Raw genomic sequence first — 56,189 nt, 5'->3', positions numbered from 1 at the left:
ACCTCCATCCCGGCCTGAACGTCGCCGCGTTCGCCGAGGAGACGGTCGTCTCCGCGGGCTGTGTCCTGCCCCTCCCGGAGGGCATCCCCCTCACGGACGCGGCTCTGCTGGGCTGCGCGGTCCTCACCGGCTACGGCGCCGTCCACCACTCGGCGCAGGTCCGCGAGGGCGAGACGGTCGCGGTGTACGGCGTCGGGGGTGTGGGCCTGGCGGCACTCCAGGCGGCCCGGATCGCGGGCGCCGCACGCATCGTCGCCGTCGACGTCTCCCCGGAGAAGGAGGAACTGGCGCGCGGCGCCGGCGCCACGGACTACGTCCTCGCCTCCGACACGACGGCCCGTGAGATCCGCGGGCTGACGGACAAGCAAGGCGTGGACGTGGCGATCGAATGCGTGGGCCGTGCGTCGACGATCCGCACGGCCTGGGACTCCACCCGCCGCGGCGGCCGCACGACAGTGGTCGGCATCGGCGGCAAGGACCAGCAGGTCACCTTCAACGCCCTGGAGATCTTCCACTGGGGCAGGACCCTGGCGGGCTGCGTGTACGGCAACTCGGACCCGGCGAAGGACCTCCCCGTACTGGCCGAACACGTACGGGCGGGCCGCCTGGACCTGGGCGCGCTGGTCACGGAACGGATCGGCCTGGACGGCATCCCGGCCGCCTTCGAGAACATGCTGGCGGGCAAGGGCGGACGGGCGCTCGTGGTCTTCTAGGCGCCCTCGGGCTGCGGCTCCGGAGTGCTCTCCGGCGCCGCAGCCGGCACGACCGCAGCTCGCGACCGCGAGACCGCCACACCCGCCAGGCACAGCACCCCGCCGCCCAGCGTGAGCAGCCCAGGCACCTCGCCGAGCGCCAGCCACGACATCAGCACGACCAGCGCCGGCACCGCGTACGTGGTCGCCCCCATCCGGCTGGCGGTCGTACGGGCCAGGGCGTACGCCCAGGTGGTGAAGGCGAGCGCGGTCGGAAACACGCCCAGGTACACCATGTTGAGCGTCGCCGACACCGGCGCGTGGGCCGCCTCGCTCACCAGCTGCCCGGCGAACGGCAGACACCCCACCGCCCCGACGAGACACCCGAACGTCGTCACCTGCAGCGCACTGGCCTTCGCCAGAGCGGGCTTCTGCGCGACGACGCCAGCCGCATAGCCGACCGCCGCAAGCACACACAGCACCACCCCGAGCACCGAAGACCCGCCGCCCCCGGACATCGACAGCCCGACGGCCACCGCCCCGGCGAACGACACGGCCATCCCGGCCAGCAGCCGCGGCGGCATCGGATCCCCGAGCAGCCGCGCACCGAGCAGGGCGATCAGGATGGGCCCGATGTTCACCACCAGCGCGGCGGTACCGGCGTCGACCTGCTGCTCACCCCAGTTCAGGACGACCATGTAGAACCCGAACCACAGGGCTCCGGATATCGCGATGCCCCGCCAGGCAGCCCGCGGCGGCAACCCTTCCCCCCGCACGACCAGCATCACCCCGAGTACCAGCGCACCGGACAGCAACCGGCCGAGCGCCAACGCGCCAGGTGAGTAGGCATCTCCCGCGCTCCGGATCGAAACGAACGCGGAGGCCCACAGCACGACGGTGACAGCGGCGGCAGCGGGGGCGAGCAGTTCGGGTCGACGGGAGTTCATCATGCTCCAGAGGCTAGAAGGGAAGTGCAGCAGGGGCTCGCGGATTTCAGACGCGGCACTGGCGCGCCCCTCAAGGGGCGCGGGGCTGTGTCGATTTGCGGCTCCGCCGCGTGAGCGCGATCAGCCACGACGGAGCCGCAGACGCATACCGGGCCGCCGCTCAACGAAGGGAATGCGCGTCAATGCCGAGCAGCTCCCCCAACATCCGCTCCCCCGACGGAGTCACCTTCACCGCCCGCCCGGACCCGATCCGCACACACCACCCGGCATCCATCACATGCCGACAGAACGCCGCCCCCGCAAGCCCGGCCAGATGCGGCCGCCGCTCGGTCCAGTCAAGGCACGCACGGGCCAACGGCCGCCGCCCCCCGCGGTCGAGGGGGATACCGGTGGCGTCGAACCACCGAACCCCGGCCTCCGTCAGGGCGAACCCCGTGTCCTGACGCAACAGCCCCCGCAGCGTCAGTCCCTCCGTCACCGCAATCCCCAGCCGCCCCGCCAGATGGTCGTAACAGGTCCGCCCCCGCGCCATCGCCGACCCGGCATTCGACTCCCGCAGCCCCCGAGGCCGTACGGCATCCCCCGGCCCCACCTGCGCGGCCAGATCCTCCACCAGCTGCGCAACCGCCGCATCGGCGAGCCGCACGTACCGATGCCGGCCCTGCCGTTCCTCGGCGAGCAGGCCGCCCGCGACGAGCTTGCCCAGATGTCCGCTCAGCGTCGACGCGGCGACCCCCGCATGCCGCGCCAGCTCACTCGCGGTCCATGCCCGTCCGTCGAGCAGCGCCAGCAGACAGGTGGCCCGCGTCTCGTCGGCGATCAGCCCGGCGAGCCGGGCCAGCCGCGGTGCCTGGGGTTCCCTGGTGGTCATGCACCCCAGCATGGGACACGGACACTTCGGCGCTCGCCGAACTGTCGCTAGCCGGCCCGCTCCACCTGCTCGAACTGCTGCACAAGACCGTCGAGCAGCGCCGTGAGACCCGTCTCGAAGGCCCGCTCGTCGATCTTCTCCTGCTGCTCGGCGAGCAGATGCGCCTGGCCCAGGTGCGGGTAGTCGGCGGGGTCGTACGCGCTCTGGTCGTCCACGAAACCCCCGGCGAAGGAGCCGAGCGCGGAGCCCATGATGAAGTACCGCATCAGCGCCCCGATGGAGGTGGCCTGCGCCGGCGGCCAGCCCGCGTCGACCATCGCGCCGTAGACGGCGTCCGCCAGGCGCAGTCCCGCGGGGCGGCGCCCCGGCCCCTGGGCGAGCACCGGGACGATGTTGGGGTGGTCGCGCAGTGCGGCCCGGTAGGAGACGGCCCAGTCGTGCAGCGCGGTCCGCCACCCGCGGCCGTCCTCGAACATCGACAGGTCGACCTGCGCGCTCACCGAGTCGGCGACCGCCTCCAGGATCTCGTCCTTGGTGCGGAAGTGGTTGTAGAGCGAGGGCCCGCTCACCCCCAGTTCCGCGGCGAGCCGACGTGTGGAGACGGCCGCGAGGCCCTCCGCGTCCACCAGCGCACGTGCCGTCTCGACGATGCGGTCGGTGCTGAGCAAGGGCTTGCGCGGTCGGGCCATGGCGCACATAGTAGGGCTGCGCGCCTGAAACTAGCAGTGCTAATTTAAATGTGCAGGATCGTGCAGGATCTCGAGTGGGGTGAGCGGTCATGAATCTGGAGCTCAGTGACGAGCAGGAAGCCGTCCGGCGGCTCGCCAAGGACTTCGTGGACCGCGAGATCGCCCCGAGCGTCATCGCCTGGGACCGTGCGGAGGAAGTCGACCGGTCCATCGTGAAGAAGCTCGGCGAGGTCGGCTTCCTCGGGCTGACCGTCGACGAGGAGTACGGCGGCTCCGGCGGCGACCATCTCGCGTACTGCCTGGTCACGGAGGAGCTCGGGCGCGGTGACTCCTCCGTGCGCGGCATCGTGTCCGTGTCGCTCGGGCTGGTCGCCAAGACGATCGCCGCCTGGGGGAGCGAGGACCAGAAGCGGCAGTGGCTGCCCGGCCTCACCTCCGGCGAGTACGTCGGCTGCTTCGGCCTCACCGAGCCGGGCACCGGCTCCGACGCCGGCAACCTCGCCACACGCGCGGTGCGCGACGGCGACGACTACGTCATCAACGGCGCCAAGATGTTCATCACGAACGGCACCTGGGCCGATGTGGTGCTGCTGTTCGCCCGCTCCACCGACGCCCCCGGCCACAAGGGCGTCTCCGCCTTCCTCGTGCCGACCGACGCCCCCGGCCTCACCCGCCGCACCATCCACGGCAAGCTCGGCCTGCGCGGCCAGGCGACCGCCGAGCTGGTCCTGGAGGACGTCCGGGTGCCCGCCTCCGCGATGCTGGGGGAGGAGGGCAAGGGCTTCTCGGTCGCCATGTCGGCCCTGGCCAAGGGGCGGATGTCGGTCGCGGCGGGCTGTGTGGGCATAGCCCAGGCCGCGCTGGACACGGCCGTGAAGTACGCAGGCGAGCGCGAGCAGTTCGGCAAGTCCATCGCCCACCACCAACTCGTACAGGAGCTGATCAGCGACATCGCCGTCGACGTGGACGCGGCCCGCCTGCTGACCTGGCGGGTCGCCGACCTGATCGACCGCGGGCAGCCCTTCGCCGTCGAGTCCTCCAAGGCCAAGCTCTTCGCCTCGGAGGCCGCCGTCCGCGCCGCCAACAACGCCCTCCAGGTCTTCGGCGGCTACGGCTACATCGACGAGTACCCGGCGGGCAAGCTGCTGCGCGACGCCCGCGTGATGACCCTCTACGAGGGCACCAGCCAGATCCAGAAACTGCTCATCGGGCGTGCCCTGACGGGGGTTTCGGCGTTCTGAGTACCTGAGCTGAGTATCTCGGCGGATGTGGTACCGGCCACATCCGCCGACGCTTGTCCCCATGAGTGACACATCCGGCAAGCAGCAGAACACCGCCGCCTTCTACGGCCAGGCCGTCGCCTCCTTCGCGATCGCCATGGCCGCGACCGCCATCGGCATCTTCCGGCTGAATGCCGACGCCTGGGTGCGGGCGTTCCTCGGGATCGCGGTCCTGTACCTCGTCACCTCCGCCTTCACCCTCGCCAAGGTGATCCGGGACCGGCAGGAGGCTGCGGAGCGCGCGTACCACCCCTTCGAGAAGCTTTGAGCCCTCTGAAGGCTCTGAGCCCTCCTGGAAGCTCTGAGCGGGGACTCTAAGCGCTCGCTCACCTTCGGCGGTATGGTGGGGTGTCTGTCTGCGAGAGGGGCGAGCGAGCGATGAGTACGGCGGAGGAGACGGCCGGTGGCGAGACGTCCGCGTGGGGCGAGGTCACGCCCGACGCGGCCCGAAGGCTGCTGATCGCCGCGGTGGAGGCCTTCGCCGAGCGCGGGTACCACGCCACGACGACCCGTGACATCGCGGGCCGCGCCGGCATGAGCCCCGCCGCGCTCTACATCCACTACAAGACCAAGGAGGAGCTGCTCCACCGGATCAGCCGGATCGGCCATGAGAAGGCCCTGGAGATCCTGCAGACGGCGGCCCGGCGTGAGGGCACCGCGACCGAGCGGCTCGCCGACGCGGTGAGCTCCTTCGTCCGCTGGCACGCGGGCGGCCGCACCACCGCCCGGGTCGTGCAGTACGAGTTGGACTCGCTCGGTCCGGACGCCCGCGAGGAGATCCTCGCGCTGCGCCGGCAGTGCGACGCCGAGGTGCGGGGGATCATCGAGGACGGCATCGCCTCCGGCGAGTTCGACGTGCTGGACGTCAAGGGCACCACCCTCGCCGTCATGTCGCTCTGCATCGACGTCGCCCGCTGGTTCAACGTCGACGGCCCCTGGACGCCCGACGAGGTCGGCGCGCTCGACGCCGACCTCGTGCTGCGCATGGTGGGGGTCAAGTAGCCCGCCGGGCCGCTGCTCAGACGTAGAAGCGGGCCACCGACTCGGCCACGCAGACCGGCTTGTCCCCGCCCTCGCGCTCCACGGTGTAGGCGACGGCCAGCTGGACCCCGCCCGGGACGTCCTCGACGCTGCTGATCCTCCCGGTGGCGCGCAGCCGCGAGCCGACCGGCACGGGGGCCGGGAAGCGGACCTTGTTGGTGCCGTAGTTGACGCCCATCTTCACGCCCTCGACGCTGATCAGCTGAGGGCCGAAGAGCGGCAGCAGCGACAGGGTGAGATAGCCGTGCGCGATCGTCGTCCCGAAGGGACCCGCCGCGGCCTTCTCCGGGTCGACGTGGATCCACTGGTGGTCGCCGGTGGCCTCCGCGAAGAGATCGATGCGCTTCTGGTCGATCTCCAGCCAGTCGGTGTACCCCAGCTGCTCGCCCACCGCCGCCTTCAGCTCGTCGGCGGACGTGAAGATCCTCGGCTCTGCCATGTCCCGGCCTCCCATGCCTCGCTCATGTCCTGAACATCATGAACACTATGTCTAAGCAACTGCTTAGCATGGTAGTCCGGGAAACCAATGTCAACGGACAGCGGCCGGGTACGGATGGGTAGGGTTCGAGGGGTGCCCCAGATTCCAGAGAAGATCCACGAGCTCACGGTCGGCCAGCTCGCCGCGCGCAGCGGCGCCGCCGTCTCCGCCCTGCACTTCTACGAGTCCAAGGGCCTGATCAGCAGCCGGCGGACCGCGGGCAACCAACGCCGCTACCACCGCGACACGCTGCGCCGGGTCGCCTTCGTGCGCGCCGCGCAGCGCGTCGGCATCCCCCTGGCCACCATCCGCGAGGCGCTCGCCGAGCTCCCCGAGGAACGCACCCCGACCCGGGAGGACTGGGCCCGGCTCTCCGAGGCCTGGCGTTCCGAACTCGACGAACGCATCAGCCAGCTCAACCGCCTCCGCGACCACCTGACCGACTGCATCGGCTGCGGCTGCCTGTCGCTGGACGGCTGCGTCCTGTCCAACCCGGACGACGTGTTCGGCGAACGCCTGACGGGATCGCGGCTGATGGTGGAACGCAGGGGGAAGCGCGCTTAGCCCACCTGGCCTGCGGACGGTCGTGCCGCTGGGGCGGCTCCCGACCCAACCCCCCCGCTCACTCGTACTCGGTCCCACCCTTCCGCGTCAGATACGCCGGGCTCACCGCCTTCGCAATGGCCCGCCCCCCGGTCACGGGGCTGTACCGCTCCACCGCAGGCCGGATCACCACACCCTCCCGCAGATGCAGCCCCCGCCCCGACACGGTCTCCCGCCCGCTGGCAACCTCCAGCACTCGTTCGATGTCGTACGCCCCCTCGTACAGCCGCGGCACCAACGGCAGCTCCCCGCCCAGCAGTTCGGCCGCATCCAGCCAGCGCACCGTCCCGTCGACCTCCGCGGAGACGTCGAACACGGCGTACCCCAGACTCTCGCGCCGCCCGTCCGCGCCGTACGTCAGGTCCTGGACCCCCGCCCCGTACACCTCACCGAAGATCCCGACCCGACGCGCCCCCAGCTGCTCGGCGAGCCGGGCGGCGGCCTCGGCGACGCCGTGGCCGTGCATGGCCCGCCAGTACAGATTGCGCGGATCCTCCTTCAGGGCGAGGGACTTGGCGCCGAAGCCCTTGGAGGAGACGTGCACGCGGTCCTCGTCGGCGAGATAGGTGAGCAGACAGGCAGAGCCGTGCAGTTTCTCGGTCAGGACCACAGCCTCGCCCGGTGTGAAGATGTCCGGAAACCGCTGGATGTTCTCGATGTCGACCCAGGGCAGCAGTTCGGGCGCGGGCTCGACCTCGCCGCTCATCGTGGGCGGGATCGGCGGCACCCACTTGGTGATGCCGAGCTGCTCCGCGAAGTCCGTCCCGTCCAGAGCGGCCCGCGCCAGATCGACCTCCGCGAGCGCCTTCGGCCGGCAGACGATGCCCTGCGACAGCTCACCGCGCAGCCGCACCGCCCTGACCCGGTCCGAGTTGCTCCCCGCCAGCCGCCCGGTCAGCCCCAGCTCCTCGATCAGCCCGGTGGGCAGGACGGACTGCTCGGGGATGTACACGGCGACGTCGCCGGTGCGGTACGCGCCCTTGGCCACGACGGCCCGGTACAGGCCCACCTGGGCCAGTTCGAGCGCATCGGCGTTCGGATGCTCATGGACGGTCAGCACTTCGGCGGTGACGCGCAGCGTCGACATGCGGGACTCCTAGGTCTACGGGGTCGCCCGGTTCGGTTTCATCGCCCCCAACTGTCCGGACGGGAAACGGGTGGAGCGAGCGGATTAGCTGCTGGTAACGTCGCGATCTTCGGCCGGCCGAGACGCCGCGCACGCAGTCCTGACGGGATCAACTCCCATCTTTTCAGCAGCCCTTGACGCCGCCCTGGCGGACATCGACACGGTCTTCGACGGTTTCGCGAGCTTCGACGAGACCGGCTGCGGCTACTGCCACGCGCCCGAGGAGACCGCGTATCTGCGCACGCGAACGTACGGATACCGGAGAACGTGGTGCAGTACTACCTCTTCGAGGTGCCCGATCTCCCCCAGAGGGGGACCCCCATCGACGACCATGCGGCCGCCATGCGCCGCCTGCTGCCGCAGGCCGCACGCGCGACGGCCGACGGCTCACTCGACGCGATCGGCTACGGGGCCCACGGGCTGACCCGGCTGGACTGGCGCTCCTGGCCCGCCGAGCAGGCCGCCGCGATCGAGGCGTTCCTGCACGCCTGGTGGCAGGACGCCCTCACCCGGCCCGATCCGCCCTACGGCATCGACGAGATCTTCGACACCTGCGCCACGATCGCCAGAACCGTGACCCCGTTCCTGGACCGTTGGGGCCGCGGCCCCGTCGCCGACGCACACCTCGTCCACTGCACCGACGGCTGGCTCTGCGACCTGCTGTCCGACCTCTCCCCGTTCTCCTGGTGGCAGGACGACAGCGAGAACGCCGGCCTCGCCGATCTGCGCAGCTGGCTGGCCGGTCCCGGCTCCGCTCGCCTACGCCTCCAGGGCGAGCCCGACCTGGCGACCCGCGCCGAGCTCCTCGCCCTGCCCTATGACGAGCGTTGGGCGCACTCCTACTGGGCCAGCGCCTCGGCGACCAACTGAGCGTTGGACAAGGCCCGTTCCCCGTCCGGCAGGAACAGGGTGTCCTCCAGACCCACCCGGGTCGCGAGCCCGAGCCGCCCCGCCAGCCGCAGCACCGGCCACGCCCCGCCGTCCTCGCCGTGCAGCAGTACGGGGCGGCCGGGCGCCGGGCCCAGGTCGGTCAGCAGCGCACGCGCGGTCTCCTCCGCGGTGTCCGGCGAGGCGTCCGTCACCTCGGCGAGTACGCGGAGCACTCTCGGGGCCAGGGGTGAGACCGCGAACCGTATCGCCCCGTCCGTCCCGGACCAGATGCCGGCCTCGACCTCCACGCCGAGGTCGAGCAGCGCGGCGGTGATCTCCTCGGCGCCCTGCTCATGCCAGTTGACCGAGGCGTGGTCGGGAAGTTCGGAGAGCGTGGCCCAGCTTCTGACGCGCTCCAGCCGTGCCGCAGGATCCGGTTCCGCCCAGGCGCCCGTGGTGACACCGACCGGGACCGACACGCGCGCCCGTATCGCCTCGAGCACCGGGCCGATCACGCGGGGCGACAACGAGTCACGCCCGCAGGGAGTCTTGGGGTGGACGTGGATGTCCGTGGCCCCGGCCGCGACGGCTTGCGCCGCGGACTCGGCCATCGCTTCCGGAGTCAGCGGCACCATCGCACCGTCGGCGGACCCCCGCACTCCGTTGAGACACACCTGCACCATGCCTCAAGCCTGCCAGCCCCCACTGACAACGGCCCAGCTCGTTGAGACAGGGGGTGCGGCATCCCCGGCGCACCCCCGCCTTGCTAGGCCGACACCAGCAGCCTTCCGCGCCTTGCGTCCGCCAGGGCCTCGGGACTGAGTACGGGCCGTGGCACGAGAATTCCACAGTGAGTGCAGACCGGACCCGCAGAGGGCTCGTGGTCCAAGTCGTACTTCCAGATCAGGCGGTCCGCGCCGCACACCGGGCAACCGGAGCCCGGCTCGCGCTCCAGGCCGGAGATCAGCCGGCGCAGCACCTCCGCAAGCGGCTCGCGGGGGTGCACCCGCGGGTCGTCGCACCAGGCGACACCGAAACCGCCCCAGGTCAGCCGGTGCCAGTCGTCCACCGTGCCCGGCCGGCGCAGCCCGTCGTGCTTCTCCTTCCTGCGCCGCTCGGCGAACTCGACCTCGTAGGCCAGCCAGACCGAACGCGCTTCCTCCAACTCCTCCAGTGCGGCCACGAGCCGCGCTGGGTCGGGGGAGCGGTCCTCGGGGCCGAACCCTGCCCGGGAGCACAAATGGTCCCAGGTCGCCCTGTGCCCGTAAGGAGCAAACCGCTCAAGGCACTTGCGCAGTGAGTAGCGCCGCAGTGCCAGATCGCACCGCGGGTCGCGGACCTGTCTCGCCAGACTCCGAAAGCCGGCCATCGTCCTGCACCTCCGTCACACCTGCACCTGTACTTCGGTCACTTCGGCGTCGTCGTACGGACGTCGCCGAATAGACGTATCGACAAGCGATTCGGCTCCATCCGATTTCCAATGCCCTCCATAAGCCGTCCCGCCCACTCCAAAACTTGACGCATGTTCATCTTCACTCCCGGGGATACCGGCGGTAACGTCCCGGCTCACCCCCGTCGGTAGGAGCTGCCATGCCCTGGCGTACCTCTCGTAGCGCCCCAGTCAGACTGAGAACTCCCGGCAGACTCGCCGGGTTCCTGAAGACCGCATCCACATGCGTCCTGATTGCTGGACTTTTGTCCCCGCTCACCCAGGCGACGGCAGCGGCCGCTGCCTCGAACGACTACTGCGGCGGCCAGTGTTCCGACATCCTGCCGCCGGGCGAGAACGGCAACGCGACCCTCGCGCAGGTCCTCCTCAACCAGGCGTTCGGCACCCAGCCCGACCACGCGGAGGACCAGCTCGGCCCGTACGCCAACCTGGCCAAGGGGTACTCCTCGCTCACCGACTCGACGATCAACACCTTCTTCAACGACGCGTCGTTCGGGGTCTCCTCCGATCAGGTCGCCTCCACCGAGAAGCCTGCGGGCCGCACCGACGTGACGATCGTCCGCGACAAGAAGGCGGGCATTCCGCACATCACCGGAACCACCAGATACGGCACGGAGTTCGGCGCCGGGTATGCCGCGGCTGAGGACCGGCTGTGGCTGATGGACGTCTTCCGGCACGTGGGACGCGGCCAGCTGACCTCGTTCGCGGGCGGCGCGGCCTCCAACCAGGGCCTTGAGCAGCAGTTCTACCGCAACGCCCCCTACAGCGAGGCCGACCTGCAGGCCCAGATCGACAACGCCGTCGCCCACAACGGCGCCCGCGGACAGCAGGCCCTCGCCGACGCCAACGCCTACCTGGCCGGCATCAACGCCTACATCGACGCCTCCGACAGCGGCCGTTACTTCCCCGGCGAGTACGTCCTGACCGGCCACAAGGACTCGATCACCAACGCCGGCACCATCGACCACTTCAAGATCACCGACCTGGTGGCGCTGGGTTCCGTGATCGGTTCCCTGTTCGGCGCCGGCGGTGGCGGCGAGGTCAACAACGCGATCTCACTCCTGGCCGCCCAGTCCAAGTACGGCGTGACGGAGGGCACCAAGGTCTGGGAGTCCTTCCGGGAGCGCAACGACCCCGAGGCCGTGCTCACCGTCCACAACGGCGAGAGCTTCCCGTACGCCACCAAGCCCGACACCGCCCAGGGCGAGGCGCTGCCCGACGCCGGCTCGGTGACGACCGAACCGCTGGTCTACGACGCCACCGGCACCGGGGCGAGCCAGAGCGCCACCGCCGCCTCCAAGGCGGCGACCGCGACCGCTCTCAGCTCGGCCAGGCGCGGCATGTCCAACGCTCTGGTGGTGAGCGGCAAGTACACCGCCAGCGGCCACCCCATCGCCGTCTTCGGCCCGCAGACCGGCTACTTCGCGCCCCAGCTGCTGATGCTCCAGGAGATCCAGGGCCCGGGCCTCAGCGCCCGCGGCGCCTCCTTCGCGGGCCTGAGCATGTACGTCGAACTCGGCCGCGGCCAGGACTACTCGTGGTCCGCGACCACCTCCGGCCAGGACATCATCGACACCTACGCCGTCGAGCTGTGCCAGGACGACTACCACTACCTGTACCACGGCACCTGCACGGCCATGGACAAGGTCGAGCAGACCAATTCCTGGAAGCCGACCACGGCCGACGGCACGGCCGCGGGGTCGTACACGATGAGGGTCTGGAAGACGAAGTACGGGCCGGTGGAGTACCGGGCCACCGTCGGCGGCAAGAAGGTCGCCTACACCACGCTGCGCTCGTCCTACATGCACGAGGCCGACTCGATCATCGGCTTCCAGATGCTGAACGACCCCGACTTCGTCAAGGGCCCGCAGGACTTCCAGAGCGCGGCTCAGCACATCAACTACACCTTCAACTGGTTCTACGCCGACTCCCAGCACACCGCGTACTACAACAGCGGCAACAACCCGGTGCGGGCGAGCGGCGTCGACGCCGAGTTCCCGGTGTGGGGGCAGGCGGCGTACGAGTGGAAGAACTGGGACCCGACGACCAACACCGCCGACTACACGCCCGCCTCGGCGCACCCCAACTCCATCGACCAGGACTACTACATCTCCTGGAACAACAAGCAGGCCAAGGACTACACGACCGCGCCCTGGGGCGACGGGTCCGTGCACCGCGGCAATCTGCTGGAGGACCGGGTGAAGAAGCTGGTCGCGGCCGGCGGGGTGACCCGTACCAAGCTGGTGCAGGCCATGGCGGACGCGGCACTGGAGGACCTGCGGGCCGAGGACGTGCTGCCGAAGCTGCTCAAGGTCATCAACAGCAGCCCGGTGACCGACTCCACGGCCGCGGCCGCGGTGAGCAAGCTGCAGGCCTGGGTGACGGCGGGCGCCAAGCGCACGGAGACCTCGGCGGGTTCGAAGAAGTACGCCGACGCCGACGCGATCCGCATCCTGGACGCCTGGTGGCCGCTGCTGGTCAAGGCCGAGTTCCAACCCGGCCTCGGCAGCGACCTGTACACCGCCTTCACCAGCAACCTGCCGGTCGACGAGGCCCCGTCGGCCGCACACGGACCGACCGGCTCGCACGCCGGCAGCTCCTTCCAGTACGGCTGGTGGAGCTACGTCGACAAGGACATCCGGGCGGTGCTCGGTGAGTCGGTGCAGGGGCCGCTGGCGGAGAAGTACTGCGGCGGCGGCAGCCTCAGCTCCTGCCGGGACATCCTGATCAGCACCCTGAAGACGGCGGCCGGCACGTCCGCGTCGACCGTCTACCCCGGCGACTCCCTGTGCTCGGCGGGCGACCAGTGGTGCGCCGACTCGATCGTCCAGCGGACGCTCGGCGGCATCAAGCACTACAACATCAGCTGGCAGAACCGGCCCACCTTCCAGCAGGTGGTGGAGTACACCTCGCACCGGTGACGGACCAGCGGCGGCGGGTCAGCGGATGCGGCCCGCCGCCAGCACCACCTGGGCCAGCTCCCGGTGCACGATGTCGCTGTGTGCACCGGCGGGCGGCCCGCCGTTCCTCACCACGGCCGCCGCGTCGACGTTGACGCAACCCGAGGTCGGCAGGGTGCTCGTGAGGGCGTCGGCGAGCGTGTACGCGCGCGTGCCCGGCACCGCCTGCACACCGTCGTGCCCCATCGCGCCCCACTTGACGCCCAGCAGCTCCCCGATGCCGAAGCCCTCGGTGGCCCCCTCGACGACGCCCTGTGCGTCGTCCGCCATGCGCGAGGCCAGCGGGTAGATCGTGCCGAGCGCCGTATCGAAGTGGGAGTAGCAGCACACCAGAGGGCCGTCGACACGGTTCTGCTGGCCCTGCAGCACGCCCCCCGCATGTGCGTCGTACGGCAGCCGCGCCGCGAACGCGTAGTGCGAGAACGCCCCTTGCAGCAACGTCACCGACTTCACCGTGTGCACGCCCTCGGGCAGCCCGCGCAGCGCGAACGACACCAGCCGGCCGCCGAAGCTGTGCCCCACGAGGTGCACGCGCACGGCGGGAGCGGAGGCGGCGAGCTGCCCGACCAGACGGCCGAGCCCGCGCTCGCCGACCGTGCCCGCGCGCCGCTTCATCGCGTAGTACGTCGCCTGCCGCAGCAGTTCCTTCGCCCCGTCCCAGGGGTTCGGCAGCGAGAAGCCCTCCGGGTCGCCACCGGACCGGACGTCGGCCAGTGCCTGCGCGAACTCGTCGCAGAGCGTCGCCGTGTCCTCGGTGAACAGCACCGGCTCGCTCTGCGGGACGCCCTCCGCGAGGGTGTCCGCCGCGAACAGCGGCTGCGGACCGCCCGGTACGAGCTCCACCAGCAGCCGGACCAGCCGCCCGAACTCCTCCAGTTCGTTGTCGGGCCGCTGGTCCAGCATCCGTGCGATCTGGTCGATCACGGTGGCCCGTCCGGGGAACGTCTCCAGCAGTGCGTGCCGGGTGTCCTTGTCGAGCGCGGGCGCCGGGGACGCCTCCGCCTCCATGGCCACCACGGACTTCGGGAAGTCGGGGATCGGCTCGTCGCAGAACCGCATCGACGGCCAGATCACGCCCACGTACCCGATCTTCGCCTGGGCCGCGAGCTGCGGGATCGGCGCGAAGAACTGGCTGTAGAGGGCGGTCGCCCCCGAGCGGTCGTTGTTCCAGCCGTGCGCGAAGACGATCAGGTCACGGACTGCGCCTTTCGTGACCTCGGCGAGCAGCCGGTCGCGCTCCTGCCCGTCGACGTCCCCGTCCGCGTCGAAGGTCAGCTCCCAGTAAGGACTCACACTCATTGCCGGCTGTGCCATGACAGGCCCCCTCGTCCCCCGGAGCAGTGCGATGTGGGCGCATCGTCCTGCTACCGGCCGAGGATGGCCATACGTCCCGCCTCACTTGTATCTACTTGTAGAGGAGGTATTCCTTTCGAATCAGCCGGAACGCGGCGAGTTCCTCCTGCCAGCCCGCCATCACCTCGTCGGTCCCCGCGCCCGCGTCGATCGCCAAACGCACGTGTGTGGAGCCCGTGAGCTTGTCGATCCAGTTGTCCGGCCGCCAGCCGAAGCCGCTCCACACCTTCTTGGCGGTCACCAGCAGCGCGATCCCGGTGCGCACGGGGTCGTACGCGGCCCGGTCGTGCACGTGGAGCTGCACGCCGCCGACAGTCTTCCCCTGGAACTTGGAGAAGGTCGGCGCGAAGTACGCCTCTCTGAAGTGGACACCGGGCAGGCCGAGTTCGTTGACCGCGGCCGCCCACTTTCCGTCGATGCCCTCAGCGCCGAGCAGTTCGAACGGGCGGGTGGTGCCGCGGCCCTCCGACAGGTTGGTGCCTTCGAACATGCACGTTCCCGAGTACACGAGCGCCGTGTCGGGCGTCGGCATGTTGGGGCTCGGCGGCACCCAGGGCAGCGACCAGGCGTCGTAGAACTCCGAGCGCCTCCATCCCGTCATCAGTACGGTCTGCAGGGGTACGGGGGTGGTCAGGAACTCCCCGTTGAACAGCCGGGCCAGCTCGGCGACCGTCATGCCGTGCGCCTGGGAGATCGGCTGCCGTCCGACGAAGGTCGCGAACTCCTTGTGCAGCACCGGGCCCTGGGCCGCACGGCCCGTCACCGGGTTCGGCCGGTCGAGGACGACGAAGCGCTTACCGGCGAGCTGGGCGGCCTCCATGCAGTCGTACAGCGTCCAGATGTACGTGTAGAAGCGGGCGCCGACGTCCTGGATGTCGAAGACGACGGTGTCGACGCCGGACGCCGTGAAGACGTCGGCGAGGGGCCGGCCGCTCTTGAGGTACGTGTCGTAGACGGGGAGGCCGGTGGCGGGGTCGTCGTAGCGGCCTTCGGAGCCGCCTGCCTGGGCGGTGCCGCGGAAGCCGTGTTCGGGGCCGAAGACGGCCACCAGGTTCACTTTGGCGTCGGCGTGCATCACGTCGACGATGTGGTGGACGTCTCGGGTCACCCCGGTGGGGTTGGTGACGATTCCGACTCGTTGGCCGTCGAGGAGTGCGTAGCCTTCGGCGGAGAGTCGTTCGAAGCCGGTGCGGAGTCTTTTGTGGGGGGCGGCTGCGGTGGCCTGCGGCGCTGCGGAGAGGGTTGTTGCTGCCGTTGTCGCTGCGAGGAGGGCTCGTCTGGATAGGCGCATGGGGTGCACCGTATTGCTACCGCAGACTGTGAGGAAATGCGGGAAGTCTGTGGTTGCTCGCGCAGTTCCCCGCGCCCCTGCCCGGCGTTGCAGTGGCCCCTTTCCAGTGACATACCGACCGGTTAGTCTGACCGCAGCAGAGCCGCAGTCGAAGGAGACCGATGGTGGAAGCCGTGCAGGGTACTGGTGTGGTTGTCACGGGGGCCGGGGGTGGGATCGGGGCTGCCCTTGCCCGGCGGTTCGCCGCCCAAGGGGCCCGGGTCGTCGTGAACGATCTCGATGCGGACCGGGCCAAGGCCGTTGCCGAGGAGATCGGCGGTATTGCCGTGCCCGGTGACGCCTCCGGCATCGTCGGTGATGCCCGGGACGCGCTCGGGGGGACCATCGACGTCTACTGCGCCAACGCCGGTGTCGCCTTCGAGGACGCGGGGCCGGGGAAGCCGCTCGATGAGAAGGCCTGGGCCGTGTCCTGGGACGTCAATCTGATGGCTCATGTCCGGGCCGCCCATGAGCTGCTTCCGGAGTGGCTGGAGCGGGGCGGCGGCCGTTTCGTGTCCACCGTGTCCGCAGCCGGACTGTTGACCATGATCGGGGCGCCCTCGTACAGCGTCACCAAGCACGGTGCCTACGCCTTTGCCGAGTGGCTGTCGCTCACATACCGGCACCGGGGGCTCAAGGTGCATGCCATCTGTCCGCAGGGGGTGCGCACCGACATGCTGGCCGCCACCGGTACCGCTGGCGATCTGGTGCTGCAGCCGACCGCGATCGAGCCGGCGGACGTCGCGGACGCCCTGTTCAAGGGGATCGAGGAGGACCGGTTCCTGATCCTGCCGCACCCCGAGGTCGCCGAGTACTACCAGGCCAGGGCCACTCACCCCGACCGCTGGCTGACGAACATGAACCACATCCAGCAGAAGTGGGAGGAGGCACGGTGACCGACTCCCGTTACGCCGCCCGGCCCTGGGTGGCCCTGCTGAACGAGGCTCAGCGCGGCCCCGTGGAGCCCGCCGACTCCCTGGTGCACGCGCTGCGCCGGTCCGTCGCCGCGGCCCCGGACCGCACCTTCCTCGCCTACTTCGACGGGCGGCTGAGCTACCGCGAGGTCGACGAGCTGAGCGACTCGGTCGCCGGGCATCTGGCCGCCCGCGGCCTGGAACGCGGCGACCGGGTGGCGATCCTGCTGCAGAACTCCCCGCTCTTCGTGCTGGCGCTGCTGGGCGCATGGAAGGCGGGGGCGATCGTCGTGCCCGTCAACCCCATGTACAAGTCGGGGGAGGTCGGGCACGTCCTGCGGGACGGCGAGGTCACGGCGCTGGTCTGCTCCGACCGGGCCTGGGAGTCGTATCTGCGGGACACGGCCGCCGACTCGCCCGTGCAGATCGTGCTGACCACCTGCGAACTGGACTTCCAGACGCGTGGCGACACGCGGGTGCTGGGCTTCGAGCGGCTTCCGCAGGCCGCGGACGCCGCCGACCTGACGACCGTGGCCCGCGCCGGGTACGAGGCGCCCGAGGGCCGCCGGCTCAGGCCGTCCGACATCGCGCTGATCAGCTACACCTCGGGGACCAGCGGTACCCCCAAGGGCGCCACCAACACGCACGGCAACATCATGTACAACGCCGAGCGCCAGCGGACGGGGCTCGCCCTGCCCGACGCACCCGTGTACTACGCGCTGGCGCCCCTGTTCCACATCACCGGGATGGTCTGCCAGCTCGGCGCCTGTCTCAACAGCGCGGGCACGCTCGTGCTGACGTACCGCTTCGAGGCGGGTCTCGTGCTGGAGGCGTTCGCCGAGCACCGGCCGCACTACACGGTCGGCCCCTCGACCGCCTTCATGGCGCTGGGCGCCCACCCGGAAGCCACCCGGGAGCACTTCTCGTCGTTCGTGAACATCTCCAGCGGCGGTGCCCCCGTGCCGCCCGCCCTGGTGGAGAAGTTCCGGGCGGGCTTCGGGCCGTACATCCGCAACGGCTACGGGCTCACCGAGTGCACCGCGCCCTGCGCCTCCGTCCCGCCGGGCCTGGAGGCGCCCGTCGACCCGGCCTCCGGCACGCTGGCCGTGGGCCTGCCGGGCCCCGACACCGTCGTACGCATCGTCGACGACCAGGGCAAGGAAGTGCCCTTCGGTGAGCAGGGTGAGATCGTCGTCCGCGGGCCGCAGGTCGTGCCCGGCTACTGGCGGCGGCCGGAGGCGACCGCCGAGACCTTCCCGGACGGTGAGCTGCGCACCGGCGACATCGGCTTCATGGACGAGCAGGGGTGGCTGTACGTCGTCGACCGCAAGAAGGACATGATCAACGCGTCGGGTTTCAAGGTGTGGCCGCGCGAGGTCGAGGACGTCCTGTACACGCATCCCGCGGTCCGTGAGGCGGCCGTCGTCGGGGTGCCCGACGGGTATCGCGGGGAGACTGTCAAGGCGTACATCAGCCTGCGTCCGGGCGCCGACACGGACCCGGGTGAACTCGCGATGTACTGCAAGGAGAGACTGGCCGCCTACAAGTACCCGCGGCAGGTGGAGATCCTGCCCGACTTGCCGAAGACGGCGAGTGGGAAGATCCTCCGTCGGGAGCTTCGTTCCCGGCCGCAGGACAGCGAATAACAGCGAACAGATGCAGGCAGTGAGCTTGGAAGGCAGGTGGCGGCACAGTGCCCAGAACGACGGACGGTGACGGTACTCCCGTCCCGCAGCGGCTGCTGGCCGCCGCCACCCGGCTCTTCGCCGAGCAGGGCTACGACCGCACCTCCGTGCAGGAGATCGTCGAGGCGGCCGGCGTCACCAAGGGGGCGCTGTACCACTACTTCGGCTCCAAGGACGACCTGCTGCACGAGGTGTACTCGCGCGTCCTGCGCCTCCAGCAGGAGCGTCTGGACGCCTTCGCCGACGCCGACGAGCCGATCGAGAAGCGGCTGCGGGGAGCGGCGGCGGATGTCGTCGTCACGACGATCGAGAACCTCGACGACGCGATGATCTTCTTCCGCTCGATGCACCATCTGAGCCCGGAGAAGAACAAGCAGGTGCGTGCCGAGCGGCGGCGCTACCACGAGCGCTTCCGTGCGCTGGTGGAGGAGGGGCAGCAGACGGGCGTCTTCTCGAAGGCGACCCCGGCCGACCTGGTGGTGGACTACCACTTCGGGTCGGTGCACCACCTGTCGACCTGGTACCGGCCGGACGGGCCGATGAGCCCGCAGGAGGTCGCCGACCATCTGGCGGACCTGCTGCTGAGAGCCCTGCGGCCGTAGGACGTACATGGGTAAGGGGCGGTCGCATGGCGACCGCCCCTTACCCATGCCCTACAGGTACTTCTTCAGCTCCCGTCGCGCCAGCGACCGCTGGTGCACCTCGTCCGGACCGTCCGCGATCATCAGTGTGCGGGCTCCGGCGTACAGCTCGGCCAGCGGGAAGTCCTGGCTGACGCCGCCCGCACCGTGCAGCTGGATCGCCCGGTCGATGATGTCGACGACCGCGCGGGGCGTGGCGATCTTGATGGCCTGGATCTCCGCGTGGGCGCCCCTGTTGCCGACCGTGTCCATCAGCCACGCCGTCTTCAGCACCAGCAGCCGCAGCTGCTCCACCGTCACACGCGCGTCGGCGATCCAGTTGTGCACCACGCCCTGCTGGGCCAGCGCCTTGCCGAAGGCCGTACGGGACACCGCCCGGCGGCACATCAGCTCGATCGCCCGCTCCGCCATGCCGATCAGCCGCATGCAGTGGTGGATACGTCCCGGACCGAGGCGCGCCTGGGCGATGGCGAAGCCGCCGCCCTCCTCGCCGATCAGATTGGTCACCGGCACGCGCGCGTGGTCGAAGACCACCTCGGCGTGGCCGCCGTGGTAGTGGTCCTCGTAGCCGAAGACCTGCATCGCCCGCTTGACGGTGACGCCCGGGGTGTCGCGGGGGACCAGGACCATGGACTGCTGGCGGCGGATGTCCGCGCCGTCCGGGTTCGTCTTGCCCATCACGATGAAGATCTTGCAGTCCGGGTTCATCGCCCCGGAGATGTACCACTTGCGCCCGGTGATGACGTACTCGTCTGTGCCATCGGAGGCTCGCTCGATGTGCGTGGTGATGTTGGTGGCGTCGGACGAGGCCACCTCCGGCTCGGTCATCGCGAACGCCGAACGGATCTCGCCCGCCAGCAGCGGCTCCAGCCACTGCTTCTTCTGCTGCTCGTCGCCGAACTGCGCGAGCACCTCCATGTTGCCGGTGTCGGGAGCCGCGCAGTTCGTGGCCGTCGGCGCCAACTGCGGGCTGCGGCCGGTGATCTCGGCCAGCGGCGCGTACTGGAGGTTGGTCAGTCCGGCGCCGTGCTCGGTGTCCGGCAGGAAGAGGTTCCACAGGCCCTGCCTGCGCGCCTCCGCCTTCAGCTCCTCCACCACGGCAGGGGTGTCCCAGGGGGAGGCCAGCGCGGCCCGCTGCTCCTCCGCCACCGCCTCGGCCGGGTAGACGTACTCGTCCATGAAGGCGAGCAGCTTGGCGCGCAGTTCCTCGGTGCGCGCGTCGAACGCGAAGTCCATGGTCGGTCAGCCTTCCTGAAGAGTGGTCAGGCCGTGCTCGATGAACACGGGCACCAGGTCGCCGATGCGGTCGAAGCCGCGGCCGACCGTCTGGCCCAGCGTGTAGCGGTAGTGGATGCCCTCGAGGATCACGGCGAGCTTGAACCAGGCGAACGCCGTGTACCAGGAGACGGACGAGACGTCGCGCCCGGATCGGGCGGCGTACCGCTCGATCAGCTCGGCCGGATCCGGGTGGCCGGGGGCCTCGGCGGTCGTGGAGACCGGGGAGTCGGGCATGCCCAGCGGCATGCTGTACATCACCAGCAGGCCCAGGTCGGTGAGCGGGTCGCCGAGCGTGGACATCTCCCAGTCGAGGATCGCCTTGATGCGGTCGTCCGCACCGATCAGGACGTTGTCGAGCCGGTAGTCGCCGTGCACCACGGCCGGTGCGGGGGAGGTGGGCAGCCGGCGGCCCAGCGAGGCGTGCAGCTCGTCGATGCCGGCCAGGTCGCGGTTGCGGGAGGCGTCCAGCTGCTTGCCCCAGCGGCGCAGCTGCCGGTCCAGGAAGCCCTCGGGGCGGCCGAAGTCGGCGAGGCCCACCTCGGCGGGGTCCACCGCGTGCAGTTCGACGAGCGTGTCCACCAGGGACAGCACCGCGTCCCGGGTGCGGTCCGGACCGAGCGGGGCGAGCTGGTCGGCCGTGCGGTACGGCGTGCCCTCCACGAACTCCATGACGTAGAAAGGCGACCCCAGCACCTCCTCGTCCTCGCACAGGAGCACGGGGCGCGGCACCGGTACGTTGGTCGGGTGCAGGGCGCTGATCACCCGGTGCTCGCGCTTCATGTCGTGCGCGGTGGCCAGGACATGGCCGAGCGGGGGCCGGCGTACGACCCACTTCGAGGTGCCGTCCGAGACCGCATAGGTGAGGTTCGACCGTCCGCCCTCGATCAGCCGGCCGGTCAGGGGGCCGTGCACCAGGCCGGGCCGCTCCTGGTCGAGCAGGCCGCGCAGCCGGTCGAGATCGAGACCTGGCGGGTGGTCGGGGCTCATCGGTGCTCCTTCAGGGGCGTCAGAAAGGTTCCCCACCATGATGCCGACCGGTCGGTATGCCGTCCAGTGTGTGCGGCGAACGTGATCTGAGCCACGATAAGGCGACAGCTCCCGGCGCGGTGGCGCGGGGAGCTGTCGGCCGACCGGTTCCGGCCGGTTTCAGTGGTCGTCCCAGTGGCCCTCGTGCGGGGCGTGCCGGTGGCCGTCGTGCAGATAGTCGACGTGGTCGCCGTGCAGGACGCTCTCGTGTCCGCAGCCCTCGCCGTGCCGGTGCTCGTGGTCCTCGTGCGGTGCGTGCCCGTCCGGCTCGCACTCGTCCCAGTGGCCGCCGTGCTCGCGGTGCAGATGACCGTCGTGCGCGTAGTCGACGTGATCCCCGTGCGGCACCTGTGTGTGTCCGCAGTCGGGGCCGTGGGCGTGGGTGTGGGACGCGTGTTCCAGGTGAAGGGTGGTCATGGGGGTTCGCCTTCGGGGGAGTGCTGGTGATGACGTCGGACAGGGCGCCACGCGAACGGCGCATAACGGACCATTCGGCTTGCGTGGCGGCCGCGTACACCGGAGGGTCGAGCCCATGAAGGCCATCAGCTACGCACGGTACGGCGGACCCGAGGTGCTCGAGTACGGCGAGCTGCCCGACCCGAAGATCGGCCCCGACTCGGTCCTCGTCAAGGTCCGCGCGGCCGCCGTCAACCCCGTCGACTGGAAGTGCCGCGAGGGCCACCTCGACGGAATGCTCGACGCCGTCTTCCCGGTGGTGCCCGGCTGGGACGTCTCCGGCGTCGTCGTCCAACCGGGCGTGTCCGTCACGGAGTTCACCGCCGGGGACGAGGTCGTCGGGTACGTGCGGGAGGACTTCCTCTCGCGCGGCACCTTCGCCGAGTACGTCGCCGCACCCGTGCGCACCCTCGCCCGCAAACCCCGCAACCTCTCCTTCGAGGAGGCGGCCGGACTGCCTCTCGTGGGACTCACCGCCTACCAGGTGATCGTCAAGGCGCTCCAGGTCGAACGCGGCGAGACCGTCCTGGTCCACGCGGCGGCGGGCGGCGTCGGGTCCATCGCCGTCCAGCTCGCCCGGCATCTCGGCGCCCGCGTGATCGGTACGGCGAGCGAGCGCAACCACGAGTTCGTCCGCGGGCTTGGCGGCGAGCCCGTGGAGTACGGCGAGGGGCTGGGCGAGCGGGTGCGCGGGCTGGTCCCCGAGGGCGTGGACGCCGTGTTCGACACCGTCGGCGGTGAGACCCTCAAGGTTTCGGCCAATCTGCTGGCCCCCGAGGGGCGCCTCGCGTCGATCGCCGACGGCGACGTCGTCGACTACGGCGGCCGCTACTGCTGGGCGCGCCCGGATGCCGGGGACCTGCTGCGGCTGACCGAACTGGTGGAGGAAGGGGCGGTGTCCGTGCACGTGTCCCAGACGTTCCCGCTGGAGCGCGCGGCGGACGCGCACCGGCTCAACCAGGAGGGGCGGACGCGGGGGAAGATCGTGGTGACGGTGGAGTGGGACGTGGAACCGGCCGGCTGAGCAGGCCGGGCCGGGTCCGTTTCGGTTCCCGCACGCCGCAGAGGGAGCGGGGGCGGGGCCTGCCGCTGCAGCGGCCGATGGCACAGGCGATGTGCAGCTCGGCCGTGATGGGGGCCCCGCTCAAGCGAAGCCGAGAGTCGGGGAGCGGCCGGCCACGACGGAGCCGTAGACGATCGACGGCCCATCGCGGCCTCGCGGCCGAGCGCAGACCGACCCGGCCCGCCGACCGCTCGGCAGGCGCCGGTCGGAAGACCCTGTCAGACGACCAGTGCCGCCCCGCACGCCGCCAGGGCCACCGTGCACAGGACCGCCGCGGTGGCGTGCCGTGGGGCCAGGGCCAAGGGGCTGTCGGACGATGCCAGGGCGCTTATGCGGCGGTGGGCGACGAAGAGGAAGCCCAGCCAGAGGACGCAGCACAGGGCGCAGGCGATGATCCCGGCCGCGGAGAGGCCGCCGTGCAGCGCGGTCTTCGTGGCGAGGACGGCGGCCACGGTGCTCGCCAGCGTCGTACGCCGCCAGGCGAGCCGGGTCCGCTCCGGCTGGAGGCCGGGGTCGCGCTCCTGCCCCGCGCCGGCGTTCACCCCTCCCACCCGACGAGTACGACGACGACCATCGCCACGGCCACGGCGGCGACGACGATGCTCAGCAGCACCGGGAACCGCGAGACCGGCAGATCCTCGCCGCGGCGCATGGCCCGCTCGCAGCGCATCCAGTGGTTGACCGCGCGCAGCGAGCACAGCACGCCCGCGCCGAGCAGCGCGAGCGCCAGGCCTGCGCGCCAGGCCCAGCGCAGGTCCGGCAGGAACTGGTCCACCGCGAAGCCGCCGCCGATCAGGGCGAGGGCGGTGCGCACCCAGGCCAGGAAGGTGCGTTCGTTGGCCAGCGAGAAGCGGTAGTCCGGCGTTCCGCCCTCGCTCCGGACCTGTTCCGGGGCGAACCAGAGCCGGACGTTCCGTCCGAATTCGATCACGCTTACGACTCTATCCAGCTTCGGTCGGCGCCGTCCGCTGGGGGCTGCCGCCCCCAGACCCCCGCTTCGGCCCTTAAGGGGCCTCGTCCTCAAATGCCGGACGGGCTGAAACAACTCGACCGGCGCTCGTCACGAGCCGTCGTGCTGCATCAGCCGCTGATACGCATCCAGCCCGTCCGGCACCCACTCCCACTCGCTCAACCGGCGCTGCACCTCCGTCTCCGGCAGGAAGGCGTGCCAGGCCACCTCCTCCGTCTGTGGGCTCACCGGCAGCTCGCAGCGGACCTCGTAGACCGCGGACCACCAGGTACGGCCGGCGCCGTCGTCGTAGAGGAACTTGAAGAGGAAGCGCGGGCTCGGGAGGCCGGAGACGCCGAGTTCCTCCTCGGCCTCGCGCAGTGCGGCGTCGTCGTAGGACTCGCCCGCGCCGACCACTCCGCCGACCCACATGTCGTAGAGGGAGGGGAAGACCAGCTTGGTGGGGGTGCGGCGGTGGACGAAGAGGCGGCCTTCCGCGTCCCGGGCCTGGATGAAGACGCAGCGGTGGCGCAGGCCCTTGGCGTAGGCCTCGCCGCGCGGGGACTGGCCGATGACCTGGTCGTTCTCGTCGACGATGTCGAGGATTTCGTCTGCGGGGCTCGTCATGCCGCCATCCAAGCAGGACGGGGTCAGCTGCGCTGCAGGGCCCGGGCCCGCTCCGGCTTCGTCGTGCCGCTCGGCATGCAGGGGTGCAGGCCGAGCAGGACGATGCCGCCGACGATCGCCGCGAGGCCGGCCGCCTCCCAGGCGAGGGCGCCCGTGTCGGTGCGCAGCCGGTCGCCCAGGAAGCCCACTCCGCACAGGATGCCCGCCAGCGGCTGGGCGGCGGTCAGGGCGGGCAGCGACATCCGCAGGGGCGCGGTCTCGAAGGCGCTCTGGACCAGGATCAGGCCGACGACCCCCAGGGCCGCCACGCCGTACGGCTGCCAGCCCGTCACCAGCTCGGTGAGGCCGCCCTGGGTGAAACGCTCGCCGCTGACCCGGGTGAGGGCGTCCTGGACGCCGTAGAGGAGACCGGCGGCGAGGGCGAGGAGGACGGGGGCGGCGCTCAGGCGGGAGCGCTTCGCATACGTCGTCAGGAGGAGGGCGATGCCGATCATGGCGCCGATGATCAGCCAGTGCCGCAAGGGGTCGGTGACCGCGGTGCCGCCGCGTGGCTCGCCCGCGACGATGAAGGCGGTGACGCCGCCCGCGAGCAGGCCGAGGCCGGCCCAGCCCTGGCGGCCCAGCGGCTGTCTGGTCTGCTTGCGGGAGAGGGCCAGGGCGAACAGGAGGTTGGTGGCGAGGAGCGGTTCGACCAGGGAGATCTCACCCTGGCTCAGGGCGATCGCGCCGAGGACCATGCCGGCCACCATCAGCGCGATGCCGCCCAGCCAGCGCGGCACCTGCATCAGGTCGAGGAGCAGGCGCGGTGAGAGGAAGTCGTTGAGGGGTGCCCGCTGGGCCGCGTTCTGCTGGAGCACGAATCCGAAGCCCAGACAGCAGGCAGCGCTCACGGCGAGAATCAGAACCAGAACGGACACGCTGCGTACCTCGAGTCAGATGGGCCGGGCCACGGGGTGCGTAGTGGGTGACTGTAGCGTCCCAGGGCCCGGCTTGCCCCTGGGAGTGCCCGGATCGGGCCGTCGACTCGGTCACGTCTCCCCGACGATCAAGGGCGCGGCCGCGGTCGTCCCGCCATGGTGAGGTGCGGGGGCGCGCGGCGCCATGGCGTGCGCCACACGCATGACCCCGAGCGGCGGAACGAACGTCCCTGCGTGATCACAATTGCCCCTCCAGCAACAGAAGTTGACGCGTGTAACAACCGTCTCTCCCTTGACGCAAAGCGTTGGCGGGGGATTTGCTGTGCGTGACCAGCTGACGGCAAACCGATATCAGGCCGGACCGATACCAGACGTCGAGCCGCGTCGCGTGAGGAAGATCCCGCGGTGTCCCCACCCCCGCCCCCCTTCGGCCGGGGCCGCAAGCGCGCGGCCCAGACCCTCGACGCGGCCCTCGACGACGCCGAACTCGTCGCTGCCCGGGCCGCGTTGGCGCAGGGGCGGTGGCAGGCCGCGCGGTCGTTGCTCGTTCAGACGGGGGACGACTGGGATCTGCGCGGGCATCGGGTCACCGTGCTCGCGCTGGAGCCGTACAGCGGCGCCTGGGCGCGGGACTGGTTGCTCGCCGAGCCCGACTCAGCCGATGCCGCCGTGCTGCTCGCGCTCGCCCTCGTCCAGCGTGCCTCACGGGGCAAGGAGAAACCGGAGCGCGCCCGCCAGGCCTGCCGGGACGCCGCCGCGCTCGTACCCGCCGACCCCACTCCGTGGCTCGGCCTGCTCATGCTGGAGCGCGACCCGGGCCCCGAGGCCGAGCGGCTCTTCGCCGAGGTCCGCGGACGGTACGCCGACCACCACCACGCCCACCACCTGATGGTCGCCCGCCTCGCCGAGCGGCACGCCGACGCCGGCCCGGACCCGCTGCACGAGGTCTACGACTTCGCCAACCGGTCCGCCCTGTACGCCCCCGCCGACTCCCCCCTCGCGATCCTCCCGGTCGTCGCGCACGCCGAGCGCTACCGCGTGCTGGCCGCCGCCGGGCACGAGCCCGCCGACGCCGCAGCCTCCGGCCACTGGAGCGGACGCCGGGCCCGGCAGGTCATGAAGGCCGCCTTCGACTGGTGGCTCGAGTGGGAGCACGAGGGCCACCCGCGCCGCCTGGTCGACCTCAACTTCCTCGCCCACGCCAAGGTCTGCGAGGGCCGCGGCGCCGAGGCCGCCGCCCTGTTCCACCGCATCGGCGAGCACGCCACCCCCGCCCCGTGGTCGTACCCGGACCGCGATCCGCACTCCGCCTTCCGTGCCGCGCGGGCCGCCGCGCTCGGCACGGCCTGACACTCCCGACCCCGACAGAAGGACGGTCCCTCCATGACCACGGGCAGTTCCAACGCGAGCAGAGCCGCCGCGGGCGGCATCAGTACCTATCTGGGGCAGGAGCGCGCCCTGCGCGCCGACCGCCTGGGCGCGGGCGGCCTGCTGCTCTCCGTGCTCGCCGCGACCGCCCCGCTCATGGTGGTCGCGGGTGTCATGCCCACCACATTCGCGGTGATGGGCATCGTCGGGCAGCCGCTGCTCTTCGTCGTCCTCGGCGTGGTGCTGGTCCTCTTCAGCGTCGGGTACGCCGAGATGAGCCGGCACGTCCACAACGCGGGCGCCTTCTACGCGTACATCTCCCGCGGCCTGGGCGGCACCGCCGGAGCGAGCGCGGCCCTCGTCGCCCTCGCCGCCTACAGCGCGCTCCAGGTCGGCATCTACGGCATCTTCGGCTTCGAGGTCTCCAACCTGTTCGCCACCTACGCCGACGTCCAGGTGGCGTGGTGGATACCGGCGCTGGCGGCCGTGGCCGTCGTCGGGCTGCTGGGCTGGCTGAAGATCGACGTCAACGCGCGCGTGCTGGGCGTTCTGCTGGTCGTCGAGGTGATCCTCGTCGCCGTCTTCGACGTCGCCGCGATCGCCGACCCGGCCAAGCAGGGCCTTTCGCTGCACGCCTTCAACCCGGACACCCTCACCGGCGCCGGAGTCGGCACCGCCCTGTGCTTCTGCATCGCGGCCTTCACCGGCTTCGAGCAGGCACCGGTGTACGCGGAGGAGACCAGCCGGCCGCACCTCCTCGTCCCGCGCGTGATGCTGCTCGCGGTCGGCTTCGTCACCGTCTTCTTCGCGATCAGCTCCTGGGCGTACACCGTCGCCACCGGCCCCTCCGCGATCGTGGGCGCCGCGCAGAAGGAGAGCGCCGGGCTGCTGTTCTCCCTCACCGAGTCCCGGCTCGGCTCCACCTTCACCGACGTCCTGCACGTCCTGTTCGTGACCGGCATGTTCGCCGCCCTGCTCAGCTTCCACAACGTCGTCGCCCGATACGCCTTCGCCATGGGCCGCGAGGGACTGCTGCCGCGTACCTTCGGCCGTACGACGGGCACGAGCGGCGCCCCCGGCACCGGCTCCCTGCTGCAGACCGTCGTCTCCGCGGTCGTCGTGATCGCCTTCGCGGTCGCCGACGACAAGCCGACCGGCGACCCGACCGCACCCGTGCTGCACCTGTTCACCTGGCTCGGCAACATCGGCGCGCTCGGCGTGATCCTGCTGATGGCGGCGGCCTCGGTATCGGTGATCGTCTTCTTCGCCCGGCGCGGCGCGGCGGGCACCCAGGCCTGGCGGCTGGTCACCTCCGCCCTTGCGGCCGTGGCCCTGCTCGTGATCGCCGGCTACACGGTCAAGGACTTCGACGTCCTGGTCGGCGCCGGCCCGGACTCGGCCCTGAGCTGGGCGCTGCCCGGCATCATCGGCCTCGCCCTGGTCGTCGGCCTGGCCCAGGGCCTGCTGCTGCGCTTCCGCTCGCCCGAGGCGCACGCCCGCATCGGGCTCGGCAACGAGGCGTTCCAACTGGACAAGGCTGCGCGGGACGCGTCGTGACGCCTCCCGTACGGGGCGGCTTTCTGAGAAGCCCGTAAGAAGTGATTACGGAACCCTGACGAGCACCCGCGATTCCTGGTCCCGCCGGGGCCGCGGGTGTTCGAATGGATACGTGAACTCCGAACAACCCGAGGAGCCGGGCACCCCGCAGCCACCACCGGAGCGCGGCACCCCGGTCGGCCGCCGTGTCCTGCTCGGCACCATCGGCCTGGGCGCCCTCGGCGTGGTCGCCGCGCCCACTCTGCAGCGCGCCCTGGAGGGCTTCCTCGGCGCGGCCGCCGACAAGGACCCCACCGGCCTGACCGGCCTGCTCCCCAATGGCGGCGGCTTCCGCTACTACTCGGTCGCCTCCTCCGTACCGCACAGGAACGCCACGAACTACCGCCTCACCGTGGACGGCCTCGTCGACCGCCCGAGGACCTACACCCTCGACGACCTGCGCGCCCTGCCGCAGACGCGGCTGGTCAAGGACGTCCAGTGCGTCACCGGCTGGCGGGTCCCCGGCACGCCCTTCGAGGGGGTGCGGCTGTCCCGGCTGCTGGACGCCGCGGGAGTGCGCTCCACGGCCGGGGCGGTCCGCTTCACCTGCTTCGACGGCACGTACACCGAGAGCCTCACCCTCGACCAGGCCCGCCGCTCCGACGTCCTGGTCGCGCTGCGCATGCAGGACAAGAACATCGGCCACGACCACGGCGGCCCGGTCCGCCTCTACGTGGCGCCCATGTACTTCTACAAGTCCGCCAAGTGGCTGTCCGGCATCACCGTCACCGAGGACGTGAAGCCGGGCTACTGGGAGGACCGCGGCTACGACGTCGACGCCTGGGTCGGCCACTCGAACGGGCGGGACGATGAGCCTACGAGCTGAGGCGCACACGCCGCCGGTCGCCGGGGTCCGCCGGTTCGGCGCCGTGCAGCGCTGGGTGCACCGTACGACGGCCGCGCTGATGGGTGTGTGCGTGGTGACCGCGGCGTTTCTCTACATCCCGCAGTTCGCCGAACTCGTCGGGCGCCGGGAGCTGGTGGTCCGCGTTCACGAGTGCGCGGGGCTGGCCCTGCCGGTGCCCGTCCTGGTGGGTCTTGTCTCCCGGCACTTCCGCGCCGACCTGGGGCATCTGAACCGCTTCGGACCCCACGACAGGGTCTGGCTGCGGGCGGCTCTGCGCCGGGACAAGCGGCGGTCGTCGCGTCCGGCGGCGAAGTTCAACGCCGGGCAGAAGGTCTACGCGGCGTGGATCGCCGGGGCCACGCTGGTGATGCTCGGTACCGGGCTGATCATGTGGTTCACCCATCTGACCCCCCTGATGTGGCGTACCAGCGCGACGTTCGTCCATGACTGGCTGGCGCTGACGATCGGGATCGTGCTCGCGGGGCACATCGGGATGGCGATCGGGGATCCGGAGGCGCGGGGTGGGCTACGGACGGGCCGGGTGAGCCGGGAGTGGGCTGAGCGGGAGCATCCCTTGTGGCGTCCCTGAGGGTGCCTCCGGCGGGGGTGAGGTGGCTGCGGCGGGTGCCGCCACCGTGAAGGCGCCTTTGAGCTGGGCCTCGGTGTTTCCGTAGCGGACGACTACGTCCACGGTGCGTTCGTCCGCGGCGCCGTTGTGGCTGGTCGCGCCCCGCGGCGGAGCCGCATATCGATACAGCCCCGCGCCCCTGGAAGCCGCTGTAGTACCGCCCAGGGACGGCACTACGGCGGACAGCACCAGCTCGTCGCCCGTCTGTGAGCGCAGTACGGGCGGGCCGGCGGTCTGCTGTCCGGCGATGAACACGGTCCCGAAGCGCAGGAGTTCGGCGGGGGCGAAGAAGGTGCCCCGTAGTTCGATGGTGATCGTGTCACCCGGCTGGGCCTCGCCGTCGCCGCCCGTGTCCACGCCTGCGATCCGGTAGGTGCAGGCGGGGGTGCCGCTTGAGGAGGGTTTCAACTGGACGCTGGTGTACGGGTGTTGGCGGTGGAAGTCCAGCAGTGCGCCGAGCACGGTGTAGGCGGCGCGGCCCTTGCAGGTGTCTGCCTTGTCTGCCAGGGTGGCGTATTCCTTGGTCGCCGTGGCCCAGCTGCCGCCCTCGCCCTGGACGGCCAGGCAGGCGGTCGCGAGGGCGTGCAGCAGGCGCCAATCGGGGTCCGTGGAGGCCGTGGGGATCAGCTTGAGGGCGGACCGGCACTGGCCGGGGTCGCGGAGCTGGTCGTAGACGCTGGGCGGGTCCGGTGTGGTGTCGGCGTTGGGGGAGACGGGGCCCGGTGGGAGCCAAGTAGGGCTCAGAAGAGGCCTGTTGCTCGGCGAGGGAGTGGCCGTACGCGTGTGGCCCTGGCTGCCCCGCATCGCCGCCTCACTCGGCAGTGCGGTGCTGCTCGCCTCTCCGGCGGGTGACTGGCGAGGCGTGGGGGAGGGCGGTGTGGCGCCGTTCGACGGCCCCGCCGTCACGATCGAGCTGTCCCCGCCCCTGCTGTCCGGCGTGCCCCTCCCGTCACCGGTGAAGGCCGCGACGGCCACCGCCACCGCGCCGACCACGAGCAGCCCCGAGATACGCGTCCCGAGGGAAACCGCCATGACGCCCCCCGACCCCCAGTGCCCCCGGAGGCCGTGTCCAGGGGTCCCCTCATCATCGGGCCGACCCCGGCGCCGGGGAAGCCGCCTCGGGTTGATCCTTGGGGAAAATTCAGGATTCGAAGTCGAGCAGCACCTTGCAGGAGCGGCTCCGGTCCGCGGCCAGCGCGAAGGCCGACTCCGCCTCCCGGACCGGGACCACCGCGCTGACCAGCCCGTCGAAAGCCGGCTCGGTGGCGAGCAGCGCCGGCGCCTCGTCGAACTCCGTGTCGAAGCGGAACGCTCCCCGCAGCTCGATCTCCCGGCTCACGACCAGGTTCCCGGCGAAGGGGCTCGGCCCCGGCGGCAGCATCCCGAGCTGCACGACGACCCCGCCGCGCCGCACCAGACGCAGACAGGTGTCGAGACCCGCGGCCACCCCGGACGCCTCCACCGCCACGTCCACCTCGGACGGCCACCCGGCGTCCTCCGGATCGTCGGCCCGTACAAGGCTGTCGGCGCCCGCGGCACGTGCGTACTCCAGGGCCGCCGGGAGGAGGTCGGTGACCGTCACCCGTGCGGCGCCCGCCGCCTTCGCCGCCGCGACCACGAGGCAGCCGATGGGCCCGGCACCGGTGACCAGGACCTGCCTGCCGCGCACGTCTTTGGCCCGGCGGACCGCGTGCAGGGCGACGGACAGGGGTTCGGCGAGGGCTGCCCGGCGCAGGTCGAGACCCTCGGGCAGCGGCCTCAACTGATCGGCCGGTACGACGACTTGGGACGCGAACCCGCCTTGCACGTGCGGGAAGCGGGCCGCGCTGCCCAGGTAGCGGGTGTCGCGGCAGACGTTGCGGCGTCCCTCCACGCATTCCGGGCACAGGTCGCACGGAGTCGCCGGGTGCACCGCGACCGCCGTACCCACGGCCGGGCCGGACGCGTCCGGGGAGCCGTACGCGACGACCGTGCCGACCACCTCGTGGCCCAGCAGCATCGGCTCCTTCAGGCGGAAGTCGCCGACCCCGCCGTGCTTCCAGTAGTGCAGGTCGGAGCCGCAGACGCCGCCGTAGCGGACGGCGACCAAGGCCTGGCCGGGGCCGGGCTCGGGGACCGGCAGCTCGTCGACCCGCAGGTCGTCCTGGCCGTGGATGACACAACCGAGCATCCGCGCAGCCCCTTTCACAGCACGCTCGTCATTCCGCCGTCGACGTACAGCACCTGCCCGCTGACGAAGTCCGCCGCGGGTGAGGCGAGGAACAGCACGCCACCCACCAGGTCCTCGGTGCGGCCCCAGCGGCCGGCCGGGGTGCGGCGGCGGACCCAGGCGCTGAACTCCTCGTCCTCGACCAGGGGTTGGGTGAGCTCGGTCTCGATATAGCCGGGGCCGAGGCCGTTGACCTGGACGCCGTAGGGGCCCCAGTCGGCGCACATGCCCTTGGTGAGCATCTTCAGGGCGCCCTTGGTGGCCGCATAGGGCGCGATGCCGGGGCGGACCACCTCACTCTGCAGCGAGCAGATGTTCACGATCTTGCCGTGGCCGCGTTCCGTCATCCGGCGGGCCGCCTCGCGGCCGACCAGGAACGCGCTGGTGAGGTTGGTGTTCAGGATGCGGTGCCAGTCCGTGTCCGTGAACTCCAGGAGCGGGGCCCGCAGTTGCATCCCGGCGTTGTTGACCAGGATGTCGAGCGGGCCGACCCGCTCCTCGACATCCGCTGTCCCGGCGGCCACCGACGGGCCGTCGGTCACGTCGAACACGGCCGTGTGGACGTCGCCGGGCAGCTCCGCCGCCGCCTTTGTGAGGCGGTCCGCGTCGCGGCCGTTGAGGACCACCGTGCAGCCGGCCTCCGCGAGGCCGCGGGCCAGGGCGAGCCCGATGCCGCGGCTGGAGCCGGTGACCAGGGCCGTGCGGCCGGTGATGTCGAAGAGCGGGTGACTCATTCCCGTACTCCTAGATGATCAGCGAGAGGAGGAGGACCAGACCGCCCGCGACCACCGAGATGATCGTCTCCATGACGGACCAGGTCTTGATGGTCTGGCCGACGTTCAGGCCGAAGTACTCCTTGACCAGCCAGAACCCGGCGTCGTTGACATGGCTGAAGAAGAGCGAGCCGGCGCCGATGGCCAGGACCAGCAGGGCCGTGTGCGTGGTCGACATGTCGGCCGCGAGCGGGGCCACCAGGCCGGCCGCCGAGACCGTCGCCACCGTCGCCGAACCGGTCGCCAGGCGGATGCCCACCGCGATCAGCCAGGCCAGCAGCAGCGCCGGGATCGACCAGTCCTTGGAGATGTCCAGGATCATCTGGCCCACACCGGTGTCGATCAGCGTCTGCTTGAAGCCGCCGCCCGCGCCGACGATCAGCAGGATGCCGGCGATGGGTGCGAGGCCCTTCTCGACCAGCGGAGTCAGCCGGTCCCTGCCGAAGCCGGCGGGCCGCAGCAGCGTGAAGATGCCGACGAGTACGGCGGCGAGCAGAGCGATCAGCGGGGAGCCGATGACGTCGAAGACGCGCTGGGTGAGGTTGGTCGGGTCGTCGATCACTATGTCGACCAGTGCCTTGGAGAGCATCAGGACGACCGGGAGGAGGATCGTGGCCAGCGTGGGACCGAAGCCGGGGCGCTTCTCCAGCTCCTCCGACGGCCGCTGCGGGATCATGCGGTCCGGGGCCGGGACGTCCACCCAGCGGGCCGCGTACCGGGAGAACAGCGGGCCGGCGATGATCACCGTCGGGATGGCGACCAGGACGCCGAGGGCCAGCGTGACGCCCAGGTTGGCCTTGACCGCGTCGATCGCGACCAGCGGGCCGGGGTGCGGCGGGACCAGACCGTGCATCACCGAGAGGCCTGCGAGGGCCGGGATGCCGATGCGCATCAGGGAGTAGTTGCCGCGCTTGGCGACCATCAGCACGACCGGGATCAGCAGCACGACGCCGACCTCGAAGAACAGCGGCAGCCCGATCACCGAGGCGATCAGCACCATCGCCCACGGCATCGCCCGGCCGCCCGCCTTCGCGAGGATCGTGTCGACGATCTGATCCGCACCGCCGGAGTCGGCGAGCATCTTGCCGAGGATCGCACCGAGCGCGATCAGCACGCCCACGCCGGCGACCGTGGTGCCGAGCCCGGTGGTGAAGCTGGTGATGACCTTGTCGAGCGGCGCCCCGGCGATCGCGCCGAGCGCCAGCGAGCCGATGGTCAGGGACAGGAAGGCATGCAGCTTGAACCGGGTGATGAGCAGGACGATGACGGCGATGCCCGCCAGTACGGCGAGGCCCAGCTGAGCGTGGCCGGCCGAGGTGATCGGCGCGGGTGCGTCCGCTGCCAGCATCTCAACGCTGAGTCTGGTCACGGGAGTTCCCTTGCAGGTACGGGGACGGGGGAGGAGTGCGGGGGGTGGGTGCTACGCGGCCGGGTGGGGCAGGGCGTCCAGTGCCTTCACGGCCCGGGCGGTGATCTCCTCGGGGCTCCCGGCGACGTCCACCGCGACACCCGCCTCGTCCGGCTGGAGCGGCTGGAGCGTGGCGAACTGGGAGTCGAGCAGCGCCGTGGGCATGAAGTGACCCTGCCGGTGCGCCATCCGGTCCTCGATGAGGGCCCGGTCGCCCGTCAGGTGCACGAAGACGACACCGGGGGCGGCGGCCCTGAGCCGGTCGCGGTACGGCCGCTTCAGCGCCGAGCTGCTGACCACCCCGCCGAGCCCGGCCCGCCCGTGCGCCCAGGCGCCGATGGCGTCGAGCCAGGGCCACCGGTCCTCGTCGTCGAGCGGGACGCCGGCCGACATCTTGTCGATGTTGGCCTGCGGGTGGAAGTCGTCGCCCTCGGCGTACGGAACGCCGAGCCGGGCCGCGAGCAGGGGACCGATGGTGGTCTTGCCGGTGCCCGCCACGCCCATGACCACGACGACCTGGGGGGTGCGCAGCTGCTGCATGGTGCTCTCACTGTCTTCTTCGACATCCGGACGCCGGCCGTTCAACCGACGCCGACGCCACTGAAACCGATTAGGTACGACGAATTCAAGACCCTGTGACATATAAGTCTGACTTTTTGTTCCCGTGACCTGCCCCGTACGCTGAGTGCATGACCACTCCGGGCCGGGGTCTGCACGGCCATGTACTGGACTCCCTCGGCCCCGCGATCACCGCGGGCGAGTACCCGCCGGGCAGCGTTCTGCGCACCGACGAGCTCGCCCAGCGCTTCGATGTGTCACGCTCCGTGATGCGCGAGGCGGTCCGGGTGCTCGAATCCATGCACCTGGTCGAGTCGCGGCGGCGGGTCGGCGTCACCGTGCGCCCGAAGTCCGAGTGGAACGTCTACGACCCGCAGGTCATCCGCTGGCGGCTGGCCGGCGCCGACCGCCCCCACCAGCTGCGCTCGCTGACCGTGCTGCGCTCGGCCGTCGAGCCGGTCGCCGCGGGCCTCGCCGCCAGGAACGCCTCCGCCGAGCAGTGCGCCGAACTCACCGAGTGCGCGATCGGCATGGTCGCCAACTCCCGTGGCCACAAGCTGGAGGAGTACCTCGTCCACGACATGGCCTTCCACCGGGTGATCCTGGTGGCGTCCGGCAACGAGATGTTCGCCCGGCTCGGTGACGTCGTGGCCGAGGTCCTCGCGGGCCGCACCCATCACGAGGTGATGTTCGAGGACCCCGACCCGGCCGCCGTCACCCTGCACGTCCAGGTCGCCGAGGCGGTCCGCGAGGGCGACGCGGCCCGCGCGGAGAAGCTGACCCGGGAGATCACGGTGGGCGCGCTGCAGGAGCTGGACATCCTGGCGCCGTAGCCCCACCTGGTCAGGCCTCGGGGAACTCCCCGTCGACGTACACCCAGGCCCCCTCGACCCTCTCGAACCGGCTGTGTTCCAGCAGCCAGCCGCCCTCGTACGAGGCGCGGAAGGTCACGGTGCCCGTGCTGTGGAAGGCCGAGCCGTCGGTGGTGTCGAGGATCTCCAGGCCCGTCCAGCGCATGCCGGGGTCGAGTTTGAGCGTCGCCGGGCGGGTACCCGGGTGCCAAGTCCTCAGCAGGTACTGCTCGTTGAGCTTCACGAAGGCGCTGTAGCGCGAACGCATCAGTGCTTCGGCGGTGGGTGGGGCGGCCTCACCCCGGTGGAATCGGCCACAGCACGTTTCGTACGTCTCCGCAAGACCGCAAGGGCAGGAGGGCTTGTGGACCGGGGCGGAGCCGTGCTGCCGCCGGGAATGCGAGGTACGTCGGGACATGTGGCCCATTCTGCTGCACCAAGGGCTGTGTGAGACCTGTGAAGCGCCTGTTCCGACACGCGCACATCCGGTGCGAGTTGTGCACGCCCGCCTTCATCGAACCTCCTTTCGGGCTGGCGTGAACACGCCTTGCTCCCGCAATGGCCAACTCGCAGTCTGGGCAGAGCACTTGAGCATCAGGAGTCACAAGCGTGCGTGCTTGACCCGGGTGGCCGTCCGTCCGGGGCACTGACGGGGGAAGCTGATACGGGGTGTGCGGACCGGCGCGGCAAGGGCGCGTCGGCAGACCGCTGCGCTCCGCCGTGCCGAGAACTCTCCCCTCTGCCGCCTCTTGGTGCCTTTGACCGGTGCCTGAGCTAGGGATAGGAGGGGGAATGCCGACGAATGCCGCGGCCGCCAGGCCGACGTATCCGGGCGTCTACGTCGAAGAGCTTCCCAGCAGCACCCGCGCCATCTCCGCCGTGACCACTTCGGTGACCGCATTCGTGGGGCACACCCGGCGCGGCCCGCTGAACGAGCCGGTGCGCGTCACCGGATTCGCCGACTTCGAGCGGCGCTTCGGCGGGCTGAGCGCCCAGAGCCCGCTCGCCTACGCCGTCCACCAGTTCTTCGGCAACGGCGGCTCCGTCGCCGTGATCGTCCGGGTCGCCAAGGCCGGCAGCGGCAAGGCCGCCTGCGTCGCCCTGGAGTCCACCGAGGGCCACAGCGAGAGCCGCGTCCTGGAGGTCCACGCCAAGGAACCCGGCGTGTGGGGCAACGGCCTGCGCGTCGCCGTCGACTACGACACCCCGGACTGCGAGGCCACCTTCAACCTGCGGGTCTACGACGCCAGGGGCGACGCCCGCGAGAGCTTCACCGGCCTGTCCATGGACGCCGGCAGCGGAACCTACGCGCCCACCGTGATCAACGCGGGCTCCCGGCTGATCCGAGTCGAGGCCGTCGGCGAGGGGCGGCCGGATCCCTCCGGCACCGTCTCCAAGCCGTTCGGGCACGAACTCCCCGACCTGGCCGTCGACGTGACGGTGAAGATCGGTGACGTGGAGCGCGAGTTCAAGCTCTACGACCCCGACTGCGACGGCGAAGCCCCGTCCTCCGTGGCCGAGTTGGCGCTGCTCCTGGAGCGCAAGCTGCGGGCGCTGCCCGACGCGCCCGGCAAGCACGCCTTCGCGGGCGTCGAGGTCACCGCCTTCGGCCGCCGTATCCAGGTGGTCGCCGGCTCCACCGACCCCGAGGACGTCGTCCGCTTCCTCGGCGAGTGCGCCAACGACCTGGGCCTGGAGGCCTCGGTCAACCCGCCGGTGTTCCCCCTGGAGGGCGGTGAGGACGGCGAGGCCCCCGGCCCGCGCGACCTCATCGGCTCCGAGGCCGGCAAGACCGGCATCCAGGCGCTGCGCGGGGTGGCCGACGTCAACCTGCTCGCGCTGCCCGAACTGGCCTCCTACGAGAAGATCGACGACGCGCTCACTGTCGTATCCGCAGCTCAGCGGCTGTGTGAGGAGCGGCGGATCTTCCTGCTGGTCGACGCGCCCGGCACCTGGGTGAGCGTGGACGGCGCCCGTGCCGGGCTGTCCGCCTTCGACCCGGTGCGCGGCAACCACGCCGGCCTGTACTTCCCGCACATCCAGCTCACCGACCCGCTCACCGGGCGGTTGCGTGCCTTCCCGCCGTCCGGCGCGGTCGCCGGAGTCATCGCGCGCACCGACTCCGAGCGCGGGGTCTGGAAGGCACCCGCCGGCACGGAGGCGCAACTCGTCGGAGTGCACTCGCTGACCGTCGACCTGACGGACCGTGAGACCGGGCTGCTCAACCCGCTCGGCGTCAACTGCCTGCGCACCTTCCCGGTCACCGGACCGCTGGTGTGGGGCGCGCGCACGCTGGAAGGCTCCGACGCCCTCGACAGCGCCTGGAAGTACGTGCCCGTGCGGCGGCTCGCGCTGCATGTGGAGGAGAGCCTCCAGCGCGGCCTGCAGTGGGTCGTGTTCGAGCCCAACGACGAGAGCCTGTGGCAGCAGATCCGGCTGTCCGCCTCCTCGTATCTGCACACGCTCTTCCGCCAGGGCGCCTTCAAGGGCAGCACCCCGCGCGAGGCGTACTTCGTCAAGTGCGACAGCGAGACCACGACGGACGAGGACGTCGCGAACGGCGTCGTCAACGTGCTCGTCGGGATCGCGCCGGTGCGGCCGGCCGAGTTCGTGGTCGTCAGGATCCAGCAGACGTCCGGGCAGTTCGCTCTCTAGCGGCCCGTCAATCTCGGAGAGCTGAAGGAAATCGATGGCTGAGTTCACGGTCAACGCGCATCGTTTCGACCCCTACAAGAACTTCAAGTTCCTGGTCCTGTGGGACGGTCGGACGGTCGCCGGCATCAGCAAGATCAGTCCGCTGAAGCGGACCACCGAGGTCGTCAAGCACCGTCACGGCGGCGACCCCTCCTCCCCGCGCAAGTCGCCGGGCCGCTCCGAGTTCGAGGGCATCACCCTCGAGCGCGGGGTCACCCACGACCCGGAGTTCGACCGCTGGGCCAACAAGGTCTGGCAGGTCGGCGCGGGTCTCGGCTCGGAGGTGTCCCTCGCGGACTTCCGCAAGGACATCGTCATCCAGGTCCTCAACGAGGCCGGCCAGGTCGCCGTCTCGCACAAGCTCTACCGGACCTGGCCGAGCGAGTACCAGGTCCTCGGCGAGCTGGACGCCAACGCCAACGCGGTGGCCATCCAGTCGCTGAAGCTGGAGTGCGAGGGCTGGGAGCGGGACTACGAGGTGCCCGAGCCGGAGGAGCCCTCGTTCCTCAACCCGGCATGAAACGGGGGTAGTTGAGAGGTACGGGGAGAGACATGGCGATCACCGGGGCGGCCGAACTGCTGGCCGCCTGGGAGGCCGGGCTCGGTCAGGCACCGGTCGGACGGGCACTGCTGCTGCACCGCACGGCACGGCCCGACGTCGACACCGGGAGGCTGCCGCAGCTCCCGGTGGGCGAACGCGAGGCGGACCTGTTCGCGCTGCGCCGGGCGCTGTTCGGCGAACGGATGCAGGTACGGCTGGAGTGCGCCGCGTGCGGGGCGGACATGGAGTTCGACCTGGACGCGGGGGAGCTCGCTCAGTCGCTCGGCTCTGCCGGGGACTCGGTCGTACGGGTCCGACAGGACGGCTGGGACATCGAGTTCAGGCTCCCCGGGGTCGCCGATCTGCAGGCTGCGGCCCGTTCGGCGGACCCGCGGGCCGCGCTGTTCGCCCGGTGCCTGGTCTCGGCGACCCACGACGGTACGGCCGCGGCGGCGGGGGAGTTGCCCGTGCCGGTGCAGCGCCGGATCGCCGAGGCCGTCGAGGCCGCCGACCCCGGCGCCGACCTGGTGATCGACGTCGCCTGCCCCGAGTGCGGCGAGGCCACCCGGGCCGAACTCGACATCGCCTCCTACCTGTGGACCGAACTGGATGCCTGGGCACGGGACGTGCTCCTCGACGTCCACCTCCTCGCCACCGCCTACGGCTGGAGCGAGCCGGAGATCCTGGCGCTCAGCCCGACGCGGCGCCGCTACTACCTGGAGCTGTGTGCCGATGTCTGACACCCGGGGTGCGCCGGACTTCCCCGACTTCTTTGATCGGCTGCTCGCACGGCACGCGTCCCCGCGGCCGGCGGCGGTGCGGGTACGGCCCCGGCTGCCCGGCCCGTTCGAGCGGGTCGAGGCGGTACAGGCCGCCGCACCCGCACCGGACGAGGACACGCTGCTGTGGCCCGCCACCACGCCGGCCGCTGCCGTGCCGCCGGATGCGCCGCGCCCGTCGGCGGTTCAGACGCGCACCCACACGGAGCGGGAGCGGACCGTCGTACGCACCGAAAGGGAGCCCGCCGCACCGGCCCCGAGTCCGTCCGAGCCGGTCCGCGACCAGGCACCCCTGCTGCGTCCCGTCGCGCCCGTCACTCCGGGCGTGCGCCCGCTGCCCGAGGCCGGGCGGCGCGCGGCCGGGCGGGGGCGTGCGGAGTCAGGACCTTCACAGACCGCGGTGTCCGTGCCCATCCCCCCGGGTACGCAGGCCGCCCCCCAAGCCGTGTCGGCGGCGCTGCGACCCAGCGCCGCCGACACGGCGGCAGCACGCGACGCCGTACGGCAGGCCGCGGCCCGCCGGCCGTCCAAGCCCGCCGAGCAGGTGGTGCAGGTGCAGATCGGACGGCTGGAGGTGACCGCCGCCGGTGCCGCGGAAGGTGCCGGGCAGCGGCGGAGGGCGGCGGAGCGGCCCGGGACGGCCCTGAGCCTCGCGGACTACCTGGCCCGGGGGCGCGAGTGAGCCGCCACGCACACAGCAGCAGGACGAGAGGAACCGAGGAACTGACGTCATGAGCAACGCACTTGCCATCGCCCATGTCACCCAGGCTCTCGCCCTGCTGATCGAGAACAACGTGGGCCCGGAGTTCGGCGAGGCGGTGAAGGTCGAGCCGCGCAAGCCGCCCGCCGATCCGCAACTCGAACAGCCCACGGTCTCCGTCTTCCTCTACCAGGTCACGCCCAACACCTCGCTGCGCAACAACGACCTGCCCACCCGCGCGGCCGACGGCACGCTGGTCAAGCGGCCCGCGGCGGCGCTCGACCTGCAGTACCTGATCAGTGCGTACGGCGACGAGCGGGAGCTGGTCGGGCAGCGGCTGATCGGCTCCGTGGTGCGCACCCTGCACGAGATCCCCGTCCTGCCGAAGGACGTCATCGAACAGGCCGGTGAACGCCCGTACCTGGCGGGCAGCGATCTCGCCGAGGCGGCGCAGCGGGTGCGGTTCACGCCGACGGTGATGGACGTCGACGAGACGTCGAAGCTGTGGGGGATGCTCTACCAGACCCCGTACACGCTGTCGGTGGTCTACCAGGCGACGCTCGTCCTCATCGACGGCCGCGAGAGCCCGGTGCCGGGCAGGCCGGTCGAGCGGCCGGAGGTACGGGTGCTGCCGTTCGGGGCGCCGGGGGCGCCGGTCCCGCCGGCGGCAGAGCCGCAGGGAGAACGGCCGTCAAGTGACGGCGCTTCCAAGGAACTTGTGAAGCCGGAGACCGAGGAGCCGGCCGCTGCGCCCGCCAAGAAGCCGGCGAAGGCCGTCGCGAAAACCGTGACCAGGGCCCCCGCCCGTACGAGGAAGGCGGCGCCCCGCGCCACCAAGCCCGCCCGGAACGACGGCTCGGAGAACTGAACGACATGGCAGCGGCGGGGGCAGGTGACGGCATGGGGATGTACGAGCAGAGCGCACGGACGGCCCGGACGACGCTGACCGCGGAAATCCGCCGCGTCCTGACCCACGTGGACGCGCACGCGGCGCGGCGCGCGGTGGGGGCTGGGGGCGCCGCCGAGACGTCCGTCGGCTCCGACGCCGGGATGTCTGCGGGCCGCAACGGGGCCGACACCGGGGCTCGGAGCGCTGCTGGGACGCCCGGGTGCCTCGACGGTGCCGGAGCGCCGCCGGACGAGTCTGTCAGGGCGTCCGGCGAGTCCGCGGTCGAGGGGGCGGCGCGCCGGGCGGCGGGGGCTCGGGACGCCGCCGGGAGGGCTGCGGGCCTCGACGGGACCGGCCCAATTGATCATGCGAAATCCGGCGCCTCCACCGGGGACTTCTTGCCTCCCGGCGAGGCAGCCGGGGCACCCGGCGAGTCCGCCGCCGAGGAGCCGACCGCCCCCGCCTCCCTCCCCGGTCGCCCCGTGGCCGGGACTCCGGGCACCGCCGGGACCTCCGCGGGCTCAGGCGGGCCCGCCGCCGGGGCTTTCGTGCGCCTGGGCGGGCCTGCTGCCGAAGCGGCCGGGGCGCCCGGTGAGGATGCCGCTGAGGAGCAGGGCGCTTCGGTTGTCGATGGCGGCCTCGCCGTCCTTCCCGGCCCCGGCACCGCCCCCCTCGACGCCCTCGTCGCCTGCTTCAGCCTCACCTCCTTCGAGCGCGACCTCGTACTCCTCGCCGCCGCCCAGGAGTTGGAGGCCACGGCCGCCGCCCGGTGCGCCGCGGCCTGCAGCGACCCGGAGCGGGCGTACCCGACCTTCTCCCTCGCCCTGGCCGCCCTCGCGGAGCCGCACTGGAGCGCGCTCACGCCCGTGGCGCCGCTCCGGCGGTGGCGGATCGTCGAGCTGGAGGACGAGTCACGGCTGACGACCTCCCGGCTGCGGCTGGACGAGCGGATCCTGCACTTCCTGCTGGGCTCGCCCTATCTCGACGCCCGGCTGCACGGGCAGTTGCGCCGCACCCCCGTGCCGAAGGCGCTGACACCGTCGTACGACCTGGCCGCCACCCGTCTCGCCGAGGGCTGGACGAACGCGACCGAGGCGCCGCTGGTCGAGGTCACCGGCGGCGATCTGCGCAGCCGGGCCGACATCTCGGCGGCCGCGGCGGCCCGCGCGGGGCTTGGCCTGTATTCCATGAGCGCCGAGGACATCCCGTCCGACCCGGCCGACCGCGACCGGCTGGCCCGGCTGTGGCAGCGCGAGGCGATCCTGCTGCCCGCCGCGCTGCTCGTCGAGGCGGGTGAACTGGACCGCGACCAGCGGGCGGCGACGGAGTCCTTCCTGGCCGGGGCGGCCGTACCGGTGGTGGTGTCGAGCGAGGACCCGCTGCGTTCGGAGCGCTCGTACGGGGCCCGGGTGACGGTGCCACGGCTGGACGACGACGAGCAGCTCGGCCTGTGGGCGGGCGCCTTCGAGGAGATCGGCCTGGAGGAGGGTGAGCTCCGCTCTCTGGTCGCCCAGTTCCAGCTGCCCCCGCACGTCGTGCGGTCCGCGGCCGCCGCCGTGCACCGCCGGCTGCCGCACGAGGACGAGCTGGACGCCGGCGAACTCGCCTGGCGGGCCGGGCTCGACGAAGCCCGGATCGGCATGGACGAGCTCGGGCGGCGTATCGCCCCGCAGGCCGGCTGGGACGACCTGGTGCTGCACGAGCGGCAGACCAGCGTGCTGCGGGAGATCGTCGCGCATGTCCGGCAGCGGGCAACCGTCCACCAGGAGTGGGGATTCGCCGCCACCCTGCGCCGCGGGCTCGGTGTCACCGCGATGTTCGCGGGCGGCTCCGGCACCGGCAAGACGCTGGCCGCCGAGGTCATGGCGAAGGAACTCGGACTCGACCTGTTCGTGATCGACCTCTCGCAGGTCGTCAGCAAGTACATCGGCGAGACCGAGAAGAACCTCCGCCGGGTCTTCGACGCCGCCGAACGCGGCGGCGCCCTGCTCCTGTTCGACGAGGCCGACGCCCTGTTCGGCAAGCGCAGCGAGGTCAAGGACAGCCACGACCGGTACGCCAACCTGGAGGTCAGCTATCTGCTGATGCGCATGGAGGCCTACCGGGGCCTGGCCATCCTCACCACCAACATGAAGAACGCCCTCGACACGGCGTTCCTGCGGCGCATCCGCTTCGTCGTCGACTTCCCGTTCCCCGCCGAGCACGAGCGCGCCGAGATCTGGCGCCGCGTACTGCCCCCGCAGGCCCCGGTCAAGGGCATCGACCCGGCCCTGCTCGCCCAGCTCACCGTCGCCGGCGGCTCCATCCGCAACATCGCGCTGTCCGGGGCCTTCCTCGCCGCCGAGGAGGGCGACCGGCTGCAGATGCGGCACATGCTGGCCGCGGCCCGCACCGAATACCTGAAACTGGAGCGCTCGCTGACGCCCACGGAGGTCCGCGGATGGGTGTGAACTCCGCGCGGGACCGGGAGCCCGCCGCGATCCGGATCGAGGTCGGCGAGCTGCTGCTCGACGGCTTCCGGGCCGACCCGGAGCGTGTGTCGGCCGCCTTCGAGAGCGAGTTGACGCGGCTCGTACGACTGCACGGCGTACCGCTGGCCGCGGACGGCCCCCTCGCCGTCGACGCACTGTCCGGGCTGCCGCCCCTGCCCGCCGGGCTCTCCGCCCGGCGCCTCGGCCAGGAACTGGCGCGTGCCGTGCACGAGGGGCTGAGCGGGCACGGGGGGGTGGTCCGGTGAGTTCGCAGACCCAGGACGCGCAGGCGGAGCAGGCCGCCGAACAGCGCCGCCGCAAGCGCAAGGAACGGGCCGCCAAGTCCCGTACGCCCGAGCCGAAGAACATCGTCAGCGGCGCCGGACAGCCCCTCGACCCGGGCCTGCGACGCGAGCTGGAGGAACAGCTCGGCCACGACCTGAGCCGGGTGCGGCTGCACACCGGCCGGGACGCAGGGCAGTTGACCGAACTGCTCGGTGCGGACGCGGTCGCCGTCGGCCAGGACATCCTCTTCCGCGAGGGCGCCTTCCGGCCCGGCACCGACGAGGGCCGACGGCTGCTCACCCATGAACTGCAGCACACGGTGCAGAACCCGCACGGCCTCGGCGCGCTGCGCGCCGGCCGCGAACTCGGCGCCGTGAGCCTGCCGCAGCAGGCGATCGAACGGGAGGCGGAAGCCACCGCTCAGGCACTCGTGCAGGAGGAGTCCGCCCCGCAGGTCGAGGAGGGCCAGGCCACCCCCGGCTGGCTGCGCTACGCGACGGTGGACGCCGACCGGCAGCGCGCCGAGGCGATCGACCCGGCGACCCTCGTGGACCGGCTGACCAACTCCCTCGTACGCTCCCTGCGCGGCGACCCCGAGGACCTCTCCCAACGCACCCGCCGCCAACTGGCCGGACTGCCCGCCGAGTTGCTCGACAGCGTCCTCGACCGCCTCGAAGGCCGACTGCTCGGCCCGGAGCACGACCGGGTGCTGGACCTCGTCGACGACATCGAGGCGTACGACGACTTCGCCGACGACCGTGTGGAACGCGACGCGCACGACGCTCCCGAGGCCGAGCCCGACACGGCCGGGGACCTGCGCGCCGAGCGGGAGAGCGCCGAGCGCCGGGCCCAGGAGGACCGGGCCGGCCAGGACCGCCCGGCCGGCGCGACGGGTCCGGAGAAGGAGCGGGCCGAGCGCGAGGGCGCACCCGGAAGCACCCCCCTGAACGGCGGCACCCGGGAGCAGCAGCAGGCCGAGGTGCAGGACCGGGCCCGGGGTGAGCGGGCCGAGTCCGACGCCCGGGACCGGCGGCGCCGGTCGAGGTCCGAGGCGGGCGGGGGCGGGGCCCCGGCTGCCGGGGTGCGGGACGAGACCCCGGCGCGGGGCACGTCGGCCACCGCCGGGCAGCAGACGCAGGACACGGCGGCCGCCGCTCCGGAGGCACCGCAGGCCACCGGGCAGCAGGAGGCCCCTCAGAGCACCGAGGGCGGCGTACAGACTCAGGACCAGGAAGCCGACAAGGGCGGGCAGGACCAACAGCAGGAGGCGCAGCAGCAGGGCGTCCCTGAGCAGGGCGTCCCGGTCGCGGCCTCGGAGGAGTCCGCCGCACGGAACCGGCCCGGTGCCGCCGACCAGTTCGCCGCAGGCCGGCAGATCCCCTCGGCGGACAAGCAGGGTTCGGACCGGCCGACGGGTTCGCCCGGCCCCGGCACGGACATCCCGCTGCCCACGCCGTCGAGCAGCCTGGACGGCGTACGCGACCAGGACCTCGACGGAGTGCAGGAGACGGCCCGTGACGAGGGCGCGCTCTCCGACAGCACTTCGGAGGTGGAGGTCGGCGGCGCCGAGCCCAGCGCCTGGGACATCGAGCTCCAGCCCGAGGACTTCCTGCCGGAACAGGACCCCGATGTGTCCGGGGTGCCGACGGCCGACCGGTCGGAGACAGCCGGCGCGTCCCTGCCCGACTTCCCGGCGCCCCCGCCGACCAGGGCCGACCAGGTACAGGCGGAGCGCGACGCCGAGGACGCCGAGGACCCGGCGGCTCAGGCGGACGTCGAAGACAACACCGCCGAAGCACCGGCCGGCGAGCCTGCGCCCTCGATCTCGCCCGAGACCGTGGGCGGGCCCGGTGACACTCTGCTCGCCGGCCTGGAACCGGAGGAGAAGGCCACCGGGCTGCCGGACACCGGCGCCGTCTCGAAGGACCCGAAGAGCGGCGACGATCCGAAGGCCGGCCCCGTCACCGCGCAGGCCACGGTGCAGCAGGCCCCCGGTTCCCGGCAGACGGCCGGATCGGACGGCGGCGGAGCCGTGCAGGAGGCCGTGGCCAAGCAGGAGAAGGGCACCCCGGCGGCGGGTGAGCAGGCCACCACGGCTCAGGAGAAGGGCTCGCAGCAGGCGGTGGGCGGCACGGCCGCGGCGCCGCAGACCGCCTCCGCAGCCTCCGCCTCCGTATCGGGGGGTGCGGCCGAGCCCACGCAGGCCGTCGCGGAGGCACCGGCCGCGCGTGACTCGCAGGTCACGGGGGGCTCCAACGCGGACCGGCCCGGCAGCGCCACCAGCGGCGCGCAGAACGCGGCCTCGCCCGGGGCCGGCGGCTCGACGTCCGGCGCACCGGCCGCAAGCACGGCCACGAGGCCGACCACCGTACAGCCGACCCGCCCCGCGTCCACGCCGGTGAAGCCCGCCGACTCCACGGCCACGGCACAGGCGGCCGAGGACGCGATCGGTGCCGTGCCGCAGCCGGACCAGGCGCCGGGCAGCGCCCCCGCGGCGTCCGCCCCGAGTGCGCCACGGGCCGGTGGCGTCGCCAGCAAGGCCGTCGGCAAGGGGCAGGGAAAGAAGGACTCGGCGCCCGCCCCGAACCTCTCCCAGGTCTCGCCCGAGGCGGGCCTGAGCACGGCCGCCACGCTGAAGCCGTATCAGGCCTACCAGGCCATGGGCGGAGTGAACGGTGCGGTGGACCGCAGTGTGGGCGACGAGCACAAGCAACTCGCCGCCGCGCCGCCCTCGATGCGGCGTCCGGCGGGCGCGCCGCAGACCCTGGAGGGGAAGCCGAAGACCGACGCACCCGCCCTGTACTCGCAGGACCCGGCCCAGAAGTCGCAGGCTCCCAAGCAGGAGAACGCGCAGGTCACGGGTGCGAAGGAGCCCGAGGGGCAGATCGAGGCGGAGAAGGCCGAGCCGCCGGACGGCTGGCAGACCTTCAAGATGGCGCTGGGTTTCGGCCTTGGCTGGCTCGCCTCGAAGCTCGGCTTCCACGTCGACAAGCAGGAACTGGCCGCCAAGTTCGCCGGGCTGCCCACCAAGGACGAGGCGCTCAAGCAGGCCCAGGCGGGCAACGCGCCCGGCGTGCAGATGCAGGGCGTGGCCCAGCAGACGTCCGACGAACAGGGCGGCGCCGTCGACGCGAAGGGCCAGGAGACGCTCGACACGGCACGTGACGACGCGGGCCGTTCGATGGGCGAGGACCAGGTCTACCCCGATTCCCCGCAGGAGGAGCTGAAGGGGAACGTCCCCGGCGCCGAGGCCGCGCCGGGCACGATGCCGGAGGGGGCGCCCACCGGCGCCGTACCCGCGAACGCGGCCTCCGCGGTGGCCGAGCACGACAAGGGGCCCGAGTTCCAGGCCGCGTTCAGCCAGGGCCAGAAGGGCATGTCCGACAGTCGCCAGACCAAGGACAAGGGCTTCCGCGACTCACAGCAGAAGCACCAGCAGCAGGTCGGCAGCGAGATCGACAAGAACACCCGGGACCAGGCGGGCCAGCGGTCGAAGGCCTTCGACGAGGTGACGTCGCAGCGAGAGGGCTGGCGCAAGGACCAGGACGATGCCCTCAAGACGCTGGGCGACAAGAAGAACGACCGTACGGACAAGGTCCGCAAGGACGTCCAGGACCGCGAGAAGAAGACCGACGACGACGTCACCCAGCAGAAGACCGACAGCGACAAGCAGATCAAGGACAAGGGGGACCAGGCCGAGTCGGACGCCCAGAACAAGGCGGACGGCGCGGCCCAGGACTCGGGCAACTGGCTCACCAAGGCCTTCGACTGGATCAAACAGAAGGTCATCGAGATCAAGAACGCGATCGTCCAGATCATCCGGGACGCGCGCGACGCGGTCGTCAACTTCATCAAGAACTTCAAGGACACCGTCGAGCGCTGGATCAACGAGGCCCGGGCGTTCATCGTCGACACGATCAAGACTCTGATCGATGATCTGATCCAGTTCGCCGTGGAGATGGTCAAAGCGATCATCGAACTGGCCCAGCGCATACGGAAGTTCGTCACCGACCTGATCGCGCAGGCGATCGCCCTCGTCACCCGGCTCGCGGCACAGCTGAAGCAGATCGTCACCGACCTGCTCAACCAGCTCGCCAAGATGCTCAGCGACATCCTGAACATCCTGAAGAAGATGCTCATGGACGTCATCAAGTCGGTCATCGACGCGGTCAAGACGATCCTGCAGTACGCCTCCCAACTCCTGGGCGCTCTGGGCGAGTTCATGATGATCGCGATCGACTTCCTGGACGACCCCGGCGGCTGGCTGAGCGGTGCGAAGAACTCGGCGGTCGACGGCGCGGAGCACTACATGTTCCGCGAGGTCCAGACGGCGGTCAAACAGTGGTTCCAGGAGAAGATCCAGCAGATCCTCGGCATCCCGCAGATGATCATCGACAAGCTGATCAAGGGCGGCTTCTCTCTCGAACGGATCGTGAAGGAGACCTGGGACGCGGTCGTGCCCCAACTCCCCTTCATCATCGGCGAGATCATCATCACGAAGGTCATTGCGAAGCTGATCCCCGGCGCGGGCTGGGTGATGGCCGTCATCGACGCGATCCGCACGGCGATCGGCGCCCTAGGACAGATCCTGACCGCCATGGGCGCGGTCCTGTCCTGGCTGCGCGCGGTCCGCCAGGGCGGCGCGGGCCTCCTGTTCGCCAAGGCGGTCGCGGCCGGCATCGTCGCCCTGCTCGAACTCGCCTACCAGTATCTGCTGAACGCCATCGGCAAGTACGTCGCCAAGGTGGGCCGCCGCCTGAAGGGCATCGCGGGCAAGCTGTTCCGCGGGGGCCGGGAGGGCGAGGGCGGGGGCCGCCGCCCCTCCGCCGGAGCGGGGGACGGGGGCGCCCCGCGCGGCGAACGCCCGTCGGAGACGGCGCCGGCGGACCGCCCGACCACGCGCCCCAAGGACGCGCCCGCGGCCTCGGACCGGCCGAAGGGGAACACGGAGGAACCCGCCCGGAAGCCCTCGGCCGGCGACACGGACACCCCGGGCCGCCCGAAGAACGGGAAGCCGCGCACCGCCCGCCCGAAGGAGAACCCCACGGGGACGCCCTCCGACAGGCCGGACACCCGCCCCACACCGACGGCGAAGCCCAGGCCGAAGCCCGAGCCGGAACCGAAGCCGAAGACCCCGGCCGACAGGGGCCCGGACAGGCCCAAGGACTCCGCTCCTGACAGGCCGAAGGACGAGACACCCCGGCGCCCCAAGGAAACCGAGGAGCCCAAGAACGGTGAACCCGGGAGGCCCAAGGAGGGCGAACCGGGCAAGCCCAAACCGCCCAAGGACACCGAGGAGCCCAAGAGGCCGCGGACCGGCAAGGACGAGGATCCGAAGAAGCCGAGGACGGGCAAGGACGACGACCCCAAGAAGCCCAAGCACGGCGAGGACGACCCGAGGAACCCGAAGCGGAAGCCGGAGGAGGACGGGCCGGGCCGCCGCAGGCCCAGGCACGAGAAGGACGGCCCGGGACGGCCCAAGTCCGGGCGCAGCAAGAGGAAGCGGAAGCAGGACGAGGACCAGACCGGACCCAAACAGAAGCGCCTCAACAACGCTGTGGACCGCATCAGGAAAATCCTCACCGTGCTGCTCAAACCCGGACTGCCGCGCCCTGCGCACCTTGCGGTCCTGGCCGGTCTGCGGCGGTGGTACCGCCTCACGTCGCTGGAGCGGCGGCAGACAAAACGGGACGCGTTCCAGGTGTGGGCGAAGGTCAACCCCGAGGACAGGGTGATCGACGGATTCCCGGACACGCTCAACGACTACCTGAACAAATGGGACCTGCCCCGCCCTGAGATCACTCCGACCCCGCAGAACGGGGTGGCACCCGGACCGGATACCAACGCGCGTTACATCAACCCGGAGTACGCGAGGGCGTTCGGCAGGCCGCCGAGCGGGCAGTTCACCTACGGGTTCCCCTACCTCGAGAACCTGTACAAGCACACCAGCAACCCGCCGCAGTGGGATCGGATGCACCTCATTCCCCGGGAGGTCGGCGGGCCGGCGAAGACATCGAACTTCGTTCCCGCCAGGAACGATGACAACGCCGCGTTCTACCGCACGATCGAGAGGTACGCGGCACAAGCATTCGGTGAGAAGAACACCGAAGAGCCCCCGATTCCGGGGTGGTACAGAATCCAGTTGGCGCGCTACTCCGGACCCAGCCCCGCGAACCTTCCATTCCCCTACGGGCAGTATCCGAGAGGGTTCCCCGAGAGGGTCGAGGCCGAGTGGGGTCTGTACCGCAAGCGTGGGGACGGATCTGGCCGGGAAAGGTCGGACTGGATGAAACTTCCGGCCGAGCAGCGGGCCACGAAACACTTCAATCCGCCGCCCCCGACCGCAGCCAAGGATCTTAACCCGGTGAACGTCAACAGGGATTCTGAGGCGGATGTGAAACGCGCCTTCGGTAGGGTGACAAAATTGTTCATGGAAGCGTTCATGAAGGTACGGGGACAGGCTCCTCCCGGCACCGACGCGTTCAGTGACGTCGACGACATACGTAGGAAGTTGTCGAAGTTCAAGTCGCAGAACGGGAAGAGTCTCTACTCGCTGGAAAGGACGATGTTCGACATAGAGGAGCGCTTCAAGCAGGGGTTCTTCACCTTCCAGTAGCCCGTACCATCCACGAAAGGTCACGAGCATGACCGACCTCACCGACAACGAGCGGCGGCACGCAGCAGCGCTGGCAGCCATCCGGGAGAGTCCGTACCTGAACGCCCGATGTGGAAGCGCGGTGGAGTTGGCCGAGCCCCTTGAGGATCTGCTGCCTCTCTACGAACACAATGAGGACTGGGACGACGTCCAATTGGATGAGGGCATGCTGAGCTGCGCCCTCCGCTTCACCGACCTCGGCGCACAGTGGGTGACCACCGGTGGACTGCCCGAGCTGTACGGGGAATACCGGCTTTTGCACTTCTACGATGTATTCGAGCAGGACGACGGGCCCGCTCCCATGCCCGACGCGACGGATTTCCAGCGGCAGTTCCTCTCGGAACTGCGCAGCTTCGATACCACGCCGCGTTCCGGGGCCGGAATGATGTCCTTCATCCGGATGCAGGCGAACACCAGCCCGCTGGAGATCTGGTATCAAGACATCGCGGACATCGGTGGGGACCCTTATCCATCGGGCTTCTTGAAAATGGACATCACATATTGCCAGTATCTCGATGCCCTGCTGTTGACCAAGGGAACCTACGGCTGGCAGTACCTCTACACGGACATGCCGCTGGGCGGCAGAGGCCATCAGAGCACGGTTGGTTTCCTTCAGCGCATGTTGCAGGTCTTCCCGGAAATCTTCCCGCAGTACGACTACCGCGAACTGCGTGAGCGCCTGGAGGCCCGCCTGTGACCCGCTACGCAGACATCCCCAAACCCATCCGCTCCGGAATGGTCGTCGTCAACCCCGATACCGGCACCCCCCAGCGCATCATCGTCCTGCAGTTCAACCCGGACACCCTGGAGCGCAGCATCGCGCCCCAGTCCGCCGGGGACAGCAGTGACACCGGAAGCGGTGGCACCGGGAGCGGGGACCGGAACGAGGCGCTGAGGCTGAAAGGGCCGGCGCAGGAGACCTGGAAGTTCACCGCTGAGATCGATGCCACCGATCAGCTGGAGATCGCGGCGCCCGACGGGATCCATCCGCAGCTGGCGACTCTCGAGATGCTTGTGCAGCCCACGACCGCTCAGCTGCGCGCCGCCAGTCGGCTCGCGCAGAACGGGACCATCGAGATCAGCCCGATCGAGATGCCGCTCACGCTGTTCACATGGGGGAGCAAGCGGGTCATGCCCGTGCGGCTCACCGAGCTTTCCGTCAATGAGTCCGCCTTCGACGTGAATCTCAATCCGATCCGGGCCTCGCTGAGCATCGGGATGAAGATCCTCACCGTCAGTGATCTGCCTGCCGGGCACCGCGGCGCCGATCTCTACATGGCCCATCTCGCGCAGAAGGAGCGGCTCGCCGCGGCCGCGCGCGGGAGTCTCGGGGCTCTCGGGCTGCCGGGCGCCGACGTACTGAGTGGAAGGGGCTGAGTGCGACCTCATGGCTGAGATCGAGTCCTACGAGAGTGCCTTGAGCGCGATACCGGGCGCCCACCCGTACCCGCGCACCAGCCGCTACCACGATGCCGAAATCGGCATACACGTCCAAAAGGACGGAACCGAGGTCCGGTACACCAAACGCCGGTTGCTGCCCCCGCTCGACGCTCAGGAGACACAGGAACACGTCGTCGGCGCCGGTGAGCGGCCCGACCTGCTGGCCCAGCGCTACTTCGGCGACCCCAGCCGGTGGTGGCGCATTGCCGACGCCAACCCCGTGCTCGATCCACGGGAGTTGACGGACGAGGCCGGGCGGGTCATCGACGTCCCCGAGCCCGGAGGACATCGGCGTGTCTGAACAGCCTGTGTTGCACGGCCCCGTCCACATCACGCTCCTCATGGGGCCGAAGCTGGTGAAGCCCGTGCCGGCCGAGGTGACCGAGGCGCTGCTGTCCGCGCAGATCACCGCCACCGCGGGGGAGAGGAGCGGGTTCCAGCTTGCCTTCGACCTCACCAAGACCGGGATCATCAACCAGCGGCTGCTGCCCGAGGGGTTCTTCGACCCGAAGACGCGCCTCGTCATCACCGTCAGCGTCCGCGGAACGCAGGACGTCCTCTTCGACGGCCTCGTCGTGCGCCAGGAGGTCGGGACGAGCAACCAGCCCGGCCGCTCCACCCTCACCGTCACCGGCGAGGACCTCACCCTGCTGATGGACCTGGAGGAGCGCACCGCCCGGTATCCCAACCTGCCGCCCTCCGAGCGGGTGCTGAGCATCCTGCGCCGCTACTCCGACTACGGCATCCGGCCCGACGTCTACGCCGAGAAGATCGCCCAGCCGCCGCATCAGGACCTGCGGGTGCACTACCAGACCGGCACGGACCTTCAGTACGTCACCGATCTCGCCCGTGCCAATGGCTACACCTTCTATCTCGAACCCGGCCCCAACCCCGGCCAGTCCTCCGCCCGTTGGGGCCCGGAGATCCGCCTCGGCATCCGTCAGCACGCCCTCAACGTCAACATGGACGCCAACACGACCGTCGATCAGCTGACCTTCGCGTACGACGGGACCGCGCGAGAAGAGCCGCAGGCCCGCTGGCAGGATCCGGGTACCCGCGTGTCCACCCTCCTTCCTCAGCCGTCGATCAGTCCCCTGCGTCCGCCTCTCGGCCGTCGCCCCACCCCGGCCCTCAAGCGCAAGACCCTGTCCGGCACCGCCAAGCAGCAGCGCGAGCAGGCCGAGGCCGAGCTCCTCGCCCGGGCTGCCGTGTCGGCGGACGTCGTCTCCGGGTCCGGGTCGCTCGACGTCAACCGGCACGGATACATCCTGCAGCCCCGCCAGCTGGTCGGCGTGCGCGGATCGGGGCGGGCGTACGACGGCGACTACTACGTCAAGTCCGTCACCCACAATCTGCGCCCGGGCTCGTTCCAGCAGAACTTCACCCTGTCCAGGGAAGGCCTGGAAGCCCGCAGCGACCGCGTCACGCCGTAAGTCCTCACTGATCAGGAGCAGTTCAGCATGGCGGCACCCAACAATCGCTACCTCGGCAAGTTCCGCGGCCGGGTGGTCGACAACAACGACCCCTTGCGGATCGGGCGTATCACCGTCGAGGTCCCCGACGTCCTCGGTGACGAGCCGTCCACCTGGGCGCTGCCCTGCCTGCCGTTCACCGGGCCCGAGGCCGGGCAGTTCGTGGTGCCGCCGCCGGGGGCCGGTGTGTGGGTGGAGTTCGAGCAGGGGGATCCCAGCTTCCCGGTGTGGACCGGGTGCTGGTACGGGGCTGCCGAGGAGCTGCCGCCCGACGCGCGGCGCGCTCTGCAGGCGAACTCGCCCAGCAAACCGGTCGTCGTGCAGACACCGGGCGCGCACAAGATCGTCATGGACGACACCGCTGGTGCCGAGCAGGGGATTCTGCTGCAGGCCCAGGGCGGCGCCTACATCCGCATCACCAAGGAAGTCGTCGTCATCGCGAACGGCGCGGGCGCCGAAATCCTGCTGCAGGGCGATCACGTCACCATCAACCAGGGCCAGTTGACCGTTCAGTCGAAGCGTTAGCAACAACGGGGGAGAAGAGAAGTTGTCCGGGAGTCTGCTCGACGCGAGCGCCGTGATCGGCTGCCCGCACGGCGGCCGGGTCACCGCCGCCACCACACCTTCCGGCGGCGTACGCATCGGGGGCGCCGCCGTCGCCACAGGAGCGCACACCTACGTCGTCACCGGCTGCCCGCACACCGTCGCCGGGGTGCCCTCGCCGTGCGTGTCGGTCCGCTGGACCGCCGGCGGCAGCGGCGTCACGGTCGGCGGCGCGCCCGTGCTGCTCGACACCTCCGCAGCCCAGTGCTTCAGCGCGGCCCTCGTGCCGCAGGGACCGCCCGTGGTCCAGGCCGCACAGCGAAAGGTCACCGTCCGATGAGCCGTGCCACACGCCGACAGCCGCGCACCGACATCGCGTTCCCCTTCCACGCCGACCGCCGCGGCCGCACCGCACACGCCCGCCACGCCGCGCACGTCCACGACCTGATCGAGCAGCTGCTGTTCACCAGCCCGGGGGAGCGTGTCATGCGCCCCGACTTCGGCTGCGGACTCCTCGATCTCGTCTTCGCGACGAACAGCCCCGAGCTGGTCAGCACCCTCGAACTCTCCGTACAGGCCTCGCTCCAGCGCTGGCTCGGCGACCTCATCGACGTCGTGGCCCTGGACGTCGCCGGCGACGAGAACGCCGTACGCGTCCATCTGTCGTACGTCCTGCGGGCCACCGGAGCCCGGACCGACGACGTCTTCGAAGGGAGGGCGGCATGAGCACGGACACGACCACCTCCCGCCGCGCCAAGGTGAGAGCCGCCCAACTCAACGGAGTCGACGCGGTGGAGGTGAGTGACGACGGGCTGCTGCTCACCGTCACCTTCCTCGGCAAGGCCCCGCACGGACTCGGCCCCGAGAACGTCCGTATCGACGGCGGCCGCCGCATCACCGGCATCACCGCCGTCGACGTCAGCGTCGAACGCGAGGAGGACCCGGAACTCGACGACCGGCTCTACGTCACCCTCGACCGGGCCGGCGACACCTCGCGGTACGTGTTCGCACTCGTCGAGACCGACCCGTACGGCCGCCCGGGAACCGAACCCTTCCGCGGCTTCGACCAGCGCTACCACCGCGCCACCTTCTCCTTCCGGCCCGACCGCCCGACCCCCTTCGACTGCAAGGACGACGAGCCGGAGCCGGAGGCCTTCCCCGCCGCACCTGTCGTCGACTACACGGCCCGCGACTACGACACCATCCGCAAGCTGCTCCTGGACCGGCTGGCGCTCACCACCCCCGACTGGGTCGAGCGCAACCCCGCCGACCTGGGCGTGACGCTCGTCGAGCTGCTCGCGTACACCGGCGACCAGATCGGCTATCAGCAGGACGCGGTGGCCACCGAGGCCTACCTCGACACCGCGCGCCGCCGGGTCTCCGTGAGGCGGCACGTCCGGCTCATCGACTACGCGATGCACGACGGCTGCACCGCACGGGCCTATGTCACCGTGCAGACCGGCGGCGACACCACACTCGCCCCGGGCACCTTCCGCTTCGCCTCCGTCGACGTCCGCGCCCTCGACCCGCACGACCGGCCCGAACCGGGCACGGTCATCGACGAGAACGACCTCGGCGACCTGGACGAGCGCGGCTCGGTCGAGGTCTTCGAACCGGTCGTCGCCGCCGACCCGCTGGAGCTGAAGGTCGCCCACAACGCGATCCGCCTGTGGACCTGGGGCGGCGAGGTCCGCACCCTGCCGAAGGGCGCCACCTCCGCCACCCTGCGCGACGAGTGGGACGACCCCGAGACCTGCCGCGACCGCCGACTCGCCCTGCGCCCTGGTGACTTGCTGGTCCTGGAGGAGGTCAAGGGCCCGCGCACCGGCACCCCGGGAGACCAGGACCCGAGCCACCGGCAGGCCGTGCGCCTCACCTCCGTCACCCCGGGCATCGACCTCATCGAGGACCAGCCGGTCCTGGAGGTCACCTGGGCCGCCGAGGACGCCCTGCGTTTCCCGTTCTGCCTCGCCACGCGCGGCGGCCGCGACTGCCTGCCCGTCGAGGACGTGACCCTGGCCCGCGGCAACGTCGTCCTCGTCGACCACGGCCGCACCCTCACCGGCCTCCCGCAGACGGCCACCGTGCCGCCCGAGCCGGCCGTGGTCGCCTCGTGCGCCCCTCCCGCCTTCGGCTGCTACGACCGCGAGGAGGGCAACGCCCCGGCTCGGCTGATCAACGCCCTCACGGACAAGACGGAGAGCGCGGAGGCCCTCGTACCCGACGATGTCCGGGA

General features: G+C 71.0%; 54 protein-coding genes (2 of these 54 cut by a window edge). 32 read left to right on the top strand and 22 right to left on the bottom strand.

The genetic code is table 11. The features are described 5' to 3' along the window. Positions 1-713 carry the 3' portion of a zinc-binding dehydrogenase gene (locus ACWCRD_RS24325; protein ID WP_450967873.1) on the top strand. 370 nt of this gene lie to the left of the window's left edge, so 713 of the gene's 1,083 nt are visible here — the last part of the coding sequence; its start codon lies beyond the left edge, outside the window; the stop codon is at positions 711-713. Here the strand turns inward: ACWCRD_RS24325 and ACWCRD_RS24320 are convergent. From ACWCRD_RS24320 to ACWCRD_RS24310, 3 genes are all read right to left on the bottom strand, one after another. After that, positions 710-1,639, bottom strand: coding sequence for a DMT family transporter (locus ACWCRD_RS24320; protein WP_450967982.1), 930 nt, complete (start codon positions 1,637-1,639; stop codon positions 710-712). The two genes, ACWCRD_RS24325 and ACWCRD_RS24320, sit on opposite strands and share 4 nt — an antisense overlap. Before the next feature lie 160 nt (positions 1,640-1,799). After that, positions 1,800-2,522, bottom strand: coding sequence for an ArsR/SmtB family transcription factor (locus ACWCRD_RS24315; protein WP_450967872.1), 723 nt, complete (start codon positions 2,520-2,522; stop codon positions 1,800-1,802). Between the two features lie 35 nt (positions 2,523-2,557). Continuing rightward, positions 2,558-3,199: a TetR/AcrR family transcriptional regulator gene (locus ACWCRD_RS24310; RefSeq protein WP_450967871.1), complete on the bottom strand. Its 642-nt coding sequence runs from the start codon at positions 3,197-3,199 to the stop codon at positions 2,558-2,560. Between the two features lie 89 nt (positions 3,200-3,288). On the opposite strand from ACWCRD_RS24310, the gene ACWCRD_RS24305 reads away from it, so the two are divergent. The 3 genes from ACWCRD_RS24305 to ACWCRD_RS24295 all read left to right on the top strand — a co-directional run bounded on the left by ACWCRD_RS24305 (position 3,289) and on the right by ACWCRD_RS24295 (position 5,481). Beyond that, positions 3,289-4,440 (top strand): acyl-CoA dehydrogenase family protein, encoded by a 1,152-nt coding sequence (locus tag ACWCRD_RS24305; RefSeq protein WP_450967870.1) that lies wholly within the window; start codon positions 3,289-3,291, stop codon positions 4,438-4,440. Positions 4,441-4,501: 61 nt separating this feature from the next. Next, positions 4,502-4,747, top strand: a complete 246-nt coding sequence (locus tag ACWCRD_RS24300; RefSeq protein ID WP_099927742.1) for a YiaA/YiaB family inner membrane protein — start codon at positions 4,502-4,504, stop codon at positions 4,745-4,747. Positions 4,748-4,857: 110 nt separating this feature from the next. Continuing rightward, positions 4,858-5,481 carry a TetR/AcrR family transcriptional regulator gene (locus tag ACWCRD_RS24295; RefSeq protein ID WP_123964133.1) on the top strand — a complete coding sequence of 208 codons (624 nt, stop codon included), beginning with the start codon at positions 4,858-4,860 and terminating at the stop codon, positions 5,479-5,481. Between the two features lie 16 nt (positions 5,482-5,497). On the opposite strand, the gene ACWCRD_RS24290 is transcribed toward ACWCRD_RS24295, so the two are convergent. Beyond that, positions 5,498-5,959 (bottom strand): MaoC family dehydratase, encoded by a 462-nt coding sequence (locus tag ACWCRD_RS24290; RefSeq protein ID WP_398960049.1) that lies wholly within the window; start codon positions 5,957-5,959, stop codon positions 5,498-5,500. Between the two features lie 132 nt (positions 5,960-6,091). Here ACWCRD_RS24290 and soxR point away from each other — a divergent pair, with 132 nt between their 5' ends. Further along, positions 6,092-6,562, top strand: coding sequence for a redox-sensitive transcriptional activator SoxR (gene soxR / locus ACWCRD_RS24285; protein WP_351465849.1), 471 nt, complete (start codon positions 6,092-6,094; stop codon positions 6,560-6,562). A 58-nt stretch (positions 6,563-6,620) separates the two neighbouring features. Here soxR and ACWCRD_RS24280 read toward each other — a convergent pair whose 3' ends face one another. Beyond that, entirely contained in the window at positions 6,621-7,688 is a 1,068-nt protein-coding gene (locus ACWCRD_RS24280; RefSeq protein WP_450967869.1) for an RNA ligase (ATP), read from the bottom strand. Between the two features lie 306 nt (positions 7,689-7,994). On the opposite strand from ACWCRD_RS24280, the gene ACWCRD_RS24275 reads away from it, so the two are divergent. Continuing rightward, the gene (locus ACWCRD_RS24275; RefSeq protein ID WP_450967868.1) at positions 7,995-8,597 is read left to right on the top strand and encodes a hypothetical protein; all 603 of its coding nucleotides are present in this window, start codon (positions 7,995-7,997) and stop codon (positions 8,595-8,597) included. Here ACWCRD_RS24275 and ACWCRD_RS24270 read toward each other — a convergent pair. Further along, entirely contained in the window at positions 8,567-9,280 is a 714-nt protein-coding gene (locus ACWCRD_RS24270) for a 3-keto-5-aminohexanoate cleavage protein (protein ID WP_450967867.1), read from the bottom strand. The genes ACWCRD_RS24275 and ACWCRD_RS24270 overlap by 31 nt on opposite strands. A gap of 83 nt (positions 9,281-9,363) precedes the next feature. Further along, the gene (locus ACWCRD_RS24265) at positions 9,364-9,966 is read right to left on the bottom strand and encodes a hypothetical protein (RefSeq protein ID WP_450967866.1); all 603 of its coding nucleotides are present in this window, start codon (positions 9,964-9,966) and stop codon (positions 9,364-9,366) included. 221 nt (positions 9,967-10,187) lie between these two features. On the opposite strand from ACWCRD_RS24265, the gene ACWCRD_RS24260 reads away from it, so the two are divergent. Beyond that, positions 10,188-12,968 (top strand): penicillin acylase family protein, encoded by a 2,781-nt coding sequence (locus tag ACWCRD_RS24260; RefSeq protein ID WP_450967865.1) that lies wholly within the window; start codon positions 10,188-10,190, stop codon positions 12,966-12,968. An 18-nt stretch (positions 12,969-12,986) separates the two neighbouring features. Here ACWCRD_RS24260 and ACWCRD_RS24255 read toward each other — a convergent pair whose 3' ends face one another. Both ACWCRD_RS24255 and ACWCRD_RS24250 read right to left on the bottom strand, forming a co-directional pair. Further along, complete coding sequence (locus tag ACWCRD_RS24255) at positions 12,987-14,321, bottom strand: serine-threonine protein kinase (protein WP_450967864.1); 1,335 nt, start codon at positions 14,319-14,321, stop codon at positions 12,987-12,989. A 91-nt stretch (positions 14,322-14,412) separates the two neighbouring features. Continuing rightward, positions 14,413-15,651: an exo-beta-N-acetylmuramidase NamZ family protein gene (locus ACWCRD_RS24250; RefSeq protein WP_450967863.1), complete on the bottom strand. Its 1,239-nt coding sequence runs from the start codon at positions 15,649-15,651 to the stop codon at positions 14,413-14,415. A gap of 161 nt (positions 15,652-15,812) precedes the next feature. On the opposite strand from ACWCRD_RS24250, the gene ACWCRD_RS24245 reads away from it, so the two are divergent. The 3 genes from ACWCRD_RS24245 to ACWCRD_RS24235 are packed head-to-tail and all read left to right on the top strand — an operon-like array spanning position 15,813 to position 18,891. Then, a complete protein-coding gene (locus tag ACWCRD_RS24245; protein WP_450967862.1) occupies positions 15,813-16,586 on the top strand; it encodes an SDR family oxidoreductase in 774 nt (257 codons plus the stop codon). Next, positions 16,583-18,250: a class I adenylate-forming enzyme family protein gene (locus ACWCRD_RS24240; protein WP_450967861.1), complete on the top strand. Its 1,668-nt coding sequence runs from the start codon at positions 16,583-16,585 to the stop codon at positions 18,248-18,250. The genes ACWCRD_RS24245 and ACWCRD_RS24240 overlap by 4 nt, the downstream gene beginning before the upstream one ends. A 47-nt stretch (positions 18,251-18,297) precedes the next feature. After that, on the top strand, positions 18,298-18,891 hold the full coding sequence (locus ACWCRD_RS24235) for a TetR/AcrR family transcriptional regulator (RefSeq protein ID WP_450967860.1): 594 nt from the start codon (positions 18,298-18,300) through the stop codon (positions 18,889-18,891). 51 nt (positions 18,892-18,942) lie between these two features. On the opposite strand, the gene ACWCRD_RS24230 is transcribed toward ACWCRD_RS24235, so the two are convergent. The 3 genes from ACWCRD_RS24230 to ACWCRD_RS24220 form a co-directional block, all read right to left on the bottom strand. After that, complete coding sequence (locus ACWCRD_RS24230) at positions 18,943-20,166, bottom strand: acyl-CoA dehydrogenase family protein (protein ID WP_450967859.1); 1,224 nt, start codon at positions 20,164-20,166, stop codon at positions 18,943-18,945. Between the two features lie 6 nt (positions 20,167-20,172). Further along, on the bottom strand, positions 20,173-21,195 hold the full coding sequence (locus ACWCRD_RS24225) for a phosphotransferase family protein (protein WP_450967858.1): 1,023 nt from the start codon (positions 21,193-21,195) through the stop codon (positions 20,173-20,175). Between the two features lie 159 nt (positions 21,196-21,354). Beyond that, complete coding sequence (locus ACWCRD_RS24220; protein ID WP_344404233.1) at positions 21,355-21,651, bottom strand: hypothetical protein; 297 nt, start codon at positions 21,649-21,651, stop codon at positions 21,355-21,357. A gap of 115 nt (positions 21,652-21,766) precedes the next feature. Between ACWCRD_RS24220 and ACWCRD_RS24215 the strand changes: the two genes are divergently transcribed. After that, positions 21,767-22,714: an NADP-dependent oxidoreductase gene (locus ACWCRD_RS24215; protein ID WP_450967857.1), complete on the top strand. Its 948-nt coding sequence runs from the start codon at positions 21,767-21,769 to the stop codon at positions 22,712-22,714. 257 nt (positions 22,715-22,971) lie between these two features. Here ACWCRD_RS24215 and ACWCRD_RS24210 read toward each other — a convergent pair whose 3' ends face one another. From ACWCRD_RS24210 to ACWCRD_RS24195, 4 genes are all read right to left on the bottom strand, one after another. Further along, entirely contained in the window at positions 22,972-23,295 is a 324-nt protein-coding gene (locus ACWCRD_RS24210; RefSeq protein ID WP_450967856.1) for a DUF202 domain-containing protein, read from the bottom strand. Then, complete coding sequence (locus ACWCRD_RS24205) at positions 23,292-23,684, bottom strand: YidH family protein (protein ID WP_450967855.1); 393 nt, start codon at positions 23,682-23,684, stop codon at positions 23,292-23,294. The genes ACWCRD_RS24210 and ACWCRD_RS24205 overlap by 4 nt, the downstream gene beginning before the upstream one ends. A 129-nt stretch (positions 23,685-23,813) precedes the next feature. Then, a complete protein-coding gene (locus ACWCRD_RS24200; RefSeq protein WP_450967854.1) occupies positions 23,814-24,329 on the bottom strand; it encodes an NUDIX hydrolase in 516 nt (171 codons plus the stop codon). Positions 24,330-24,352: 23 nt separating this feature from the next. Further along, positions 24,353-25,246: a DMT family transporter gene (locus ACWCRD_RS24195; RefSeq protein ID WP_450967853.1), complete on the bottom strand. Its 894-nt coding sequence runs from the start codon at positions 25,244-25,246 to the stop codon at positions 24,353-24,355. A 405-nt stretch (positions 25,247-25,651) separates the two neighbouring features. Between ACWCRD_RS24195 and ACWCRD_RS24190 the strand changes: the two genes are divergently transcribed. The 4 genes from ACWCRD_RS24190 (at position 25,652) to ACWCRD_RS24175 (ending at position 29,646) form a co-directional block, all read left to right on the top strand. Next, complete coding sequence (locus tag ACWCRD_RS24190; protein WP_450967852.1) at positions 25,652-26,596, top strand: hypothetical protein; 945 nt, start codon at positions 25,652-25,654, stop codon at positions 26,594-26,596. 33 nt (positions 26,597-26,629) lie between these two features. Further along, positions 26,630-28,171, top strand: coding sequence for an APC family permease (locus tag ACWCRD_RS24185; protein ID WP_450967851.1), 1,542 nt, complete (start codon positions 26,630-26,632; stop codon positions 28,169-28,171). A 112-nt stretch (positions 28,172-28,283) separates the two neighbouring features. Continuing rightward, entirely contained in the window at positions 28,284-29,036 is a 753-nt protein-coding gene (locus tag ACWCRD_RS24180) for a molybdopterin-dependent oxidoreductase (RefSeq protein WP_450967850.1), read from the top strand. Next, a complete protein-coding gene (locus tag ACWCRD_RS24175) occupies positions 29,020-29,646 on the top strand; it encodes a cytochrome b/b6 domain-containing protein (protein ID WP_450967849.1) in 627 nt (208 codons plus the stop codon). The genes ACWCRD_RS24180 and ACWCRD_RS24175 overlap by 17 nt, the downstream gene beginning before the upstream one ends. On the opposite strand, the gene ACWCRD_RS24170 is transcribed toward ACWCRD_RS24175, so the two are convergent. From ACWCRD_RS24170 to ACWCRD_RS24150, 5 genes are all read right to left on the bottom strand, one after another. After that, the gene (locus ACWCRD_RS24170) at positions 29,584-30,717 is read right to left on the bottom strand and encodes a hypothetical protein (protein WP_450967848.1); all 1,134 of its coding nucleotides are present in this window, start codon (positions 30,715-30,717) and stop codon (positions 29,584-29,586) included. The genes ACWCRD_RS24175 and ACWCRD_RS24170 overlap by 63 nt on opposite strands. 109 nt (positions 30,718-30,826) lie before the next feature. Continuing rightward, entirely contained in the window at positions 30,827-31,855 is a 1,029-nt protein-coding gene (locus ACWCRD_RS24165; protein WP_450967847.1) for an L-idonate 5-dehydrogenase, read from the bottom strand. Between the two features lie 14 nt (positions 31,856-31,869). After that, positions 31,870-32,628, bottom strand: coding sequence for an SDR family oxidoreductase (locus tag ACWCRD_RS24160; RefSeq protein ID WP_450967846.1), 759 nt, complete (start codon positions 32,626-32,628; stop codon positions 31,870-31,872). A gap of 10 nt (positions 32,629-32,638) precedes the next feature. Next, positions 32,639-34,036 (bottom strand): GntP family permease, encoded by a 1,398-nt coding sequence (locus ACWCRD_RS24155; protein ID WP_450967845.1) that lies wholly within the window; start codon positions 34,034-34,036, stop codon positions 32,639-32,641. A gap of 51 nt (positions 34,037-34,087) precedes the next feature. Continuing rightward, positions 34,088-34,615 (bottom strand): gluconokinase, encoded by a 528-nt coding sequence (locus ACWCRD_RS24150; protein ID WP_450967844.1) that lies wholly within the window; start codon positions 34,613-34,615, stop codon positions 34,088-34,090. A gap of 149 nt (positions 34,616-34,764) precedes the next feature. On the opposite strand from ACWCRD_RS24150, the gene ACWCRD_RS24145 reads away from it, so the two are divergent. Beyond that, positions 34,765-35,466 (top strand): FadR/GntR family transcriptional regulator, encoded by a 702-nt coding sequence (locus ACWCRD_RS24145; protein ID WP_344404249.1) that lies wholly within the window; start codon positions 34,765-34,767, stop codon positions 35,464-35,466. Positions 35,467-35,476: 10 nt separating this feature from the next. On the opposite strand, the gene ACWCRD_RS24140 is transcribed toward ACWCRD_RS24145, so the two are convergent. After that, positions 35,477-35,902: a YchJ family protein gene (locus ACWCRD_RS24140; protein ID WP_450967843.1), complete on the bottom strand. Its 426-nt coding sequence runs from the start codon at positions 35,900-35,902 to the stop codon at positions 35,477-35,479. A 374-nt stretch (positions 35,903-36,276) separates the two neighbouring features. On the opposite strand from ACWCRD_RS24140, the gene ACWCRD_RS24135 reads away from it, so the two are divergent. The 16 genes from ACWCRD_RS24135 to ACWCRD_RS24060 form a co-directional block, all read left to right on the top strand. Continuing rightward, complete coding sequence (locus ACWCRD_RS24135) at positions 36,277-38,139, top strand: phage tail sheath subtilisin-like domain-containing protein (RefSeq protein WP_450967842.1); 1,863 nt, start codon at positions 36,277-36,279, stop codon at positions 38,137-38,139. Between the two features lie 34 nt (positions 38,140-38,173). Next, positions 38,174-38,698: a phage tail protein gene (locus tag ACWCRD_RS24130; protein ID WP_004003113.1), complete on the top strand. Its 525-nt coding sequence runs from the start codon at positions 38,174-38,176 to the stop codon at positions 38,696-38,698. A gap of 32 nt (positions 38,699-38,730) precedes the next feature. Continuing rightward, the gene (locus ACWCRD_RS24125) at positions 38,731-39,459 is read left to right on the top strand and encodes a T4 family baseplate hub assembly chaperone (protein ID WP_450967841.1); all 729 of its coding nucleotides are present in this window, start codon (positions 38,731-38,733) and stop codon (positions 39,457-39,459) included. After that, positions 39,452-40,180: a hypothetical protein gene (locus ACWCRD_RS24120; RefSeq protein WP_450967840.1), complete on the top strand. Its 729-nt coding sequence runs from the start codon at positions 39,452-39,454 to the stop codon at positions 40,178-40,180. The genes ACWCRD_RS24125 and ACWCRD_RS24120 overlap by 8 nt, the downstream gene beginning before the upstream one ends. Before the next feature lie 49 nt (positions 40,181-40,229). Further along, positions 40,230-41,066 (top strand): DUF4255 domain-containing protein, encoded by an 837-nt coding sequence (locus ACWCRD_RS24115; RefSeq protein ID WP_450967839.1) that lies wholly within the window; start codon positions 40,230-40,232, stop codon positions 41,064-41,066. Between the two features lie 182 nt (positions 41,067-41,248). After that, complete coding sequence (locus ACWCRD_RS24110) at positions 41,249-43,537, top strand: ATP-binding protein (protein ID WP_450967981.1); 2,289 nt, start codon at positions 41,249-41,251, stop codon at positions 43,535-43,537. Then, complete coding sequence (locus ACWCRD_RS24105) at positions 43,528-43,824, top strand: hypothetical protein (protein WP_450967838.1); 297 nt, start codon at positions 43,528-43,530, stop codon at positions 43,822-43,824. Before ACWCRD_RS24110 ends, ACWCRD_RS24105 begins: the two co-directional genes overlap by 10 nt. After that, a complete protein-coding gene (locus ACWCRD_RS24100) occupies positions 43,821-50,459 on the top strand; it encodes an eCIS core domain-containing protein (protein WP_450967837.1) in 6,639 nt (2,212 codons plus the stop codon). Before ACWCRD_RS24105 ends, ACWCRD_RS24100 begins: the two co-directional genes overlap by 4 nt. Before the next feature lie 28 nt (positions 50,460-50,487). Then, on the top strand, positions 50,488-51,195 hold the full coding sequence (locus ACWCRD_RS24095) for a hypothetical protein (protein WP_450967836.1): 708 nt from the start codon (positions 50,488-50,490) through the stop codon (positions 51,193-51,195). Further along, complete coding sequence (locus ACWCRD_RS24090) at positions 51,192-51,875, top strand: hypothetical protein (RefSeq protein ID WP_450967835.1); 684 nt, start codon at positions 51,192-51,194, stop codon at positions 51,873-51,875. Before ACWCRD_RS24095 ends, ACWCRD_RS24090 begins: the two co-directional genes overlap by 4 nt. A 10-nt stretch (positions 51,876-51,885) precedes the next feature. Continuing rightward, positions 51,886-52,239, top strand: coding sequence for a hypothetical protein (locus ACWCRD_RS24085; protein WP_450967834.1), 354 nt, complete (start codon positions 51,886-51,888; stop codon positions 52,237-52,239). Then, positions 52,232-53,371 (top strand): hypothetical protein, encoded by a 1,140-nt coding sequence (locus ACWCRD_RS24080; protein ID WP_450967833.1) that lies wholly within the window; start codon positions 52,232-52,234, stop codon positions 53,369-53,371. The genes ACWCRD_RS24085 and ACWCRD_RS24080 overlap by 8 nt, the downstream gene beginning before the upstream one ends. A 27-nt stretch (positions 53,372-53,398) precedes the next feature. Then, positions 53,399-53,935 (top strand): phage baseplate assembly protein V, encoded by a 537-nt coding sequence (locus ACWCRD_RS24075; protein WP_450967832.1) that lies wholly within the window; start codon positions 53,399-53,401, stop codon positions 53,933-53,935. A gap of 22 nt (positions 53,936-53,957) precedes the next feature. Next, entirely contained in the window at positions 53,958-54,293 is a 336-nt protein-coding gene (locus ACWCRD_RS24070) for a hypothetical protein (protein WP_450967831.1), read from the top strand. Next, the gene (locus ACWCRD_RS24065) at positions 54,290-54,679 is read left to right on the top strand and encodes a GPW/gp25 family protein (RefSeq protein WP_450967830.1); all 390 of its coding nucleotides are present in this window, start codon (positions 54,290-54,292) and stop codon (positions 54,677-54,679) included. The genes ACWCRD_RS24070 and ACWCRD_RS24065 overlap by 4 nt, the downstream gene beginning before the upstream one ends. After that, positions 54,676-56,189: the 5' portion of a putative baseplate assembly protein gene (locus ACWCRD_RS24060; RefSeq protein WP_450967829.1), read on the top strand. 1,603 nt of this gene lie beyond the right edge of the window; the window shows 1,514 of its 3,117 coding nt (coding positions 1-1,514); the start codon lies at positions 54,676-54,678; its stop codon lies beyond the right edge, outside the window. Before ACWCRD_RS24065 ends, ACWCRD_RS24060 begins: the two co-directional genes overlap by 4 nt.

Source organism: Streptomyces sp. NPDC002092 (assembly GCF_053593775.1).
Note: the sequence above shows the minus strand (reverse complement) of the source record. Positions and strands in the feature narration are given on the sequence as shown.

Bases quoted from the DNA above. Each gene is read 5' to 3' on its own strand.
- ACWCRD_RS24320 (WP_450967982.1), bottom strand. From the start codon at position 1,639: ATGAACTCCCGTCGACCCGAACTGCTCGCCCCCGCTGCCGCCGCTGTC.
- ACWCRD_RS24300 (WP_099927742.1), top strand. From the start codon at position 4,502: ATGAGTGACACATCCGGCAAGCAGCAGAACACCGCCGCCTTCTACGGC.
- ACWCRD_RS24200 (WP_450967854.1), bottom strand. From the start codon at position 24,329: ATGACGAGCCCCGCAGACGAAATCCTCGACATCGTCGACGAGAACGAC.
- ACWCRD_RS24095 (WP_450967836.1), top strand. From the start codon at position 50,488: ATGACCGACCTCACCGACAACGAGCGGCGGCACGCAGCAGCGCTGGCA.
- ACWCRD_RS24150 (WP_450967844.1), bottom strand. From the start codon at position 34,615: ATGCAGCAGCTGCGCACCCCCCAGGTCGTCGTGGTCATGGGCGTGGCG.
- ACWCRD_RS24225 (WP_450967858.1), bottom strand. From the start codon at position 21,195: ATGAGCCCCGACCACCCGCCAGGTCTCGATCTCGACCGGCTGCGCGGC.
- ACWCRD_RS24160 (WP_450967846.1), bottom strand. From the start codon at position 32,628: ATGAGTCACCCGCTCTTCGACATCACCGGCCGCACGGCCCTGGTCACC.
- ACWCRD_RS24220 (WP_344404233.1), bottom strand. From the start codon at position 21,651: ATGACCACCCTTCACCTGGAACACGCGTCCCACACCCACGCCCACGGC.
- ACWCRD_RS24115 (WP_450967839.1), top strand. From the start codon at position 40,230: ATGAGCAACGCACTTGCCATCGCCCATGTCACCCAGGCTCTCGCCCTG.
- ACWCRD_RS24215 (WP_450967857.1), top strand. From the start codon at position 21,767: ATGAAGGCCATCAGCTACGCACGGTACGGCGGACCCGAGGTGCTCGAG.
- ACWCRD_RS24145 (WP_344404249.1), top strand. From the start codon at position 34,765: ATGACCACTCCGGGCCGGGGTCTGCACGGCCATGTACTGGACTCCCTC.
- ACWCRD_RS24270 (WP_450967867.1), bottom strand. From the start codon at position 9,280: ATGGTGCAGGTGTGTCTCAACGGAGTGCGGGGGTCCGCCGACGGTGCG.
- ACWCRD_RS24075 (WP_450967832.1), top strand. From the start codon at position 53,399: ATGGCGGCACCCAACAATCGCTACCTCGGCAAGTTCCGCGGCCGGGTG.
- ACWCRD_RS24175 (WP_450967849.1), top strand. From the start codon at position 29,020: ATGAGCCTACGAGCTGAGGCGCACACGCCGCCGGTCGCCGGGGTCCGC.
- ACWCRD_RS24065 (WP_450967830.1), top strand. From the start codon at position 54,290: ATGAGCCGTGCCACACGCCGACAGCCGCGCACCGACATCGCGTTCCCC.
- ACWCRD_RS24135 (WP_450967842.1), top strand. From the start codon at position 36,277: ATGCCGACGAATGCCGCGGCCGCCAGGCCGACGTATCCGGGCGTCTAC.
- ACWCRD_RS24165 (WP_450967847.1), bottom strand. From the start codon at position 31,855: ATGCTCGGTTGTGTCATCCACGGCCAGGACGACCTGCGGGTCGACGAG.
- ACWCRD_RS24295 (WP_123964133.1), top strand. From the start codon at position 4,858: ATGAGTACGGCGGAGGAGACGGCCGGTGGCGAGACGTCCGCGTGGGGC.
- ACWCRD_RS24120 (WP_450967840.1), top strand. From the start codon at position 39,452: ATGTCTGACACCCGGGGTGCGCCGGACTTCCCCGACTTCTTTGATCGG.
- ACWCRD_RS24170 (WP_450967848.1), bottom strand. From the start codon at position 30,717: ATGGCGGTTTCCCTCGGGACGCGTATCTCGGGGCTGCTCGTGGTCGGC.
- ACWCRD_RS24315 (WP_450967872.1), bottom strand. From the start codon at position 2,522: ATGCTGGGGTGCATGACCACCAGGGAACCCCAGGCACCGCGGCTGGCC.
- ACWCRD_RS24245 (WP_450967862.1), top strand. From the start codon at position 15,813: ATGGTGGAAGCCGTGCAGGGTACTGGTGTGGTTGTCACGGGGGCCGGG.
- ACWCRD_RS24250 (WP_450967863.1), bottom strand. From the start codon at position 15,651: ATGCGCCTATCCAGACGAGCCCTCCTCGCAGCGACAACGGCAGCAACA.
- ACWCRD_RS24290 (WP_398960049.1), bottom strand. From the start codon at position 5,959: ATGGCAGAGCCGAGGATCTTCACGTCCGCCGACGAGCTGAAGGCGGCG.
- ACWCRD_RS24260 (WP_450967865.1), top strand. From the start codon at position 10,188: ATGCCCTGGCGTACCTCTCGTAGCGCCCCAGTCAGACTGAGAACTCCC.
- ACWCRD_RS24125 (WP_450967841.1), top strand. From the start codon at position 38,731: ATGGCGATCACCGGGGCGGCCGAACTGCTGGCCGCCTGGGAGGCCGGG.
- ACWCRD_RS24085 (WP_450967834.1), top strand. From the start codon at position 51,886: ATGGCTGAGATCGAGTCCTACGAGAGTGCCTTGAGCGCGATACCGGGC.
- ACWCRD_RS24105 (WP_450967838.1), top strand. From the start codon at position 43,528: ATGGGTGTGAACTCCGCGCGGGACCGGGAGCCCGCCGCGATCCGGATC.
- ACWCRD_RS24265 (WP_450967866.1), bottom strand. From the start codon at position 9,966: ATGGCCGGCTTTCGGAGTCTGGCGAGACAGGTCCGCGACCCGCGGTGC.
- ACWCRD_RS24230 (WP_450967859.1), bottom strand. From the start codon at position 20,166: ATGGACTTCGCGTTCGACGCGCGCACCGAGGAACTGCGCGCCAAGCTG.
- ACWCRD_RS24130 (WP_004003113.1), top strand. From the start codon at position 38,174: ATGGCTGAGTTCACGGTCAACGCGCATCGTTTCGACCCCTACAAGAAC.
- ACWCRD_RS24255 (WP_450967864.1), bottom strand. From the start codon at position 14,321: ATGGCACAGCCGGCAATGAGTGTGAGTCCTTACTGGGAGCTGACCTTC.
- ACWCRD_RS24310 (WP_450967871.1), bottom strand. From the start codon at position 3,199: ATGGCCCGACCGCGCAAGCCCTTGCTCAGCACCGACCGCATCGTCGAG.
- ACWCRD_RS24110 (WP_450967981.1), top strand. From the start codon at position 41,249: ATGTCTGCGGGCCGCAACGGGGCCGACACCGGGGCTCGGAGCGCTGCT.
- ACWCRD_RS24140 (WP_450967843.1), bottom strand. From the start codon at position 35,902: ATGTCCCGACGTACCTCGCATTCCCGGCGGCAGCACGGCTCCGCCCCG.
- ACWCRD_RS24305 (WP_450967870.1), top strand. From the start codon at position 3,289: ATGAATCTGGAGCTCAGTGACGAGCAGGAAGCCGTCCGGCGGCTCGCC.
- ACWCRD_RS24280 (WP_450967869.1), bottom strand. From the start codon at position 7,688: ATGTCGACGCTGCGCGTCACCGCCGAAGTGCTGACCGTCCATGAGCAT.
- ACWCRD_RS24185 (WP_450967851.1), top strand. From the start codon at position 26,630: ATGACCACGGGCAGTTCCAACGCGAGCAGAGCCGCCGCGGGCGGCATC.